Raw genomic sequence first — 56669 nt, 5'->3', positions numbered from 1 at the left:
GCCGCGGTGTCCTGCCTCGCCGAGCGCGGCTGGGCGGGCTCGACCGTCTCGGTGGTCGCCGAGCGGGCCGGGGTGTCGCGGGGCGCCGCCCAGCACCACTTCCCGACCAGGGAGGACCTGTTCACGGCGGCGGTGGAGTACGTCGCGGAGGAGCGCTCGCAGGCGCTGCGGGCGCTGCCGACGCAGGACCGGACGGCGGTCGTCGCGGCCCTCGTCGACCTCTACACGGGGCCGCTGTTCCGGGCCGCCCTGCAGCTGTGGGTCGCCGCGTCCAACGAGGAGCAACTGCGCTCGCGCGTCACGGAGCTGGAAGCGCGCGTCGGCCGGGAGACCCACCGGATCGCGGTCCAGCTGCTGGATGCGGACGAGTCACGGCCCGGGGTACGCGAAACAGTCCAGGGCCTGCTCGACATGGCCCGCGGTCTGGGCCTCGCCAACCTCCTGACGGATGACGCCGCGCGCCGTCGGAGGGTGGTGGCACAGTGGGCGTTGCTGCTGGACGGGGCCCTGGGCTGATCCGTTTCCTCCCTCACGGAGGCGGCCGGCCGCGGCAGGGCCCCGCGCTGTGACACGGGCCACTACCGTCCCGACGGGTCCGCAGTATCCTGGGCCCATGCTTCTGCTTGTACGCCGCCGCCACGTGGACTACGTCCGCGTCACGAGCATGGGCTGTCGGCGCTCCGCCTGACCCAGCCCCCTCTCCACCCACCCCGGTCCCCCCGGCTCCGCCCCACCCCGGCGGCCCGTCGGCGGTACGTGTACCCGGCCATCGCCGGGAGCGGCGGCCGGGCCACACCTCAGCGGACGTACCCCATGTCGTACTTGCAGCTTCCTGTCATCGACCTCTCCGCAGCCGACCGAGGCCCCCAGTCCCGCGCGCTGCTCCACGCACAGCTCCACAGCGCCGCCCACGACGTCGGCTTCTTCCAGCTCACCGGCCACGGCGTCGGCGAAGCAGAGACCGCCGCCCTCACCGGCGCGATGCGCGCCTTCTTCGCGCTCCCCGAGGCGGACCGGCTCGCCGTGTCCCACCTCAACTCGCCCCACTTCCGCGGCTACACCCGCACCGGCGACGAACGCACCGGGGGCAGCCGCGACTGGCGCGACCAGCTCGACATCGGCGCCGAACGCCCCCCGCACATCCCCGGACCCGGCGAGCCCGGCTACTGGTGGCTGGAAGGCCCCAACCAGTGGCCCGCCGCCCTCCCGGCCCTGCGCACCGCCGCACTCGGCTGGATCGACCGGCTCAGCGGCGTCGCGCACAAGCTGCTGCACGAACTGCTCGCCGCCATCGGCGCGCCCCCGGACTTCTACGACGAGATCTTCGCCGACCGGCCCCATCTGCACCTCAAGCTGGTCCGCTACCCGGGCAGCGCGGGCGACGGCAGCGAGCAGGGCGTCGGCGCCCACAAGGACTACGGCTTCCTCACCCTGCTCCACCAGGACGAGATAGGCGGCCTCCAGGTCCAGCGCGGCGACGGGCTCTTCCACGAGGTGCCGCCGATTCCCGGCGCCTTCGTCGTCAACCTCGGCGAGCTCCTCGAAGTCGCCACCAACGGCTATCTGCTGGCCACCAACCACCGTGTGGTCAGCCCGGCAGGGGCCACCGAGCGCTACTCCGTGCCCTTCTTCTACAACCCTCGACTGGACGCCCGGATCGCCCCGGTGCCCTTCCCCCACGCCGCGGACGCGCCCGGTGTCACCGCAGACCCGGCCAACCCGCTCTTCGCCGAGTACGGCCGCAACGAGCTCAAGGGCTGGCTGCGGGCCCACCCTCAGGTGGCCGCCCGCCACCACCAGGACCTGCTCGTCCCGGCCTGACCACGGCAGGCGAACGGCGCCGGGCCCCCGCGACCAGGGGCACGGCGCCGTACCGCGGCTTTCCGGGACGTCGGTCCGCGAGGTTCGCCAGGTCGGTCCGCGAGGTCAGTCCGCGATGCTGTCGTAGCCGACGACCTCGCGCGGGTTCCGCGTCCCCGGCCCGACGTACAGCGCGGACGGACGCACCAGCCGGCCCGTGCGCTTCTGCTCCAGGATGTGCGCCGACCAGCCCGCCGTACGGGCACAGGTGAACATCGACGTGAACATATGCGCCGGGACATCCGCGAAGTCCAGCATGATCGCCGCCCAGAACTCCACGTTCGTCGCCAGGACGCGGTCCGGGCGGCGGTTGTGCAGCTCCTCCAGCGCGGCCCTCTCCAGCGCCTCCGCCACCTCGAAGCGCGGCGCGTCCAGCTCCTTGGCCGTACGGCGCAGCACGCGAGCCCGGGGGTCCTCGGCCCGGTAGACCCTGTGCCCGAAGCCCATGAGCCGCTCGCCCTTGTCCAGGGTCCGCTTCACATACGCGGTCGCGTCACCCGTGCGCTCGATCTCCTCGATCATGCCCAGCACACGGGACGGCGCACCACCGTGCAGCGGCCCCGACATCGCGCCGACCGCACCCGACAGCGCGGCGGCCACATCCGCGCCGGTGGACGCGATGACCCGGGCGGTGAACGTGGAGGCGTTCATGCCGTGCTCGGCCGCCGACGTCCAGTACGCGTCGACGGCCTTGACGTGACGGGGGTCCGGCTCCCCGCGCCAGCGGATCATGAAGCGCTCGACGACGGACTGCGCCTTGTCGATCTCCTTCTGCGGGACCATCGGCAGGCCCTGGCCTCGCGCCGACTGGGCGACGTACGACAGCGCCATCACCGCGGCCCGTGCCAGGTCGTCGCGGGCCTGCGCCTCATTGATGTCGAGAAGCGGTTTCAGACCCCACACCGGGGCGAGCATCGCCAGCGCCGACTGCACATCGACACGGATGTCGCCGGAGTGCACCGGGATGGGGAAGGGCTCGGCCGCCGGCAGGCCGGGGTTGAAGGCGCCGTCGACAAGCAGGCCCCACACGTTCCCGAAGGAGACGTGGCCCACCAGATCCTCGATGTCCACGCCCCGGTAGCGGAGCGAGCCGCCCTCCTTGTCGGGTTCGGCGATCTCCGTTTCGAACGCGACGACTCCCTCGAGTCCAGGTACGAAGTCGGACATCAGGCGGCTCCTCAAGATGCGTACGACAGATGTGGGTCCGTCACCCCGGTGATGCCCCGTGCGGCAGGTGGTCACCCAACCGTCGGGAAGGCAGGACGATATCCCCTGCTGTATGGAGGCCACAGTGGCCCGACCCAAGATTTTGGCGGGTCCGGCTGATGCGGGGAAGCGTGACATCCGGCACACTGCCCCATTTTGGCCGGGGAGGATTAAGGGCACTCCGTGCCGGGCAAACTCGCCCACTGCGGCAGGATGGCCCCGTGACCGACTACGCCGCACCGGACTCGGATCCCGCCGCTCCGAACTCGGATCCCGCTGACCCGGACCCGGATTCCCCTTCTCATGACCCCGCCGTCATGCGGGAGCAGTACCGCTCCACCGCGCTCCTGGAGGCGGACCTGGCGTCCACGCCCATGGACCAGTTCGCCCGCTGGTTCCGGGACGCCACGTCCGGCGGTCTGCGCGAGCCGAACGCCATGATCGTCGCCACGGCCACACCCGACGGCCGCCCGTCATCGCGCACGGTGCTGCTGAAGCAGTTCGACGGGCGCGGCTTCGTCTTCTACACCAACTACGCCTCCCGCAAGGGTGGCGAGCTGGCCGCCAATCCGCACATCTCGCTGCTCTTCCCCTGGCACGGTCTGGCCCGCCAGGTCATCGTCACCGGCACGGCGTCCCGCATCGGCCGCGACGAGACGGTCGCCTACTTCCGCACCCGCCCGCACGGCTCTCAGCTCGGCGCCTGGGCCAGCGCCCAGTCCTCGGTGATCGCCTCGCGGGAGGAACTGCTGCGCAAGTACGAGGAGCTGGCGGCCCGCTACCCGGAGGGCGAGCAGGTCCCGGCGCCGCCGGAGTGGGGCGGCTACCGGGTCGAGCCGGAGACGGTGGAGTTCTGGCAGGGCCACGAGAACCGGCTGCACGACCGGCTGCGGTATGTCCGCCGTACCCCGTCGGGGGCGTGGCAGGTGGAGCGACTGTCACCCTGAGGCGATCGCGAGGCGGCGGCCCCGCCCCCGAGCGCGGGCAGCCACCGCCGACGGGATGCCGGGCACGGCGGCGAGCTGCCCCGGGACTGCCCCGGAACGCAGAAACCCGCGGGCTCTGGTCCCTCCTTGCGGAGGAGTCGGCCGGATGTGCCGGCGAGCCCGCGGGTCGGTGACTGCTAGGTATTTCGGCCGACGGTTCTGTCGGCTGCACACAGAGTGCGACGACGGGCCGTCAGCCCGCAGTCACCTCACGCATCCGAAACGAAATCACTTCCGGATCACCTCCTTTCACCGTGTGGCCAACACCTTAGGAAGCGGTCCGCGAGGCCACAACCCAATTTCCCCCAGGCAAAGATTTCCGGGAACAGAGTGTGCGCTGCGTCACGTTCCAGTTGAATGATCTGAGGTGCAAAAAGCATGTGTGGATGCGTCCTGCAGGGGGTCCAGGATGAGTGCTTCCAGGAGTGAGACCACCAATGCGCTCGGGCCTGACGAGCCGGAGCGGGACGACGTGGGTTCGCCGGAGCCCGGCCCGGTGCCGGGGGCGGAGCTGCTTGCGGCGCTGCTCGACGGGATGGACGCCGCGCTCTGCGCCTTCGACGCGGACGGCACCGTCACCCACTGGAACCGCGAGGCGGAGCGGATTCTCGGCTGGTCGCCCGAGGAGGCGGTGGGGCGGCGCGGGTTTGCCGGGTGGGCGGTGCGGACCGCCGATGCCGAAGAGGTGCAGGGGCGGCTGATGGCCGCGATGGATGTGCCGGGGCGCACCGTCCATGAATTCGCGCTGCTGCGCAAGGACGGCGGGCGTGTTCTCGTACGGACCCAGTCGGCGCGGGTGCTCGGCGCGGACGGCAAGCCGGCCGGGGTGTACTGCGCGTTCAGCGAGGTGCACGCGCAGATCGATCTGGAGCGGGCGATCGCGTTGAGCGAGGCGCTGTTCGAGGACGAGTCCTGGGGGCTCGTACTGGTCGATGTGGATCTGCGGCCGACCGTTGTCAACGGCTATGCGGCGCGGGTGCTGGGCGCCGGGCGCACCTCATCGCTCGGGCGGCCGCTCGGGGAACTGGTCGTCCAGGGTCTGGAGGAGCTGGAGGGCGCGCTCCACCATGTGCTGGCCGAGGGGGCGCCGCGGGGGCTCGCGGAGTTGTGGGTGACGCTGAGTACGGCCGAGGGGGAGCGGCGGCGGTGCTGGCGCAGTGGGTTCCTGCGGCTGGCCTCGCCGCTCGCGGAGGAGCCTGTGCCGCTCGGCGTGGGGTGGCTGTTCCACGATGTGACCGAGGCGAAGCTGGCCGAGCAGGAGGCGGACCGGCAGCGGTTCCGGTCGAGCCAGCTGCACCGGGCGGGGCGGGCCGCGGCGGAGTGCGAGGACTCGATGGAGGCGGCGACCGCGTATCTGGACTTCGCGCTCGCGGGCTTCGCCGACCATGCGTTGATCGATCTGCTGGAGGGGGAAGGGGATCGGCTGGTGCGTGTCGCGGCAACGCCTTCGGGGGCGCCGGGCCCGTGTGTGGCGGTGGCGGGTGCGGGCATTCCGGTGCGCTATCCGCAGGACCATCCGGCGCTCCAGGCAGCGGACCGCATCGGCTCGGTCCGGGCGAGCGCGCCCGCGGTGGCGGGCGACTGGGCGGCGGAGCGCCAGTGGCCGCGGGACGCGGTCCACGCGCTGTGCACGGTGCTGCGGAGCCGGGGCCGGACGCTGGGAGTGGTGACGTTTCTGCGCGGGGCGAGCCGCCCGGCGTTCGAACGCCAGGACGCGGTGTACGCGGAGAGCGTGGCGGTTCTGGCGGCGTCGGCGCTGGATCTGGCGCGGCTGACGGGCGGGCAGGGGGACGGCTGACGAACGGAACGCGCGGGCGTGCCGAGTGCGGGCCCGCGCCGAGCGCGGGCGGCCGGCCGGACATGATGCCGCCGCGTGGCGGTGAGCCGTCGCGGTGCGGCGGCCCCACTGCGGCGTGAAACCGCCGTGCCCCGGGGTGCGGCGGGCCGTACGTCCTAGTGGCGGAAGAAGATCCGGTCCCCGTACTCCGTCATCACGCGTCCGTTCCACTCGTGCCCGCCGTCCACGTTCCCCGAGCGCAGCAGCGGCGGCTCGATGCCCCGCTCGACCAGCTGTTCGGCCGCTGCCGCCATCATCGCCTGCATCAGCGCGCTGGTGACGACGGTCGACGCGGGCGCGAAGGGAGCCTCGATGCCTTCGTGGGTGAGCTCCGCGTCGCCGACCGCGATCTTGGAGTCGAGGACGATGTCGCAGTGGTCCTTGAGGAAGGTGCCGGAGACGTGCCGGGATGTGGTGCCCTCCGCGTATGCCACCGACGTCACGCCGATGACCTTGAGCCCGAGCGCGCGGGCGTTCATGGCCATCTCGACGGGCAGCGCGTTGCGCCCCGAGAGCGAGATGATCACGAGTACGTCGCCGGCCTTGGCGGGACTGGAGTCGAGCACGGCGCCCGCGAGCCCGTTCACACGCTCGAGGGCCGAGCCGAGCGTGGCCGGCATGACGTCGACACCGACGACGCCGGGCACGGCGAGGAGGTTCATCAGGGCGAAGCCGCCGGCCCGGTAGACGACGTCCTGCGCGGCGAGCGAGGAGTGTCCGGCGCCGAAAGCGAAGAGGCGGCCGCCCGCGGCGACGGTGTCCGCGATCGCGGCCCCGGAGTCGGCGATGTTCGCCGTCTCCTCGTCCCGGACACGCTGCAGCAGACCGATCGCGGCGTCGAAGAACTGACCGGCCAGCTTGCTCTCGCTCATCGCCGAGCCCTTTCGGGGAGGTGAGGAACCGCGGCTGCACGCGGCTGCACGCGGCTGCACCGCGGCGGGAATACCCGTGCCGCGGATCACGTTGCGGTCTGGACCATTGCTCTGTCAATACAGCCTTCCGTACGAGCTCCGTACGAGCTGTCGTACGGGCTCGGGGAGAGGCTTCCCGACGGCTTACCCCCGGCACGGCACGGTTGTCAGTGGGATGCGTCAGAATTGAGTCAGGGCCAGCGCACGACTGTTTTTCCAGTCACAGCATCGAGGGGCACGTATGTCCGGACTGATCGACACGACGGAGATGTATCTCCGCACCATCCTCGAGCTCGAAGAGGAAGGTGTGGTGCCCATGCGCGCCCGGATCGCCGAGCGGCTCGACCAGAGCGGTCCGACGGTCAGCCAGACCGTGGCGCGCATGGAGCGCGACGGCCTGGTGACGGTCGCCGGCGACCGTCACCTGGAGCTGACCGACGAGGGCAGGCGGCTGGCGACGCGCGTGATGCGCAAGCACAGGCTGGCCGAGTGTCTGCTCGTCGATGTGATCGGCCTGGAGTGGGAGCAGGTCCACGCGGAGGCGTGCCGCTGGGAGCATGTGATGAGCGAGGCGGTGGAGCGGCGCGTTCTGGAGCTGCTGCGCCACCCGACGGAGTCGCCGTACGGGAACCCGATCCCGGGCCTCGAGGAGCTGGGCGAGAAGGCGGAGGCCGACCCGTTCCTGGACGACGGCATGGTCTCGCTGGCCGACCTGGACCCGGGCGCGGACGGCAAGACCGTGGTCGTACGGCGGATCGGCGAGCCGATCCAGACGGACGCCCAGCTGATGTACACGCTGCGGCGGGCGGGAGTACAGCCCGGTTCGGTGGTCAGCGTGACGGAGTCCGCGGGCGGAGTGCTCGTGGGCAGCAGCGGCGAGGCGGCGGAGCTGGAGGCCGATGTGGCCTCGCATGTGTTCGTGGCCAAGCAGTAGTAGCCAAGCAGTGGCCGAGCAATAACCGGGCACTGACCGCGGCCTGACGGCCCCGCAGCGTTCCTGACCTGGGACGCCCGGGGCCTCTCGGGCGTCCCCCGGACACACCGTCGGGACTTCGTGTGGCGGTTTCCACCCGCCGGATACCGTTTTCCGTCCGGAATGGCAGCGCCCGGGCGAATCGCGTGCCACGCTGTGGCTGAGGCATATGACCCCATGGCCGGGGAGGGATCCGGGTGATGCGCCCGCCGTACGTCCAGCGCGCTCAACGCCGCGCCCAGCACGCTCAGCGAGCCCCGCAAGTGCGGTACGCGCATGCCCTGTACGCGCATGCCCCGCGCGACCCGTACGTCCCGTGCGCCTGTGTCCCGCACGCCCTGAATCCACAGGAGGGCCCCGGCTCCCACGGGAGCCGGGGCCTGACCTCCCCTGTGCTGACCCGGAGCCCCGAGCTCCCAGGGTCAATCCCCTCGGACCGTCATCCCCGAGCGGCCCGCCTCCCGCTGAAGATCTTCCCTCGGCCGCGGGCGTCAATCCTTGAGGGCGGTCACTCGAATGAGGGGTGTTGTACGGCAGACCCGCGTTTTCGAATAGAGGTTCGATAGTCTGGCAGGACTCGACCGAGCAGGACCACCGGGGGAGAGAAGGGGGTGCCAGGCCACATGGTGCGGCGCATCGACGTAACCGGAGCCGACGGCGTACGCCTGGCTGCCTGGGAGTTTGCCGACCCTCCCAAAGGAAGGGGCGAAACGGATCACGCACCCGGAGTCTTACTGCTCCACGGATTGATGGGCCGTGCCTCGCACTGGGCCTCGACGGCCCGCTGGCTGGCTGAGCGGCACCGCGCGATCGCACTCGATCAGCGAGGTCACGGCCGCAGCGACAAGCCGGCCGAGGGCCCGTTCACCCGCGAGGCGTATGTCGCCGACGCCGAGACCGCCGTCGAACAACTGGGCCTCGCCCCGGTGACCCTGGTCGGCCATTCCATGGGCGCGCTCACCGCGTGGCAACTCGCCGCCAAGCGCCCGGACCTGGTCCAGGCTCTGATCATCTGCGATATGCGTGCCTCCGCGCTGGGTGCGGCCTCGCAGCGTGAGTGGGAGGACTGGTTCCGCTCCTGGCCGGTCCCGTTCGCGACGCTGGCGGACGTCCGCAAGTGGTTCGGCGAGGACGACCCCTGGGTGGAGCGGCACAACCCCGCCCGAGGAGAGTTCTTCGCGGAAGTGATGTCGGAACGGGCGGACGGCTGGCGCCCGGTCTTCTCCCGCCGCCAGATGCTCACCTCCCGTGAAACGTGGGTCCACGACGCCCACTGGGAGGAGTTGGCCCAGGTCCAGTGCCCGACACTGGTGGTCCGTGGCCTGGACGGCGAACTGGGCCGCGCGGAGGCCCAGGAGATGGTGCGGGTCCTGCCCCGGGGTGAGTACGGGGAAGTGGCGGACGCGGGCCATCTGGTGCACTACGACCAGCCGGAGGGTTGGCGGACGGCGGTCGAGCCGTTTCTGGATGGTGTGCTGACGCCCTGACAGGAACCATGTCGGGCATGGGAGACGGGGGATCGCCTTCAGCCGTGGCGGCAACGGCTGGGCGATCGGCGAGGTCGGTAACCGGTCGACCGGTTACTTCATGTGCGTCTGGTGCGGGGGAGGGTTACCGGCCTCGTGGAGCGTGCGTCGAAGGTACGTGACCCGTGGCCACGGGCCGTCAGAAGGCGAAGACCGTGCCCTTGGCCATGCTTCCTTCCATCTCGCACTCGTTGCCGTACGTGGCCGACCAGTCGACGTGCTTGCCCTGCCACACACCACGGGCGCTGAGCACAACAGGATTCCACTGGCGCGTGCACATCTTGTGCGACTTCTGTTCCGCCAGCGCGCTGAACTCGCCGTTGACGATGAGAAGTTCCGTACACGCGGCCGCGGGCGAGGGGTGGCTGCCCCCGGGGCGCGGGGCGCAGGTCAGGGTGACGGCCCGCTCGACCGTGGCGGTCGCGGCGTCATCACCCCTGCCGAAGCTGAGCACGAGTGCGGAGGGCGCGTACAGGCTCTTCGTCTTGGCCGGCTGTGCGGGCTGCGTGGGCCGGTCCTGCGCGACTGCCGTGGCCGTGGTGCCGGTCAGGAGCAGTGCAGATGCGGTGGCGACTGCGGCGACTGTGTTTCGGATGTAACGCATGTGTGAAACTCCTTCACTTGGGGGGCGATTGCGGTCGGGAGTCTTGCGCATGCGGACAGTGAGTGCACGTTGTTCGCTCGTTTCCGGCCGTGTACGTTCGTTCGGGGGCGACCGAATGGTCGTTCGGGCAGCTCGGAGTGGGTGTGGCGGAGTGTCCATTATGTGGATGATCTTCGATGGTGCAACGGAAAACTACCGTCTGAGCTGCGTAAACGTCCGGGCGGCTCTCTCCGTGTGAGGCCTGCTTCGACTGGAAAACGTCCCTCGCCGAGGGTTTTGGCGGCGATGGCGCGGTCCGCCGTCGGAGGGGAATGTATACACGCGCTAATCGGAAGGCTTTGCTTCGAGACGGTCACGACGGCGCCGGGAGTCGCGAGCGCCGCGGCGAGCGTCGCCGCGGGTGTGTAGCTCTCGCGTACGCGGATTCCGATGACAATAAGACCTAATAGGACAAGTCGGTACGGTTCCTGGCGGAACGCGGCCAGGGCGATGACGGGCCGTTGATCCGCACCTACCTTGAGAGTTCGAATCTCTCGAGGGAGGGATGCATGGAACGCAGGCGGTTATTGCATGCCGGAGCCGGGTTCGCCCTGGCGTCCGTGGCGGGCCAATTGGCTTTCCCGGGCGCTGCGAACGCCGACGCACCCGACATCGCAGGCACGGCCGGTAGACCAGACACAGCAGACAGACCGGACACAGCCGGTTCGGAGGACCACTGTTCGGAGCCACCCATCTCCACCTTCGGCGTCGCGTCGTTCACCGCCGCCATAGTCGGAATGACGAGGCTCGACGATCACGTCTACGTCGTGGCCCGGGGCCAGAGTCCACCCGTACTCGGTGAGATCGACCTTGCGTCGAAGAAACTCGTCAGAGCCGTCCGGCTCGGCCGCGGAGAGGGCGGCTGGGCTGCGACCGTCTCGGGCGGGCAGGTCTACGCCGGGACGTATCCGACCCCGGACATCTACCGCTTCGATCCGGCCACCGGCGAGGTGAAGCTGATCGGCACGGTGGGCCCGGCGGGCGGCTTCGTCTGGTGTCTCACCACGGCGCCGGACGGCACGGTGTACGCGGGAACGTCCCCGCGCGGCGAAGTCTGGGAGTACAAGCCGCAGACCGGCGTCCTGCGCAATCTCGGCGTCGCGGTGCCGGGCGATCAGTATGTGCGTGCGATCGCCGCCGACGAGCGCTTCGTCTACGCGGGGACGCTGCCGCACGGCTACGTCGTCGCCTACGACCGCACCACCGGTGCGAGGACGAACCTCACCCCGACGCCCTACGGCGGCGCGGCCGCGCTGCTCGCGCGCGGTGGCCGGGTGATCGCCGCGCTCACCAAGTCCGTGGTCGACATGGCGCCCGACGGCAGCGACGCACGGGTGATCGCGACGCCAGGCCCGGAGCGGCTGATCGACGCGATGACGATGACGTCCGACGGCACGCTGTACTGCGTCGGCCGCCCGACCGGAACCGTCTACCGGCGGGACGGCGACACCCTCGTGCCGGTCGCCGCGCCCGCGGCCGGGGACGAGCACCGCGCCCTGCTGCCGCTGGCGGACGGGACGCTGCTCGGCGGTGCGGGCAGCGGCCGTCTGTGGTGGCTGGATCTGGCAAGCGGCCGGTCGGACATACTCGAGCTGATCGACATCGGCCTGTCCGGACCGGATCCCGTGCAGTCCATGACGTACGGGTCGCGCGGGACCGTGCACGTCGGCGGGCACTTCTCGATCACGACCCACCAACCGGCGAAAGGCACGTCCCGGCGGATCAGGATCCCGGGCGAACCGAAGCAGCTGCAACGGGTCGGCGACCGCGTGTACGCGGCGATGTACCCGAGTACCGAGTTGCTGGAGTTCGACCCGGACCGCGGCAAGGTCCGGTCCATGGGCTTCGTCGAGAACGAGCAGCAACGGCCGACGGACATGGTGTACGAACGGGCCCATGATCTCCTGCTGGTGTCGACCGCCCCGGGTGTCGGCCTGCTCAAAGGCGCGCTGACAGTGGCGGACCGGCTGAGACGCAAGCTCAGGGTCTATCCGGATGTGATCGTGGACCAGAGCGTGATGTCGCTCGCGCTGGACGACAGACCGGGTTCCCGGATCGCGTACCTCGCCGGAGACACCTGGGGCGGCGGCAGCGTGCCGCCGGCCAGACCGAGCGCCACGATCGTCGCCTTCGACCTGCGGCACCGCAAGGTGCTGTGGGAGGTCGCCCCGGTGGAGGGGTACGCGAGCCTGCAGCACATCGCGGTGTACGACGGTGTGCTGTACGGGGTCTACAAGCGGCTCGCAGGTACCTGGTTCGCCATGGACCTCGAGACCCGCACGGTCCTGCAGACGGGGAAGTTGCCGAGCTACGGGGAGCTCAGCGTCCATCGCGGTCAGGTGTTCGCGTCGGTCTTCGGCGGTTCGGTGTACCGGCTCGGACCAGGGCTCGCGGAGGCCGCGCCGATGCTCGGCGGCCTCGGTGACGGCTGGTACAACCCGCCGCAGCTGGCCTGGGAACGGTCGTCCGCGTATGCCTGGGGCGTCGCCGGCCGCGATCTGGCCAGGCTCCGGCTCGACCCGCGGTGTCCGAATGCTGCCGGCTCCGGACTCACTTCGCCGAACGAGGTCGTTCTGGAGTCCTTGCTGGCGAACTGAGCGTCCACAGGGCGCGCGTGGACAGGGACCCGTCGGCCGATCGGCCGACGGGTCTCCTCGCGGATCCCCACCGTCGCCTCCACCGTGGCTCCGGATCGACCTCCGCCGGGGAGTGTTGTGCCGTCCGCGGGGCCCTTCGCCCCTTGCTGATCACCCCTTGCTGACCGCCGCCAGGATCTCCGGGAGTCTGCCCGCCGTCTGCGGCGCCGCAACCCGCACTCCCGCCCACCCGATGAGCAGCCCGTACGCCGTGCCACCCGGCAGCAGCAGCCACAGTGCCGACTGGGCGTTCGCCGCGTGCAGCCAGATCGCCAGCGCGATCACGGGTGCGCACAGCAGTGCTGCCGAGATCATGCCGCCGAAGATCGAGATCCAGGCGAGCCCGCCCTGACCGGGAGCCACGTTCTTGTACGCGCTGTCCTGCGGGATCGAGTACGGGAAGCGGGCCGACGCCACTGCTCCCGTCGCCAGCATCGCGCCCAGCAGCGCGAACGACAGGCCCACCACCTCCGGCAGAGCCTGCCAGTCGCCCAGTACAGCGGCGGTCAGGACAGTGACGAGGGCGGTGTACGGGAGCGTGATCACCAGCAACGCCAGTGCCCGGGCGCGGAGTTCGACGTACGCGTCCCGGGTGGAGGAGATCGTCAGCGCCACCATCCAGAACGCCGAGGTGTCCTGGCCGAACTGGTTGTACATCTGGATGCCGAGCATCCCCGCCGCAAAGCATGCGAAGTAGATCGAGCCCGTGCCCTGCAGTGCGTTGAACAGCGGCACGATCAGACCGATCGCCAGCGCCGTCACCCACGCCGCCTTCGTCTTCGGGTCCCGCCACACATAGCGCAGGCTGCGCTGCATCACCGTGCTCGTACGGCCCTCGGGCAGCAGACGGTGGAAGCCGGTCGTGGACTCCTTGCGGGTCGGCTCCGAGGCCGCGGCGAGCGTCGAGCCGTCCGGGGTCGTCATCAGCTTCGTCAGGCTGCGCTGCCAGGACCGCAGCACAAGCAGCAGAGCGGCCGCCGACAGCCCCAACTGCCCGACGGCCAGGGCGTATGAGCCCTCGCTCGCCGAGTCCACCGCGCCGATCGCCGACGCCGGCGGCAGCCATCGTACGATCCCCGCCACCGGATCGAGCGCCGAGAGTCCGCCGGCGTGGCCGAGTCGCTGTGCACCGAAGTTGACGACCTGGATGCCGACCGCGATCACCAGACCGCTGAGCAGCGCCAGGTCGCGGCCCTTGCGAGAGGTCAGCAGCCGGATGTTGGCCGCCGCGACCGCCCGCGCCAGCGCCACGCACACCAGCAGCGTCAGAGGGACGGCGACGACGGAGACGAGCAGCGCCACGGCGCCGTGGGACAGCGCGATCGCCGAACCCACCGTCAGGCAGAGTGTGAACAGCGGGCCGATGCCCACCAGCGACGCCGCGAGCAGCGCCCGAACCAGCGGGCCCGGTCGCAGCGGCAGCATCACCAGACGGGTCGGGTCCAGTGTTTCGTCACCGCTCGGGAAGAAGAGCGGCATGACTGCCCAGCCCAGGGCCAGTACGGCGGTCAGCAGCACCACGACCGAGTCCGCGTGATCGTTTCCACGCAGTGCGATCAGGCCGATGAGCTGGAGCGCGGCGAAGAGCAGTGTGACGACGATCGAGGCGATGTACGCGGCTCTGCGCCCGGACGACTGGCGCAGCCCGTTGCGCAGCAGCGACAGCTTGAGGCGGATGAAGACCGGGGTGAGGTACGCGCTGTTCAAGGCGCTCACGGTGCTCAACGGGTACCGCCACCGAGCCAGTCCAGCGAGTGCCCGGTGTCCCGGCCGTTCGCGCCCACCAGTTCCAGGAACGCGCTCTGCAGCGACGGCGCATCGCCCCGCACCTCCGCCAGCGGGCCCTGCGCGCGGATCCGGCCCGCCGCCATCACCGCCACCCAGTCGCACAGCGACTCCACCAGCTCCATCACATGGCTGGAGAAGACGACGGTCGCGCCCGAGCCGGTGTACCGCTCCAGGACGCCGCGGATCGTCTGCGCCGAGACCGGGTCGACGCCTTCGAACGGCTCGTCCAGGAACAGTACTTCGGGGTTGTGGAGCAGGGCCGCCGCGAGCCCTATCTTCTTGCGCATGCCCGTGGAGTAGTCGACGACCAGTTTGTGCTGTGCGCCCGACAGGTCCAGTACGTCGAGGAGTTGAGCAGCGCGCTTGTCGACCTCCTCACCCGGCAGGCCCCGCAGCCGCCCGCTGTAGGCGAGGAGTTCGCGGCCCGAGAGCCGCTCGAAGAGGCGCAGGCCCTCGGGAAGTACGCCGATGCGGGACTTCACCTCGACCGGGTCGCGCCACACGTCGCGGCCCGCCACCTCCACCCGGCCGTCGTCCGGGCGCAGCAGGCCGGTCACCATCGACAGGGTCGTCGTCTTGCCCGCGCCGTTCGGGCCGACCAGGCCGATGAACTTGCCCGCGGGGAGCGTGAGATCGATACCGGCCACCGCGATCTGCTCGCCGAACCGCTTCCACAAGCCCTCAACACGAACGGCGGGCGGCGCCGATCGCGCCCCGCCCGCCTCTGTGGCTCCAATCGCCCGGTCCGGCATGGTGCCCCGCCTTTCGGTGTCCCCGTATGTACGGGCCCACCTTAGGGGCCGCCCTATGCGCCTTGGGCCGCCTTATGCGCGACGGATCCGCTGTGCTGCCGCCTCCCGCCCGCATGCGTACGCCAGCGGGCTGATCAGCTCGTCCGCGTCCGGCAGCCACCGGTTGGCGGTGGTGGGGCGGCGGGCCCACTGCACCGCGCCATGGCCACCGATCCGGGTCGGCGGCGCCGCCACGTAGTGGCCCTCGCCGCGCGCGACGAGGTCGATGGCTTCCGGCATCCAGCCGAGGGTGCGGACCAGGTCGGAGGCTTTGAGTGCCGCGCCGGGCAGTACGAAGAACAACATCCGGCGGTCGGGGGTGCAGGTGACCGGGCCGAGCGGGAGGTTCATCCGCTCCAGGCGGGCCAGCGCCAGGAAGCCGGCCGACTCCGGTACCTCGAGAGCGTCGAAGGTACGTCCTGTCGGCAGCAGGATCGACGCTCTCGGCTGCCTGGACCACAGCCGCCGCGCGGCGACCGCGCTGCCGGTCGCCTGGTTCGCCCAGTCCGGCCTGACCGGGTGGGCGCCGGGCACGGCGCAGGCGACGTCGCCGCACGAGCAGCGTTCCTTACCCTCCACCGGCTCCAGCCAGGTGCCGGGGAACACGTCCCAGTGCCTCTCTTCCGCGTACCGCACGGCACTGTCCAGCAGCTGCTCACCTCGCTGCTGGGGGATCTGCGCGGCTTCCATGACTCCGATGGTCTCTTCCACGACACACTCAACTCCCGCCATCACCTTGGGTTACGGGCGTCCCACGGGTGGCGCGTGGAGCATCGATCCTGCACACGGGGCGCATGGGTGCACGGGTGGGGGCGCGCGTGCGGGTGCGCCGCGGTGGGCGGGTAGCCACAGGCAGTGGCGTCATTGCGAGGGGGAGGTCGCGATCGGGAGGGCGGCGGCAGGCGTCGTGGCTTCCGGGTGCGTGCAGGCGGCCGCCTTGCGGAAGGCTCTTTCGGGAATCTTCCCGGAAAAAACGACCAACTCAGACCAAGTCTGCATTCTCCGTATATCAGCCGGGCACTGATCAGTTCATGGATCACCGCGGCATCAGGGGGTTAGTCATGGCAGCCAGGCCTCTCGTCGTCCGACAGCCGAACGAACGGTTGCAGGCGCTCATTCAGGAAGCCGGGTGTTCCAATGCGGGGCTCGCCCGTCGCGTCAACATGGTCGGCACGGAGCGCGGGTTGGACCTGCGTTACGACAAGACCTCGGTGGCACGCTGGCTGCGCGGGCAGCAGCCGCGCGGCCGGGCGCCGGGTATCATCGCCGAGGCGCTGGGCCGAAAACTCGGCCGTACGGTCACGATCGACGAGATCGGTATGGCGAACGGCAAGAACCTCGCGTCCGGCGTAGGTCTGCAGTTCTCGCCGACCGTGCTCGGCGCGATCGAGCAGGTCTGCGAGCTGTGGCGCAGCGATGTCGGCCGCCGTGACTTCCTTTCCGGGTCCGCGGTCGCGGCCTCCGCGCTCGTCGAGCCGAGCCGCGACTGGCTGATCACGGGCGCGGACACGCAGGTCGCGCGTACGGCCGGAGCGCGGGTCGGCGTCTCGGACGTCGAAGCGGTACGGGCGATGACGCGTGCGCTGACCGAGCTGGACCACCGCTTCGGCAGCGGACATGTCCGGCCGGTCGTCGTGCACTATCTGAACAGCGTGGTCTCCGGTCTCCTCTCGGGCTCGTACCGCGAATCGGTCGGCCGTGAGCTGTTCGCGGCGGTCGCGCGGCTGACGGAGCTCGCCGGGTACATGGCCGTCGACACCGGCCAGCCGGGGCTCGCCCAGCGCTACTACATCCAGGCGCTGAGACTGGCCCAGGCGGCCGGGGACCGGGGGTACGGCGGCTACGTGCTGGCGGCGTCCATGAGTCATCTGGCCGCTCAGCTCGGCAATCCGCGGGAGATCTCGCAGCTGGCGCGGGCGGCGCAGGAGGGCGCCCGGGGCAGGGTCACACCGCGGGCCGAGGCCATGTTCTACGCCGCGGAGGCGCGTGGGCATGCCCTGCTCGGGGATGCCCGCACCTGTCACGAGGTGGCCGGCAAGGCGATCGCCGCGCTGGAGCTGGCCGAACCGTCGGCAGGGGACGATCCGGACTGGATCGCTCATTTCGACCACGCGTATCTCGCGGACGAGCTGGCGCACTGCTACCGCGACCTGGGGCAGGCTGAGGTGGCGGCGAACCATGCCTCGAACGCGCTGGACGGACACCCGGAGTCGCGGGCCAGGCGGCGGGCGATCGGTCTTGTGCTGCTGGCCACGGCGCAGGTGCAGCAGCGAGAGGTGGAGCAGGCCTGTCACACGGGCACGCGCGCGGTGGAGCTGCTGGGGAGATTGCGTTCGAGCCGGGGCGCGGAGTATCTGGACGATCTCCAGCAGCGCCTGGAGCCTTACGCGGCGGAGCCTTCGGTGCGCGAGTTCGGTGCGCGGCTGGAGATCCAGGCCGCATAGGGCCGGGCGTCCCGTTAACAGCGACTTGAGTCCGCATCTTGTTACTGCTTCCGCGCGTGTGTGCGGAGCGGCTGAGTCACCGGGTAGCGTGAACCGACGGTTCCGTAGGTCCATACGTAGGAGTCCCGGTGACGCAAAGCGGACAGGGCGACGAGCAGCGGCTTCCTGCTGCGCGGCCCGCGCACGAAGGCGTCGTGCTGCCCGCCGACGGAAGTGAGCCCTGGATTCCAGGTGTCTCCGACCCGCAGGTGGCGCCGGCGGGCGGACAGCCGTGGGGCGAGCCCTGGGGGCCGCAGCAGCAGCCGGGGCAGCCCGGCCAGGGCGGGCAGTCCGCTCAGGGCGGATACGGGGACGTGCCGCAGAGCGGGTACGGCGCGCAGGGCGGATACGGTCCGCAGGCCGGGTACGGCGAGGCTCCGCAGAGCGGGTACGGCGCACAGGCCGGATACGGTCCGCAGGCCGGGTACGGCGCGCAGGGGCTGCCCCCGCAGGGGCCGCCTGCGCAGGCGCTGCCTCCGCAGGCGCCCGTCATGGGTGCCTCCGACGCGACGCAGTACATCCCGCCGGTGACGGCCGCGGGGCCCGGAGCCCTGCCGCCGGAGACTCCCGCCGAGTCCACCCAGTTCCTCGGGACCGTGCCCGGTGCCATGCCCGGACCCGTATCGGGACCGGACGCCGAGGCCACGCAGTTCATCGCACCCGTACCGCCTGGCTCCGCGCCTCCCGCGCCCAACGCCGCGCCGTTCGGGATACGGCCGGGGGCGCCCGGCGAGCGGCAGCCGCCCGCCGAGTTCGACAGCCTCTTCCGTACGGACGGGCCCGGGGCCCAGCCCGCGGACGCCACGGCCCAGATGCCCCGCTTCGAGGGTCCGCTCGGCGGCCAGCGGACGCGCCGGCAGCCGGCCCAGCAGCAGTATCAGCAACCGCAGTATCAGCAGCCGCAGGGCCACGAGCCCGAGCCCGGTCGGCGCAAGTCCTCGCACGTACCGCTGATCGCCGCCGTCGTGGTCGGCTGCGCCGTCCTCGGACTCGGCGTCAGCGCCGTGATGTTCGGCGGCGGGGACGACGACAAGAAGGACCCGGGCGCCGGCAAGAACGTCGCGGCGACCTCCGACGCCCCCAAGAACAGTTCCGAGGCCGCCGCCGATCCCGCCAAGCAGCAGGCCGAGGCGCTCGACAAGCTCCTCGCGGACAGCAACAACAGCCGCGCCACGGTCATCCGTTCGGTGGAGAACATCAAGCGGTGCCAGAACCTGGACCAGGCATCCACCGACCTGCACGGCGCCGCGGTACAGCGGCGCGGTCTGGTGACCAGGCTCGAGGGCCTGACTGTCGACAAGCTGCCCGACAACGCGGCACTGGCGGCTTCGCTCACCAAGGCATGGGAGGCGTCCGCAGCGGCCGACGACCACTACGCGGCCTGGGCCAAGCAGGTCGAGGGCAAGAAGGGCTGCAAGGACGGCAAGGCCCGTAACACCGGCCAGGCCGGCCAGGCCGCCCGCGCCAGCGGTGACGCCACCAAGGCCAAGAGGGAAGCGTCCGGACTGTGGAACGCCATCGCCCGTAAGTACGAGCTCACGGAACGGCGCAGCGACCAGCTGTAGCGGTCAGCCGGTCGGCCCGAGGTGGCCGGCCGGCTGACTGCCCCGTTCAGCCCGAGGTGGCCGAGTCCGACAGCGTCTTGCTGACGTCCACGAAGCCAGGCTTCTGGGCAACCAGGCGTCCGCCGCGCACCACTTGGAAGGTCACGGCCCGGTTGACCACGCGTGGGAAGTCGGGCGTACCGAGCATGTCCTCGAACTCCCAGCGCAGGATCGGAGTGAGGCCGCCGGTCGAAACACGCACCCCGCCGTCGAGGGCCCGCGAGATCTTCCCCGGGGTGATCCTGTTGTCGTGGATCGACTGGATGACCGTCTTCAGCACGGTGTACGCGATCCAGGTGGTCTGCACACCGGCGTCGGCCGGGTCGATGTCGTTGTCGCCGAAGGCGTGCGCACGGATGATCTTCTGCATCTCCTCCCAGCGCGCATCGCCCGCGTTGGGGTACCAGCCGGTGATGTACGCGCCCTCCAGCGGGCCCTTGCGGCCGCCGGTGCGGTCGACGAGCGGCTGGCCGACGCTGCCCATGACGGAGGAGATCCGTACCTTCCGGTTGTCCTCGGGCAGCCGCCGGAAGGAGTCGACGAAAGTCTCCGTGCGGTCACCGAGCGCGGCCGTGACACAGCCGGGCCGGTCGTCGCTCCCCGTCCCGAAGCCGCTCCGGGCGCCTGCCTTCCTGCGCGCCTGCTCGGCCTGAGCTGTGTAGTCGGTCGCGTCCTCCGCCGCCAGGATGTCCGTGGATTCGTGCCGACTGCTTTCCGCGAGGCCGGAGTTGAGGAGCACGGGCATTTCGTCGCCGGCGAGTGAGTTGGGCCGTACCAGCGAGACCCGTTGGCAGACGTCGGCGAGCTGCTTGCCGTTGCCGGCGAGGAGCGCCGCCTGGCCGCCGTTGACCGGGTACGAGAGATAGCTGGTGAACTCCTCCTCGGAGATCCCGTATCCGCCGATGAAGGGGATGCCCGCGGCCTCCAGCGGAGCCATGAAGGCGTCGCCGTGCTGGCTGTACGAGCCGACGACCGCGACCACGCCCTCCTTGACCGCTCGCCGGGCGCAGACGGCGGCGCCGGTGGAGGTGTTCTGTTCGTTGCAGGTGATGACGCGCAGCTCGTGCCCGTCGATACCGCCCTGCGACTTGACCCAGCGTGCGTAGGCCTTCGCCATGGCGGGCATTCCGGGCATGTTCGTCGCGGGAGTCTCCTCCGGCGCGAAGGTCATCACCGTGACGGGCTCCCGGGACCCCCCTGTGGTCCCGGAGAGTGCGCCGCAGCCGGTGACCAGCGACGCTCCGACCGCCGCGACGGCTGTAGTGATACAGACGGCGCGCATCCACGCGGTCCGTGAGGGGCGGGTCCTTGAGGGGTGGGGTGAGGAGGAACGTCGCCAACCGGTCATGGTGATGCACGTTTCCGCCTCCCGGGTAACGGCGGTGTGAGCATTGGTCAACGGTGGGTGACGTCAAAGTGAATTGAAGGGGGCTGAAGGACCCCGCGACGGGGGAACGTACGATCGACGGCGTGCAGCAAGGTTCGGACAACCCTTCCCGTCGCGGCCGTCGCTCCTCCACCATGGGCGGCATGCCGCTCAATGACATGCCTTGGTGGCGCTGGCGCAGCAATGTGCGCTCGGCGCTGCACATGCTTTCCGACCCTGTCTTCCACGAGGAGTGCTGGCTGGCCGGCCGCGAGGGGTACGGCGACGTCACCGACGCCGTGTACCGCCTGGTCGAGGACACCTGGCTGGACAACTGGTCCGCGGAGAAGTACGTCGGGACGATCTTCCGTGACTCGGGCGAGGCCGCCCTTGTCGATGTCGCGGTCCTGCGCGTGCTGCGCATCATGCACCAGGTGGGTGCGGACGCTCCCGTGTCCGCCTACCTCGAACACCACGGCTGGCCCGAGGCTGTACGGGCCGCCCGCGAGGCCCACGTACGGCTGTCGGCCGGCGACGGCGAGGACCCGGACGCGCCGCCGCGTTCGCTGGATGTGCTGCGGATCATGACCCGGTCCGCCTGAGATCTTCTCGAGTTCCGCCCCAGGTCCGCCTGACGGACCGGATCCGGCCGGGACCGGCGGGTGTGGCACTCTACGAGGATGACTGACCAGTACGTCCTGACGCTCTCCTGCCCGGACAAAAAGGGCATTGTGCACGCCGTGTCGAGCTATCTCTTCATCACCGGCTGCAACATCGAGGACAGTCAGCAGTTCGGGGACCGGGACACGGGACTGTTCTTCATGCGGGTCCACTTCTCGGCGGAGCAGCCGGTGACCGTGGAGAAACTGCAGGCCAGTTTCGTCGCCGTCGGGGACTCCTTCCAGATGGACTGGCAGATCCATCGCGCGGAGGAGCGGATGCGGATCGTCCTGATGGTCAGCAGGTTCGGCCACTGCCTGAACGACCTGCTCTTCCGCTCCAGGACCGGCGCGCTGCCGGTCGAGATCGCGGCGGTCGTCTCCAACCACAAGGATTTCGCCGAGCTGGTCGCCTCGTACGACATCCCGTTCCATCACATTCCGGTCACCAAGGAGAACAAGGCCGCAGCTGAGGCGCAGGTCCTCGAGCTGGTGCGCGCCGAGAAGGTCGAGCTGGTGGTCCTCGCCCGCTATATGCAGGTGCTCTCGGACGATCTCTGCAAGCAGCTGAGCGGCCGGATCATCAATATCCACCACTCCTTCCTGCCGAGCTTCAAGGGCGCGAAGCCGTACCACCAGGCGCACGCCCGGGGTGTGAAGCTGATCGGCGCGACGGCGCACTATGTGACGGCCGACCTCGACGAGGGGCCGATCATCGAGCAGGAGGTCGAACGCGTCGGCCACGGGGTCACCCCGGAGCAGCTGGTGGCGATCGGCCGCGATGTGGAGTGCCAGGCGCTGGCGCGCGCGGTCAAGTGGCACGCGGAACACCGGATTCTGCTGAACGGCCGCCGCACGGTCGTCTTCGCCTAGGGCACGCACCGCCGGCCGTCTACGGCGAGGGGGCGACGGGGTTGTCGCACAGATCGTCCAGTGCGAACGCCCTCTCCCGCTGTTGCAGGACCCGTTCCGCCTCCAGCTGTTCGAGCAGCCGGGTCAGCAGGACCCGGTCCTGTGGGTGGCCCAGGAATTCCAGTACGGCGCGGTAGAACGCCTCGCGCAGGGTCGGCGGCATCGCGTCCGAGGCGTCCAGGCAGATCTGGCCCGCTCCTGCGAGCAGCTTCTGGATGTCGCGGGTGCCCGGCGACTGCGGACGGGTGCCGAAGGTGCCGCCCGGGAAGTACGGCCGCTCCCCGGGCTTCGCCGCATTCGCCCAGTCGTCGCGGGCGGCGCGGGAGGTGAGCCGGCCGAGCAGGTCCCAGGCGGCGGCGCTGGGTTTGAACACCGCGGCCATGTCGCCGGAGACCTCGAAGGCGTTCGCGCCGGATCCTCCGGTCCTCCCTGGCTCTCCGGCGCTTCCAGTCCCGCCGGACTCGCCAGGCTTTCCGGAGTTGGCGGAACCGAGGAAGCGCGCGGTGGGCGTGGGCAGCACATCCTCGGTGTAGTGGCGGCGGATGAAGGAGCCCTGGTGCTCATGGGTGCACCTGCCGCTGTTCAGCAGCCCGTATCCGCCGTTCCTGAGCAGCTCGAACCCGTTCTCGAGCCCCTCCTTTCCGAGTTCCCCCTTGTTCGCGGCGAGTATGGCGGCCCACTCCTCCCAGGCCGGCCTGGTCTGCGGCCACGGAGTCTTGCCGGTCGCCCAGCTCTCGTACGCGGCCGGTCCCTGCCGCTGCAACAGCAGATCCTCCACCCAGTCGGTGCCGGGCCAGCCCGAGGTGGCGCCCGAACCCACGCCAAGACACCAGTCCGGGGTCTTCCCGGTATCAGCTGCGTGGCTCCACACGATCGACTTCAGGTCCAGCCGCACCGGCGCCCAGTACGCGTGCGTACGGGCCTCGCCGTCCTTGGTGTCGAAGGTGACGGCCGGCGCCCACGGCGGAACCGCGGCACCCGCCACCCTTTCGGGCAGCGGCTGGGCGTCCCCGGCGCGGGCGTACTCCACCAGATCTCCGGGGCTGCTCAGTATCGCCACATCCGGCGGCGCACCGGCCTGGAGCTGGGCGACCAGGGTCTCGCGCAGGGAACGGGTGCCCTTGTAGACGTAACTGTGTCCGGTCCGCTTCTCGATGCCCCGCAGCGCCACCAGGAACGGCTTCTCCTCGCCGTCGGTCCACGGGCCGAGGACGACCAGCGTCCGTTCCTCCTCCGTACCGGAGCAGCCGCCGGCCGTCACGGCGGCGACGGCGAGCAGACAGCCGGCCAGCACAACCCTCAAGCACCTCATGCGTCCCCGTACTTCCGTAGGGTGCGGCCGGCCGGATACGGGCGGCCGTAGAGGAAGAGCGTGACGCCGCAGGCGAGCGCGCCCACCCCGCCGGCTGGGACGGCGATGCCCGCGGTCATCGACCAGCCGTCCGGATGTGTGGCGCGCATCACGGAGGCCGCGCCGAGCGCGGTGGACTCGATCCGGCGCGGGGCCGTGTCGCGATCCGCGCCCACCCGCTCCAGGGCGCCGACGGCCGTACGGACCCGCTCCTGCGCACCGTGTTCCTGTGCGCCGCCGACGGCCAGCAGTGCGGGGGTGAGGAGCACCGGCACCGCGGCCACCGCCAACTGCAGGCTGATCAGCCGTAGCCGGTCCCGCAGGAAGACCGAGGTGCCGACGAGAACGAAGGCGAAGAGCGCGGCCGCCAGCGCGGCGGCGCCCGCGGCCGTCAGCGTCAGGGGACTCCAGGCCACCAGGTCCCTGTTCTCGTCGCGCAGTTGGCGCTCCAGCTCTCTGATGCGGTCCAGGATGGTGGTCGGATCCCGTGGTGCGCTGCCGGCTGTCGTGCCCGTGGAGCTGCCCAGCATTTCGGCGGCGTAGCCGACCCCGGCCGTGCGCAGCACATCGGTCGTTCGGTGCCGGTCCGCCCAGGCGATCTTGTCCCCGTAGGCGACGACCAGACCCGACACCACCCGCAGTTCCTGCTCCTGCCCCTTGTGCAGGGCCCTGGACTGCGCCACCTGGTTGAGGCTCTGCGAAGCCTCGGTGAGCAGCGAGCGGTAGGTCTCGCCGAGCTCGACCAGACCGGGCTTCCCGGGTGTGTTGAGCAGCCGGGACACGGCTTCCTTCTGGGCCAGCTGGAGGGAGGTCCGGGCCTCGGCCAGATCCACCAGCGCGGGTGCGCAACGGTCCCGCAGCCGTTCCGTACGGCCGTGGATGTCGCTGTAGGCGGCGGCGGAGAGGGCGAGGGCGACCACGGCGAGTGCCGGCAGCACGAGCATGCGGCGGCGCAGGAACGCGGCGGTGGGCCGGCCGCCCTCGGCGGTACGGCCGGTGGCGCGACGCCACAGTGCGGGGAAGAGGCGGCGCAGTGCGGGGAGTGCCCGGGACAGGGCCGCGGAGAGGCGGTTCGGCGCGTTCACCCGCGTTCCCCCGAGCCGGGCCGCAGCGAGCGCGGCAGCCAGGCGGTCGGCGGCCGTGGCCTACTGCCCTCGCGTCTCTCCCGGTCCTTCTGCCGGTCCCGCTTCCGGTCGCGGTCCCGGTCGTGTTTCAAGCCGAGAGGACGGGTCCGGTAGGCGTTGTCGAGGAGCGCCTCGGCGAGAGCCGCGTCCTCGGCCCGGTCGGTGCGCGGCACCTGCTTGGCCAGCTGCCGGTAGCTGGCGGAGAGCTGCTCGCGGAGTTCGCGTTCCGTGGCCGGGACTTCTATCGCGGAGGGCAGCGAGGCACGCAGCTCGGCCGGCGGATCGGCATTCCCGCCCTTCTCCCGTGCGGCGTGTACCAGTTCGAGGAGGAGCTCGCGCAGCTCGGCGGTGAGCCGTTCCTGGGACTGCCGGTCGGTGAGGCCCTCGTGGCTGACCAGCCGGTGCAGCGCGGCGTACGCGCGCACCGCCGATGCCACGGTCGGCGGCGTGCCGTCGGCGGGCAGGCTCGCGTGGATGCGCACCATCGCCGTACGGGCGGCGGTGCGGTGCCGGGAGTCCGGCGGGACGCCGTCGAGAGAGGCGAGCGCCCGTTCCGGGCTGCGGCGGGCGAGATGGATCCGGGCGAGGCCGAAGGCGGCGCTGCCCAGCGCGTGGTTGCGCCGCCAGACCGTCTCGTAGAACTGCATGGCCTGCTGTTCGTGCGCCTCCCGCGCCTCGGCGGCCGGCGGTGAGCTGTCGTCCCCGGCGGCGCGCCGGTCGTCGGCCAGCTTCTCGTGGCAGTAGCCGAGCGCGAGCTTGGGCGCGAACTCGCCAGGAATGGCCCGGTAGACCTCGTCGAAGGAGGTCAGAGCGGGACGCAGCCTGCCGTGGGCGAGATCGGTCAGACCCTGGTGCCAGTTCAGCCGCCAGTCGTAGCGGGCCCGGTCGCCGAGGACGCGGTGGGCACCCTTGAGCTCCCTGGTCGCGGCTTCCAGCTGCTCGGCCCGTTGCCGCAACTGGTCCCGGGCAAGCTCGAGATGGAGCCGGCAGCGCAGCAGATGAAGTTCGGGCGACTCCAGCCACTCGCCGCTGAGCTGCAGCAGTCCCACCGGGTCGTCGTACGAAGTGCGCTGCAGCTCTTTCCAGTTGGGGTCCTGCTGATCCGCCTTGGGCACGGGCAGGGCGACGGCGGCCTCGGCAGGTCCCGGCACCTGGGCGCCGAGACGGTAGCTGCGGCTGCTCTCCTCCCGCCAGCGGTCCAGCGGCGGGGCCTTGCCCAGCTGCCCGTCCAGTGCCGTGGCCGCCCGGTCGAAGAGCGGCGAGGGCTCGAAGGTCTCGACGCCGAGGCGCAGGGAGCGCAGTTCGCGCAGGACTCCGCGGAGCTGGAGGGCCATCTCCTGGGCGGAGGCGTACCGCTGCTTGGGATCGGGTGCCATGGCCCGGCGCAGGGCCCGTTGCAGCGACTCCGTACCGAGGTCCGCGGGCGGCGCCGGGGCTTTGGCGAGGAGCTCGCTGAGGACGGCGCCGACGGTGTAGAGATCGCCCGCGGTGGTCATCTCCCCACCGGCTCCGGTCTCCGGCGGCCGGTGGCTGACCGGTCCCGGTGCGCCGGGCTCCCGTACGCCCGCCACGTCGATGAGCTTGATGCCGTTGCCGCAGTGGAGGACGTTGGTGAGGGAGAGGTCGCCGTAGACGAGGCCTTCCTGGTCGTGCAGATAGCTGAACGCGTCCAGGATGCGCAGCCCGTACGCCACGATGAACTCACGCACCCGCGGTCCCGAGAACGGCGGATCGTGCCGGGCGATACGGGCCGCGACCCACTCCAGCGGCGCGCCGTCGGCGAACTCCATCACGATGAACTCCGCCGAGGACGAAGGATGCCGTGCGTAGTTGACCACCCGGATGACGGACGGATGGTTGAGGCTGACCAGCCGCAGCCGCTCCTGGTGCGCCTGGAGAACGGCAGCGGGGTTGCCCGGGTCGAGGATCCCCTTGAGTGCCACGGGCCGGTTCTCCAGCAGGAGGTCGCGGGCGAGATACACCTGCCCGTGGCTGCCCCGGCCGAACGGGCCCACCACCTCGTACTGCTGGTGCAGCCGGTCGCCGCTCGCAAGGTGGTGCCCGGCGGGGGCGGTGACCATTGCATCCGGATCGCGTACGGCGACGACCGGCAGATCGGTGAGCCCTTCGCCGGGCGGTTCCACGACGAACTCGTGCGGGCCCAGCGGACCGGTCAGCGCCCGCTCGGCGCTCTCGGCCTCCAGCAGGGCCGTCTCGATGTCGACGGCGAGCCGGAACAGCGCGTGCGGCAGAGCGGGCGAGTCGAACAACGGGCTGCCGCGTCGCAGCTGTTGGAGCTCACGGCGAAGCCCCGGCGTCCGCGGCTCGGGCCGTCGCGGCGCGGGGCGGCCGCCCGTGGCCGGGTTCGCGGGCAGCTGCCGTAACCGCTGTTCGGTCTCGGCCAGCCGGGCGATGCGCGTCCCGAGCCGGTCCGCGCGGCGGTCGGGCCACTCGGGCTCGAGGAGCTCGGTGCGGACCTGCGCGAGCAGCGGGGAGCGCCGGTCGCTGAAGACCAGGAGCAGCCGGCTGCCGTTGCGCGCGCGCAGGGCCCGCAGCAGCGCCGCGATCTCGGCGTCCGTGGAGGCGGACCGATCGACGGCGAGGAAGGCGGCGAAGAGCGGCGGGCTCTCGTCGGCGATCCGGGCGAGCAGTGCCTGGTGCGGCGTACGGGACGCCGCGCCCGCGGCGTCCGGCCCGGGAGAACCGGACGGCTGGTCGTCCGGCTCGGGCGGAAGGGACAGCGCGTCGTCCGGTTCGAAAGATTCGAAAGAACGGAACGGTGGATCGTCCGGGTCGGGCGTGCTCGACGGCGGGTCGAGGCCGATCCGGCCGGCGGCGTATACGGCGAGGTCCTCGACGGTGCGGTTGGTGGCGTCGACGGCGATGTCGATGCTGCCGACCTGCGGCTCGCCCGCCGAACTCCCGGACGCGGACGGCGGGCTCTGCTCCCGGTCCGCCAGCGTGAGGGCCGAGCGGATGGTGTGCAGCAGTTCGTGCTCACCCTCACCGGCGAAGGCCAGCTCCACGGGGTCCGTGTCCGGTGCGCCGTCCAGCCAGCGGGTCAGCCGGCGGTGCAGCCCCGGCACCCGGCCCGATGCGGTCCTGTCGGGGGCGACGGCGACATCGTGGGAGACGGCCCGGTGCCCCGTCACCGTGAGCCCCAGCCGCTCCAGCGGCAGATGCTTCAGCACCGTCTCGGTCGGGATCATGTACGCGTGCTCGCGCCGCACGGGCGCCTCCGGGGTGCCGAACTGATGGGCCACGATGCCGATGAGGCGACGCGAGCGGCTCTGGACGACCCCGGCACCGCTGTAGCCGCGCCGGACGACGTATGCCGAGCCCTCGGTGTCCAGCTGCACCCACTCGGGCGTCGGCGAGGGCCCGCCGCGCCCCATCAGCCTGGCGTCGAGGTGCTCGCCGCCAGGCAGGTCCTCCGGGTAGCCGGTGAAGTGCACCGGTTCCTTGCGCGCGGGGATCTGGCGGTGCAGTACGGCATGCGCCACGGGCGGCTCCTCGTCCAGCTTGAGCAGGGCGAGGTCGCCGCTGAAGTGCGGGGTGGGCAGCACCAGATACTCGCGCAGCAGCCGGGCGGGCAGCGGTTCCAGGGCGCCGCCGGAGGGAGCGACGTGCGGGACGTCGACGTAGACGGTGTCGAACGGGGTGCGGATGCCGGCCCGGTCGGGGCGGGACAGCACCGTATGGGCGCAGGTGAGCACCAGACCCCCCGGGAGCAGCACCCCGGCCCCGAGCGGGCGCCCGGACCGGTCCTGCCTGCGGAGCAGACAGACTCGCCAACTCTCCTCATGCGACGCCGAGTTGGACGTGTGCAACGGCTCCCTCATACTGCTCAACGATAACTACAGGAGGCGAGGTGCGCGATGGCTGAGCGTGACGATGCCGCGGTGGCCGGGCTGGCCGAAGTGATCGGCCAGGTCCGGGACGAGCTCGAGCGGGCACAGCGGGACGGGGAGGGGCGCGACCTCAAGTTCAGTGTGGAGAAGGTGAATCTGGAGTTCGCGGTGCAGGTGCGGCGGGAGGGCAGCGGCCGGGCCGAGCTGCGGATCGGGGTGGTCACGGCGGGCGGCGGCGGTTCGGCGGCGCGCGACCGCACCCACACGATCCAGATCGAGCTGAAGCCGCAGGGGCGGGACGGCAACCCGAACATCAGCGTGGGCGGGGAGTAGCCCACGTCGTCCTAGAGCCTGCTCAGTGACGCCGCCGCGAACAGGACGTCCCGGATCGCCTCCCGGTCGCCGTCCTGGCCCGCCGCGGCCTCCTGCGGGGAGACATGGCCCGCCACCAGTCGGCAGAACTCCACACCGTCCAGTGCGACTTGAGCCACCGCGCGGTCCGCCGAACCGACCGCGGCCGGGGAGTCCAGGGCGATGTACCAGTTCCCGCCGCCCGAGCCCTCGACCTCCAGATGCAGCGACCGGCCCGGTGCGCCGGCCGCGACCAGCTGTCTGGCCGGTCCGGCGAGGCCCGCACGCCGCCGGTCGGCGAGCGCGGCAGGCAGCAGCCGGGCGGCCAGATCGATCATCCGGTGCAGATGGGCTCCGCTGGGCGGCTCGTACGGATAGTCCACCGCGTCCGCGATGTCGCCCGCGTGCACCCAGCACTCGAAGGCGCGGTCCAGCAGGGAGTCCCGCAGCGGAAGGTCGAAATCCCCGTACGAGACGGCCAGTTCGGCGACGCCGTGGCCGGCGAAGGACACGGTGCGGATCAGTGTGTGGCTCTGGTCGCGCCAGGGTTCCCGGACGGTACGGGTGGGCGGCAGGTCCGCGGTGCGCCAGAAGACCTCGGTGCGCTGGGTGGGCACTCTCGGCGCGTTGGACCCGAGGGGATCGTCCAGGCCGAGCGCGCCGGCGACCAGTCCGTCGACGGTCATGAGATGGCCGATGACCCCGGCGACGGTCGTTCTGCGGCTCACCTGCTGCTCGCCCTCGAACCATTTGAGGCGTACCGGCGCATGCCATTCCGCGTCGCCGATGTCCCGCAGCAGCGCGTCGAGCCGCGCCGTCTCGGCGTCGTACGGAGTCGCCCAGACCGGTACCGGGATACGGGCGGGCCTGCGGCCCAGGCAGTTCTCGAGCACCCGGAAGCGCAGCAGCGGGTCGAGGTCCAGGTCCCGGTCGGTGTGCAGCAGAGCGACGGCGTCGCGCAGCCGCAGGGCCTCCTCCGCGCAGGGCGCGCAGTCGCCGAGGTGCGCCTCGACTGCCGCGGTCTCCTCGGCGGAGCAGGCGGACAGCGCCCAGGCGCCGAGCAGCGACTTCAGCACGCTGTGCGAAGGCCCCTCCCCGTCGCCGCCACCGGGTCCGCCGCCGTACCCCTCGGGCCGGCTCTCCGGCTCGGCAGGCGGCTCGGCGGGCACAGGTGGCACGGTCGGCCGCGGGACGATGCGCGTCGGCGGATCCAGATCGTCCGCCGCCCACCGCGGTCCCGGTATACGCGGCACGCCGCGCCTCTCGTCGCGGCCGTCGTCGTCGGCGCCGCGGCCGCCGTCCAGCGGCCCGTTCACAAGGAGTGTCCGTATCGGGGCGGGGACGAGCCCTCCAGCGGGCGGGTCTGGGCGGTGGAGAGCAGCTGCAGGCCCAGTCGCAGCCGGCGCCTGGCCTCGTCCTCGGTGACCCCGAGGTCGGCCGCGGTCTGGCGGTAGTCCCTGCGCTGGAAGTAGGCGAGCTCCAGCGCGGCCCGCAGCGGCGCCGGCATGGAGGTGACGATGTAGTCGGCGCGGGCCGCGACCGCCGCCCTGCGGACTTTCTGCTCCAGTTCCTCCGTGGTGCCCTCGCCGCCTTCCGCGAGCGCGGCGGCCTCGGTCTCGCGCAGCCGGTGGACGGCCTGGCTGTTGGTGAGTCTGGCGACCCACGACCGCATCGAGCCCTGCTTGGGGTCGTACGCGTCGGGGTTCTCCCAGATGTGGCCGAAGACCTCGCGGGTGACCTGGTCGGCCGCCGTGTCGTCGTCGAGCACCCGGTGGGCGAGCATGTGCACCAGTGAGGCGAACCTGTCATAGAGCTCGCCGAGGGCAGCGGCTTCTCCCCGCGCGAGCCGCTGCTGCATCTTGCGGTCCCATCGCGGTGGTGTGTCCTTTGCCATACGGCCCCCAAGCGTGCGCCCCTGTGCCTGTCGCCCCTTCGAATGTAGTGGGCAGGGCCGGGAACGCACGCTCCTTTGGGGCAAGTGTGCGCCGGAGGATACGCGGAACGCAGGAAAAAACAGATGGTGGTGAGCACCGTGTTTCCGCTGCGAGCGTCGTGTTTCATGGGTGAGCGGGTTGGGCAGCCGCGAGAGGAAGGACAGCTTCCGGATTTCCTGTCCGCCGGCCGGTTTCTGCCGCCCGGCGGTCGCGTGGCTCCGGATCGGCAGGAGGAGAGGTCCGGTCGTGATGCTCAAGGTGGACGAGACCCGGCAGGGTGCGTGGACCGTGCTGCACGTCTGCGGCGAGCTGGACCTCATGTCCTCGCCCGTGGTCCGTCAGCATGTCCACGACGCGGTCGCGGTCGGCCACCGCGATCTCGTGCTCGACCTCTCCGAGGTGTTCTTCTGCGACTCCAGCGGCGTCGGCGTGCTGATCGCCGCCCGCCGGCTGCTGCGCTCCTGTCAGGGCCGGTTGCGGCTGATCCTCCCCGCCCGCGGCGCGGAGGACGGCTCGCACGTCAACCGGGTGCTGGCCGCTCTCGGCGTGCGCCGGCTCTTCGACGTGTACGCGGACGCGGGCTCGGCCGTCGACGAGGAGGCCCAGCCGCTCTCCGCCTGACCGCAGTCGCGGCGTGACTCTCCACCGTCACTCGGTGTACGCACGCATGTCGTCTTCGCGTAATTGCCGGAGTACTTGCACGCGCCGGTGCTCGGGGTCGTACGCTCCCCGCATGGACAGCGCAGAGTACGAGCGCAAGATCGCTTCCCGCTTCGCCGCCTTCGACCAGGACGGCAACGGCTACATCGACCGTGAGGACTTCAGCGGGGCGGCGGCCGCGCTGCTCACAGAGTTCTCCACGACCGCCCGCTGCGACAAGGGCCAGGCCCTCTACAGCGGCGCGGAGGCGTTCTGGCAGGGCATGGCCGGAATCGCCGACGTGGACGGGGACCAGCGGGTCACCCGCGAGGAGTTCATCACGGGTGCGGTGAAGAGACTGCGTGACAACCCCCAGCGATTCGCCGAGATCGCCCGCCCCTTCCTCCATGCCCTGATCGCCATCGCCGACGAGGACGGCGATGGTGTGACCCCTTCCGCCGCCGAGCGGGTGCTGCGGGTGCTCGGCGTGGCCCCGGATGTCGCGACGCAGGTGGCCGCGGCGCTGGACGCGGACGGTGACGGCAGGATCACCGAGGACGAGATCCTGGCGGGCTTCGCCTCGTACTTCGTCACACCGGAGCCTTAGCCGGTGGAGCCCGTCCGGCGATCGAGGGCATGCGGCCGGAGGCCACATGCCCGGTCGCCGGACCCGGGCCCGCCCGCACCCGTCACGAAAACCGCTCCCTGAGCTTGTACTTCAGTACCTTTCGCAAGGTCTCGTTACGCGGCAACCGCTCCACCACCTCCAGCTGCTCCGGCAGCTTGTGCACCGAAAGCCCCTGTTCGCGCAGATATGCCGTGACGGTGCCGAGGTTCAACTCCTCGGCACCCTCCGGCTGTTCCACCACGGCGCAGACCCGCTCGCCGCGCTCGGCGTCCGGCAGTCCGATCACCGCCGCGTCCCCGACGGCCGGGTGCTCGTGCAGCAGGTCCTCGATCTCCTTCGCCGAGATGTTCTCGCCCTTGCGGATGATGACGTCCTTGATCCGGCCGGTGAGGACCAGATGCCCGGACCTGGTGACGTACCCCAGATCGCCGGTGATGAAGAAGCCCTCGCCGTCGAAGGCTGCGGCGCTCTGGGCGGGATCCAGATATCCCTGGCAGACGGCCTCGCCGCGCAGCCGCACCTCGCCGTCCACGATCCGTATCTCCATACCCTCCGGCGGCCGCCCTTCGGTCGTGGCGAGCATCTCCACGGTGTCGTCGGGTGCGCCCATGGTGATCATGGGGACCTCGGTCATGCCGTAGCCGTGCGTGAGCTGGCAGCCCATCTCGCGTACGACGGCGTGGTAGATCTCCGGCGGCTTCGGCGCTCCGCCGCCGGCCAGCAGCCGCAGGCTGGGGATGAGCTTGCGCTCCGGCCTTTTGCGCTGCTCGGCGAGGAACATCGAGTAGAAGGCGGTGGAGCCGCCCGCGACCGTCACCCCGTGGCCGCGGTAGGCCTCGAGGGCGTCGGGCAGCGCGAAGTGCTCGAACATCACCGCGGGGAAGCCGTACAACAGCAGCATCACCGTGTAGTCGGGCCCGGCGATGTGCGCGAAGGGGAACGCCATCGAGCCGACGTCGTCGGACGACAGCTTCAGCGCGTGGGCCAGGGTGGAGCCGCCCGCGATCAGCGAACGGTCGGTGTGCAGCACGCCCTTGGGGTCCGAGGTGGTGCCGGAGGTCCAGTAGATCCAGCGGACGGACGTTCCGTCGGCGGGCGGCGGCGGCAGTACGGAGGGATCGGCGTCGGGCAGTGTGCCGTACGCATCGAAGACCAGTGGCGGCTCGGGCAGCTCCAGCGAGAGGCGGAGCGCCATGCCCGCGTGGTCGAAGCCGCGCCAGGTGCCCGGAACGGCGAAGAACTCCGCCTTGGACTCCCGCAGCGCGAAGCCCACCTCGCGGTCCCGGTAGAAGGGGATGACCGGCGACTGTACGGCTCCGAGCCGGGCGAGCGCGAAGGAGAGCAGCGCCGTCTCCATCCGGGTCGGCAGCTGCCAGGCGACCACACTGCCGGGCCGCACCCCGAGCTCGTACAGCCCCGCGGCGACCCGTTCGGAGCGGTCCCGCAGCGCGCCGAAGGTGAGGCTGCGGTCGTCCTGGATCAGCACTGGGCGGTCCGGGGTGAGCCCGGCGCGGAGTTCGACGAGTTCCCAGAGTGTGCGCGACCGCCCCAGGGCGTGTGCTGTCTGGTTCATGCCCGGCCTCCGTTGCTGACGGATAGTCAGATAGTGCGGAGAGCGTAGGGCTCACCGCCTTGTCGGTCCAGGGGTGCGGGGCTAGCCTGCTATCTGACGGTCCATCAGATTCCGACATCGCATTCCGTACGCCGGAGGGGACACCAGCATGGAACTGCCTCGGATCATCAGCGTCGACGACCATGTGATCGAGCCGGCCCACCTCTTCGAGACCTGGCTGCCGGCGAAATACCGCGACCGCGGGCCCAAGCCGCTCACCGCGGGCATCGGCGAACTCGCCTACGTCGCCGGGAAGTACCGGATCACGATGGATCCCGACGGCCCGCCGACCGACTGGTGGATCTACGAAGACCTCACCTTCCCGTACAAGCGCAATATCGCCGCCGTCGGCTTCGATCGCGACGACATGACCCTCGAAGGCATCACCCGCGCGGAGATGCGGCGCGGCTGCTGGGACCCGAAGGAACGTCTCAAGGACATGGACCTCAACCATGTCGAGGCCTCGCTCTGCTTCCCCACCTTCCCGCGCTTCTGCGGGCAGACCTTCGCCGAGGCGCACGACAAGGAGGTCGCGCTCGCCTGCGTACGCGCCTACAACGACTGGATGGTCCAGGAGTGGTGCGGCGACAGCGGCGGCCGGCTGATCCCGCTGTGCATCATCCCGCTCTGGGACATAGACCTGGCGGTGGCGGAGATCAAGCACAATGCCGCCCGCGGAGTGAAGGCCGTGACCTTCTCCGAGATCCCGACCCACCTCGGGCTGCCGTCGATCCACTCCGGCTACTGGGACCCGTTCTTCGCGATCTGCCAGGAGACCGGCACGGTCGTGAACATGCACATCGGCTCGTCCTCGCAGATGCCCGCCGCATCGCCGGACGCGCCGCCGGCCGTGCAGGCCTCGCTCAGCTTCAACAACGCCATGGCCTCGATGATGGACTTCCTCTTCTCCGGCGTCCTGGTGAAGTTTCCGCGGCTCAAGCTGGCATACAGCGAGGGCCAGATGGGCTGGATCCCGTATGCGCTGGAGCGCGCGGACGACGTCTGGGAGGAACACCGGGCCTGGGGCGGAGTGCGTGACCTGATCCCCGAACCCCCGTCGACGTACTACTACCGGCAGATGTTCTGCTGCTTCTTCCGCGACAAGCACGGCGTCGCCTCGCTGGACGTCGTCGGCCGCGACAACGCCACCTTCGAGACCGACTATCCGCACGTCGACTCGACCTTCCCGCACACGAAGGAGGTCGCACTCGACCACGTCAAGGGCCTCGACGACGAGACGGTCCACAAGCTGATGCGCGGCAACGCGATCCGGATGCTCGACCTGGATCTGGACCGCTAGTGGACCTCACGTACACCGAGGAAGAGGAAGACTTCCGGGCGCGGCTGCGCTCCTGGCTCGCCGTGTCGCTGCCGAAGCTGCCGCCGAAGCCCGATCCGCTGGACTGGCCGGGCCGGCGGACGTACGACACGGCCTGGCAGCGGATGCTGTACGACGCCGGATACGCGGGCCTGCACTGGCCCGTGGACGCGGGCGGGCAGGGCGCGACGCCGACCCAGCATCTGATCTATCTGGACGAGACCGAGCGGGCCGGGGCGCCGTACGTGGGCGCGAACTTCGTGGGGCTGCTGCACGCGGGCCCCACCGTCGCCGCCGAGGGCACCGCCGAGCAGCGCGCTCGCTGGCTGCCGCCCGTGCTGCGCGGAGACGAGGTCTGGTGCCAGGGCTTCAGCGAACCGGACGCGGGCTCGGACCTGGCGTCGCTGCGTACGAAGGCCGTCAGGGACGGGGACTCGTACGTGGTCAGCGGCTCCAAGATCTGGACCTCGCACGCCGAGGTCGCCGACTGGTGCGAGCTGCTGGTACGGACGGACCCGCAGGCGCCGAGACACCGCGGCATCTCCTGGCTGGCGATGCCCATGGACGCGCCCGGGGTCACGGTCCGCCCGCTGCGCACCCTCGCCGGGTCCGCCGAGTTCGCGGAGATGTTCCTCGACGAGGTCCGCGTCCCGGTGGCGAACCGGGTCGGCGAGGAGAACGACGGCTGGCGCGTCACCATGGTCACCCTCTCCTTCGAACGCGGCACGGCCTTCGTCGGCGAGGTCGTCGCCTGCCGCCGCACACTCTGCGAACTGGCCCGTACGGCCCGGCGGAACGGCTGCTGGGACGATGCGGTGCTGCGCCGCAGACTCGGCCGGCTGAACGCGGAGTTCCGCGCCCTGTGGCGGCTCACCCAGTGGAATGTCAGCGAGGCGCAGAACACCGGCGGCGTGCCCGGCACCGGCGGCTCGGTCTTCAAACTCCGCTACTCGCACGCGCGCCAGGAGCTGTACGACACGGCCGCCGAGGTGCTCGGCCCCGACGCGATGGACCTCGACCGGGAGTGGACGGGCGACCGGCTGTCCTCGCTGTCGTACACGATCGCCGCCGGCACCTCGCAGATCCAGCAGAACATCGTCGCCGAGCGGATCCTCGGCCTTCCGAAGGGACGCTGATGGACTTCCGGTTGACGGACGACCAGCGTGCGCTGAGGACCGGCTTGCGGGAACTGCTCGCCGGCCGTTTCGGCCGCCACGCGCTCCGGGCGGCCGTGGACCGCGAGGGCACCGTCGACCGGGAGCTGTGGCGGGAGCTCGGCGCGGCCGGGTTCTTCGCGCTGCGGCTGCCGGAGAACGAGGGCGGGGCGGGGCTCGGACTGCCCGAGGCGGTGCTGCTCTTCGAGGAGGCGGGCCGGGCGCTGCTGAACGGGCCGCTGGTAGCCACCCATCTGGCGGCGGGCCGGGTGCCGGGCGCCGCGGACGGTGCGCGGGTCGTCACCTGCGCCACCCAACTGCGCGGGCTGATCCCGCACTTCGGCGATGCGGACGCGGCAGTCGTCATCCATGGCGCGGGGATGCGTATCCGCTGTCCGGAGGAGCTGCCCCACGCGCGGCGGCTGCGGTCCCTGGACCCGCTCACCCCGCTGCACCGGATCCCGGACGGACCCAAGGCCCCGCCACGCCCGGACGCGATTCTTCTCACCGCCGCCGAACAGCTCGGCAGCGCCGCCCGCACCACCGAGATGGCCGTCCAATACGCCGGGGAACGCGAACAGTTCGGGCAGCCCATCGGCGGCTTCCAGGCAGTCAAGCATCTGTGTGCCCAGATGCTCGTACGCACGGAGGTCGCCCGCGCCGCCGTCTACGCCGCGGCGGTCACCGAGGACTTCACCGAGATCGCCGGCGCCAAACTGCTCGCCGACGAGGCCGCCGTGCAGGGGGCCCGCGACTGCCTCCAGGTGTTCGGCGGGATGGGCTTCACCTGGGAGGCGGACGTACATCTGCATCTCAAGCGGGCCTGGCTGCGCGGGCGGATGTGGCTGACCGCGGCGGAGTCGGAGGAGATCCAGGCCGAGGCCTTGGCCTCAGCACTCTGAAGCGTCACCGAGAGTTGAAGGTACGTCGATACCGGGTTGTGTCCTTCGCGCGACTCGTCACGGGCCGGAGTCGGGGCCGGGCTCCGGTACTCTCCGTGGGATGCGAGTGGTTCCGAGTCCGGGCTCTGCCGGTGTTGCCCCTGCGGCGGCTCCGGGACCGGGAATGTGCGCCGTTCGCCCTGTGCGGGTACGGGCTGCGAGCCTCTGTTCGAGTCTCCGCAACGTGCGTCGCACAGTATGCACCACGGGCACTCTTTCGCGCTGGAATATGCCCGAAGCGCTTGTTGCGGTGACTGTACGTCAACCATGCTGTCTTGCAAGGGAGTCACTTTCAGTGACCTTGTTCAGGACCTTGTCGAGGCGCGAGGCGATGTGTCCGCCGGTTCGGATGGTGTGAGCGGTGCAGGTGCTTCTGGTTCAGTTGGAGGTCGGGCCCGATCCCGCGGAGGTGGGACGCGCGCGGAGGTGGGCTCGTTCCAGGCTCGCCGGGTCCGGGATAGGGGACGACGAGCCGCTCGCCGACACACTGATCCTGCTGATCTCGGAGCTCGTCACCAACGCCGTCGTCCACACCGGCTGTCCGGCGGTGCTGCGGATGCTCTTCGGCGCGGGCGTGGCGGAAGCCGGGACCGTGCGGGTCGAGGTCGCCGACAAGAGCGCCCGCCCGCCGCAGCCCCGCCACGCCGAGGGCGACGACACCAACGGCCGCGGCCTGGAACTGGTCGACGGACTCGCCGACCGGTGGGGTTGGCAGCCGGAGGGCGCCGGCAAGTCCATCTGGTGCGAGGTGGACAGGGGTGCGCCGACGGTCGCGGCGGGCGTGTACGGGCAGCCGGGAGTGCGCGGGTACGTCACCGCACCTTAGGGCGCGGTGACGTACGGACTTGGGGTCCGGGGTCCGGGTCGCCGCCCCGTTGTCCGGCGGTGACGGCCTCAGAGGATCGCGACCGGGGCCACGGGGGTTCCCGTACCGCCGACGAACGGTTCCGGCATCGCGGACAGCAGGAATGTGTACCGACCGGCTTCTGCACAGGCTGTGGACAACTTTTCCAGATTCCAGTTCTGGCCCTGCAGCATGCCCATCTCGACGAGATCCAGGGCATGCACGGGCAGCCAGAGGTTCTCGATCTCCGGCGGGAAGATCTCGAAGGTGAGGGTGTCGTTCGCGACCGCGGCGACATCGTGGGTGTGGAACCACTCGGGGGTACGGACGGACAGGCCGGGGGACGGGTATCCGTAGCCGTGTTTGTCGCCACCGAGACAGAGCTGGATCTGTCCGGTCCGTACGAGAACGATGTCACCGGATTTTATGGTCAGGCCGGCGAACTCCACTGCCTCGTCGAGGTCCTCGGGTGTGACGGCGTGGTCGCCGGGCAGCCGGCCCAGCCCCTTGGCGCGCGCCACATCGAGCAGCACGCCGCGCGAGACGATGTGACGGGCCTTGTCGATACCGCTGAACCGTGCGCGGGTGTGCGGGGTGATGGAGTCGGCTGGGCGGCCGTTGTAGATCTTGCCGGAGTGCGACACATGGGTCAGCGCGTCCCAGTGGGTGGCGGCCTGCAGGCCCATGGTCACGGCGTCGTCGCTGGTGGCGACGGTGCCGGGGCCGAATAGTTCTTGGTTGATCTGGACCATGGTGTGCAGCGGGTTCACCCGGCCGGGAATGAGGCCGGTCTGCACGCCGTCCTGCTGCAGGGGCAGCGCGAGGGCGATGCGGCGCCCGCTGCGGACCTCGGCGGCGGCGTTCCTGACGACCTCGTCGGTGATCAGGTTGAGGGTGCCGATCTCGTCGCTCTCGCCCCAACGACCCCAGTTGTTCACGCGTTTGGCGATGTCATGGAACTCGGCCGGCAGTGACATCGGGCCTCCTGGGGCTTGTGCTCGAGTATCTGACTGACCGTAGAATCTAACGGTCCGTCAGAAACCGCGGGAAGGGGCCGGGCGTGGGGAACTTCTTGGCAGGCAAGGTGGTCGCCGTCACGGGTGCCGGGCGTGGTATCGGGCGGGCGGTGGCGCTGGCCGCCGCGGCGGAGGGCGCGCGGGTCGTGGTCAACGACTACGGCGTTTCGATCGAGGGCGCCGAGCCGGCGAGTGGCATCGCCGAGGCCGTGGTCAAGGAGATCGGGGCGACGGGCGGTGAGGCGGTCGCCGTCGCCGACGACATCTCGACGATGGCGGGCGGCCGGCGGATCGTGGACGTGGCGCTGGCGCAGTACGGCCGTATCGACGGTGTGGTCTGTGTGGCCGGGATTCTGCGCGAACGGATGCTCTTCAACATGTCCGAGGAGGAGTGGGACCCGGTCGTCGCGACGCATCTGAAGGGCACGTTCACGGTGTTCCGTGCGGCGTCGGCGGTGATGCGGAAGCAGGGCGGCGGAACCCTGATCGGGTTCACCAGCGGCAACCACCAGGGGAGCGTGGCGCAGGCCAACTACTCGGCCGCGAAGGGCGGGATCATTTCCCTGGTGCGGAGCGCGGCGCTGGGCCTGCACAAGTACGGGGTGACGGCGAACGCGGTGGCGCCGGTGGCGCGCACGCGGATGTCGGCGAACGTACCGATGGAGCTCAAGGAGATCGGGGAGCCCGAGGACGTGGCGGCGCTGGTCGTGTACCTGCTCTCCGAGCGGGCGCGGAAGGAGCGGATCACGGGCCAGGTGTACACGATCGCGGGCCCGAAGATCGCGGTGTGGGCGCAGCCGAGGGAGCTGCGGGCCGGTTACGCGGAGGGGGCGTGGACCCCGGAGAAGATCGCGGACTTTCTGCCGGGGACGGTGGGGGTGGACCCGATGCCGATGCTGGCGCAACTGGAGGAAATGGCGAGGGCGGCGAGTGCGGGGAACCGCCCGAACGGCTGACCGGGGCCCGCGCGGGGGCTCCTGTTGGGGCTCCGCCCCAAGCCCCGCTCCTCAATCGCCGGAGGGGCTGCATTGCAGCCCCTCCGGCGATTGAGGACAGCGCCCCCTGCGCCCTGAGGGCGTGGGGGGACCCCCGGAAGGGCGTCCGGGGGTCCGGGGGCTTGCCCCCGGTTACGGGAAGGGACGGGTAGGGGAACTTCAACTCCGTGGAGGACACGTGGACTTCGCCATCGGTCCGGAGGACGACGCATTCCGGCGGGACGCACGGGTGTGGCTCGACACCCACCTCGTCGGGAGCCACGCCGAGGCCGCCCGCCACGGCGGCCCCGGCAGCGAGCACGAGCGCGTCGAAGCGCGCCGCGCCTGGGAGCGGGAGCTCGGTCGCGGCGGCTGGATCGGCCTCGGCTGGGACACCGGCGCCTACGGCAACCGGCAGGCCACGCTGACCCAACAGGTCGTATGGGCGGAGGAGTACGCCCGCGCCGGCGCCCCCGGCCGCGTCGGGCACATCGGCGAGAACCTCCTCGCGCCCACCCTCGTGGCGTACGGGAACCAGGAGCAGCAGGACCGCTTCCTGCCCGCCGTCGCGCGCGGCGAGGAGCTCTGGTGCCAGGCGTACAGCGAGCCCGGCGCGGGCTCGGACCTCGCCGGGGTGCGGACCGCCGCCGTACGGGACGGCGACAGCTACCGGGTCAGCGGGCAGAAGATCTGGACCTCCCTGGCGCACGAAGCCGACTGGTGCTTCGTCCTCGCCCGCACCGAGCCCGGATCGCGGCGCCACCACGGTCTGTCGTTCCTGCTCGTGCCCATGGACCAGCCGGGCCGTATCGATGTGCGGCCGATCCGCCAGATGTCCGGGACCGCGGAGTTCAACGAGGTCTTCTTCGACGGTGCCCTCGCCGCCGCCGGGCATGTCGTCGGCGGCGAGGGCAACGGCTGGCGCGTCGCCATGGGCCTGCTCGCTCTGGAGCGCGGCGTGTCCACGCTCGTCCAGCAGATCGGCTTCGGTGAGGAGTTGGCGCAGGTCGTGCGGCTGGCGGTGGAGAGCGGCGGCGCCGACGACCCTGTGCTCAGAGACCGTCTCGTACGGCAGTGGGCCGAACTGTGCACCATGCGCTGGAACGCCCTGCGCACGCTGGGCGGTTCTGACGATGATCCCGGCGCACCCAGCGTCGCCAAGCTGCTCTGGGGCGGCTGGCACCAGCGGCTCGGAGAGCTCGCCATGGCCGTACGCGGCGCGAGCGCGGCGGCAGGCCCGTACGACTGGCGCCCCGAGAGCCCGTACGAACTCGACGCCCTCCAACGGCTGTTCCTCTTCAGCCGCGCCGACACCATCTACGGCGGCTCGGACGAAATCCAGCGCAACATCATCGCCGAGCGGGTGCTCGGCCTACCGAGGGAGCCCCGATGAGAGGCGTCGTCTTCGACGGCAAGCAGCCGCAGGTGGTTGACGATCTGGAGATACGGGACCCGGGCCCCGGCGAGGTCCTGGTCGCCGTCGCCGCGGCCGGGCTCTGCCACAGCGATCTGTCGGTGATCGACGGCACGATCCCCTTCCCCGTGCCGGTGGTCCTCGGGCACGAGGGCGCCGGCGTCGTCGAGGCGGTCGGCGAGGGCGTCGGCCATATCGCGCCCGGCGACCATGTCTCGCTCTCCACCCTCGCCAACTGCGGCGCGTGCGCGGACTGCGACCGCGGCCGTCCCACCATGTGCCGCAAGGCGATCGGGCGACCGGGCCGGCCCTTCTCGCGCGGCGGCGAACCGGTCTTCCAGTTCGCCTCCAACTCCGCCTTCGCGGAGCGGACGATCGTCAGGGCAGTCCAGGCCGTGAAGATCCCCGCCGGCCTGCCGCTCACCTCCGCCGCGCTGATCGGCTGTGGTGTGCTGACGGGGGTAGGGGCCGTACTCAACCGTGCGAAGGTCGACCGCGGCGAGACCGTCGTTGTCATCGGGACGGGCGGCATCGGGCTCAATGTCATCCAGGGCGCCAGGATCGCGGGCGCGTCCGCGATCGTCGCCGTCGACTCGAATCCGGCGAAGGACGCGGTGGCCCGGCAGTTCGGGGCGACGCACTTCCTGGAATCGGCGGACGGGGTACGGGAGATCCTGCCGACCGGCGCGGACCATGTCTTCGAGTGCGTCGGGCATGTGGGGCTGATCCGGCAGGCGATCGAGCTGCTCGACCGGCACGGGCAGGCGATCCTGCTCGGCATGCCGTCGGCGACGGCGGAGGCGTCCTTCGTGCCCGCGGCCATGTTCCTGGACAAGTCCATTCTGGGCTGCCGGTACGGGAGCTCCCGCCCACAGCATGACATCGCGCTCTACGCCGATCTGTACCGGCAGGGCAGGCTGCTGCTGGACGAACTGGTCACCGAGACCTACCCGATCGGGGACTTCGCGAAGGCGGCGGACGACGCGCACCACGGGCGGGTGGCGCGCGGGGTGCTCACCTTCTGACGCCTCCTGCCGAGTCTCGAAAAGCAGTTGAGGGCCACCCGGCGCACCGGGCTACCGTCTCGCCATGTCCTACCGCGAGATCGTCACCCGGCCTGTACTCATCTGGGGTGCCGTTGCCGTAGGCGCCAGGATGCCCGTCGCGATGGCGCCCCTCTCGCTGGTGTTCCTGGTGCGCGAGCGGCCCGGCGGCTACACCCTCGGAGCCGTACTCGCCGCCGTGTACGTCATCGGGGAAATCGTCGGCGCGCCCGTGCTCGGCATGCGGATGCGGCCCGAGCGGGCGCGGCCTCAACTCGCGGTCGGTCTCGCGGTGGGAGCCGCCGCGTTCGCCGCGCTCGGAGCGGCGAACAGCGTGAACCCTGTCGTTCTCGGGGTGTTCGCGTTCTTCGCGGGGGCCGGGCCCGCCGCGGCGCCCGGCGGCCTGCGGGCCGTACTCACCGGCATGGTGCCCGAGCGGGCCGTCACCCGGGCGATGAGCCTCGAATCGGTCCTGGTCTTCGGGATCTGGGCCGTGGCGCCCGCCGCTGCCACCTCGCTCGCCCTGAGCGTTGCTCCCTACGTTCCGCTGCTGCTCGCGGGCACCCTGATGGCCGCTGCCGTCGCGGGCCTGTGGGCGCTGCCCGCCGGGTGGAAGCCGGAGCGGGACGAGGGTGCCGAATCGATGCTGCGGGTCATCGCGCGTGCCTGGCCCGTCTACGTCACGGGCGCGGCCGGCCTGACCCTGCTGGCGCTCGCCGAGCTGATCCTGCCCGCGCTGCTCGATCAGCGGTCGATCGGGATCGGCTGGGCGGGGCCGCTGCTCGCGGGCTTCTCGATCGGCTCTGCGCTGGGTGCCTTCGTGTACGGGCTGCGCAGCTGGCCGGGGCGGCTGCCCACGCAGAGCCTGGTGCTGCTGTTCGGTGTCTCGGGGTGCGTGGCGCTGGTCGCGTTCACACCGTGGACCGGGGGCATCGCGGCCGGTCTCGTGGTCGCCGGTGTGCTGCAGGCCGGGGCGATGCTGACCCGCACTCTGACGCTGCGCGAGATGCTGCCGCCGAGTGCGCTCGCCGCCGGGTATTCGGTGATGTACGCGGCGGTGGGCGCCGGTTACGCCGCGAGCGGCAGCCTGGCTGGAGGCCTGCTGCGAATCGTGGCGCCGTCCACGGCGATCCTGGCGGGCGTCGGGCTCACCGTTGTACTGACCCTGACCGGGGCGGCGGGAGAGCGGTGGATGTCACGGACTCCCGCTGTCGGCGCTGTTGGTGCGGAAGGCGCGCCGGTAGACCGTCGGCGGGACCCCGAGTGCCGTCTGTAGGTGCTGGCGCATCGACTGCGCCGTGCCGAAGCCCGCGTCCCGCGCCACCTGGTCGACCGACAGCTCCGTGGACTCGAGCAGATGGCGGGCCCGCTCCACGCGCTGCTGCGTCAGCCACTGGCCGGGGCTGATGCCGACCTCCTCGCGGAAGCGGCGCGTGAACGTCCGTACGCTCATGGACTCCTGATCCGCCATGTCGCGCAGCTGGATCGGCTGGTGGAGGCGGCCGAGCGCCCAGCCACGTGCGGCGGTTGTGGTCGCCAGCTGCGGTTCGGGGATCGGCCGTTGGATGTACTGGGCCTGCCCGCCGTCCCGGTGCGGCGGTACGACGGTGCGGCGTGCGACGTCATTGGCGACGGCCGTGCCGTGGTCGCGCCGCACGATGTGCAGGCACAGGTCGATGCCGGCCGCGACGCCCGCCGAGGTGAGCACGTCCCCGTCGTCGATGAAGAGGACGTCCGCGTCGACCCTGACGGACGGGAAGAGGCGCTGGAAGTGTTCGGCGGAGGACCAGTGGGTGGTGGCGGGGCGGCCGTCGAGGTATCCGGCGGCGGCGAGGACGTAACTGCCGGTGCAGATGGAGACCATGCGGGTGCCGGGCCGGATGTGGGCGAGGGCGTCGGCCAGCTCCTCGGTGAGCCGGCCCTCCTCGTAGACCGGACCCAGCTCGTAGGAGGCGGGCACGACGACGGTGTCCGCGGTGGTCAGCGCCTCGGGGCCGTGCTCGACGTGGATGTCGAAGTCGGCGTCGGTACGTACGGGGCCCGGCCGCATCGAGCAGGTGACGATCTCGTACAGGGGATTGCTGTCCTTGTCCTTCGCCCGGCCGAAGATCCGGTGCGGAATGCCGAGCTCGAAAGGGAGCAGCCCGGTCAGAGCCAGTACGACGACCCGATGTCTCTTGACCACGTCCATGGCCCGATCCTAACGAATGCTGTCTCTCGGGCCACTCGATGCGGGTGATCGATCCTCGGATGCTGGGTGACGTGACCCAGACAACCGCGCCGCACGGCAGCCCGCAGTCCCTGAGCCGCCCTCCCCGAATCCGTATTCACCGCGCGTGGTTCGTCGCCGTCGTCACCTTCGTGACGATCATCGGCGCCGCCGCCTTCGCGTCACTGCCCGGCCTGCTGATCGAGCCGCTGCACGAGGAGTTCCACTGGTCGCGCGGCACGATCGGCTTCGCGGTCTCGGTGAATTTCGCGCTGTACGGGCTCACCGCGCCGTTCGCCGCGGCGTTGATGGACCGCTTCGGCATCCGCCGGGTGGTCGCCGTCGCCCTGACGGTCATCGCGGTCGGCTCCGGACTGACCGTCTTCATGACGACGTCGTGGCAGCTGGTGATGTACTGGGGCGTTCTGGTCGGCCTGGGCAGCGGCTCGATGGCGCTGGCGTTCGCCGCGACCGTCACCAATCGCTGGTTCGTGCAGCGGCGCGGACTGGTCACCGGCATCCTCACCGCGGCCGGCGCCTCCGGCCAGCTGGTCTTCCTGCCCCTTCTCTCCTGGCTGGTGGAGAACCACGGATGGCGCCCGGCCTCGATCACGGTCGCGCTCTCGGCTCTCGCGGTCGTCCCGTTCGTCTGGCTGCTGCTGCGGGACCACCCGGCGGACGTGGGTGTCGCGGCGTACGGCGCCGAGGGCTTCACCCCGAAGCCCGAGCCGGTCCCGGGCGCGGCCCGTCGCGCGGTGACCGTCCTGTTCCGGGCGGCCCGCACCGGTCCGTTCTGGCTGCTGGCCGGCACCTTCGCGATCTGCGGCGCCTCGACGAACGGCCTGGTCAAGACCCACTTCGTGCCCGCCGCCCACGATCACGGCATGCCGATCACGGCGGCCGCTTCGCTGCTCGCGGTGATCGGTGTCTTCGATGTCGCCGGCACGATCGCCTCCGGCTGGTTCACCGACCGTTTCGAGGCGCGGCGGCTGCTGGCCGTCTACTACGCGCTGCGCGGCATCAGCCTGCTCTTCCTGCCGATGCTGCTGGCCCCGTCCGTCCACCCGCCGATGATCTTCTTCATCGTCTTCTACGGGCTGGACTGGGTGGCGACGGTCCCGCCGACGATCGCCCTGTGCCGCGAGCACTACGGCGAAGACAGCGCGATCGTCTTCGGCTGGGTGCTTGCCTCGCACCAGGTGGGCGCGGCGATCGTCGCCTTCACCGGCGGCCTGGCGCGAGACGTTTTCGGCTCGTACGACGTGGTCTGGTACGCATCGGGGGCGCTGTGCGCGGCGGCGGCGCTGATGGCGCTGGTGATCCGGCGCAAGCCGCTGCCGAAGCTGGAGCCCGTGTCGCCCGTGTCCCCCGTGTCGCCTGTGTAGCTGGTGAAGCCGAAGACCGCGGCTGTCACTGTCACGCGCTGAAGCGCCCGAACTTCCCGCGGTGGAAGAGCAGTGGCGCGCCCTCGTCGTCCGCGTTCCCCTCCGCCGCGCCCAGCGCCACCACCCGGCCCACGACGATCAGATGGTCGCCGCCGGTGTGCACGGTCTGGATCGTGCAGTCGATCCAGGCCGGCACGCCCGCGAGGAGTGGCGACCCGGTCACCGGCGATCCGGCGTGAGGGACCCCGGCGAACTTGTCCGCGCCGCTCACCGCGAAGCCGCGGCACAGCTCGCCTTGGTGCGCACCGAGGACGTTGACGCAGAAGGACCCGGCGCGGGCGATGCGCGGCCAGGTCGTCGAGGTACGGGCGACCATGAAGGCGACCAGGGGCGGGTCGAGCGACAGGGAGGCGAAGGACTGGCAGGCGAAACCGGCCGGTCCGTCCTCGTCGTGGGCCGTGACGACGGTGACGCCGGACGCGAAGTGACCCAGTACGCGGCGGAATTCGGCCGGGTCGACGGGCAGCCGCTCGTCGTCGCCGACAGCCCGCAGGTCCGGGCGCGGCAGGGCGTCGAAAGGCTCGGTGGCCGTGGGGGCCCCGACCGACCTGAGGTATCGGACGGCGGTGGCCGCCATCCCTGCGTGTCCCATCACACCCCCATTGAAGCTGACGGTTCGTCAGATTGGAAGGGTGTCCCCGCGGCCCGCGCCGCCCGCGCTCAGAGCTCGGGCGACGGTTGGGCTGTTGAGCCGTGGCGCCATCGGCCCGTGTGGACGGGCAGTCGGCCCGGCCACAGGGGCCGTCACGGCAAGCGCCTCAGAGGCAAGGCCGCGGGAGCGGAGGGTCGGGCGGGTTCTCAGAACCCCTGGACGTAGTACGGCTCGAGGGTCATCCAGCCATTCGCGCGGGCGCCGTCGCGGCGGCCGGTGTCGTTCTTGGCCAGGGTGTACCAGGAGTCGACGTAGTCCGGGTCGTCGGTCCACCAGTCGTCGGGAATGGCGTCCAGGACCGCGTTCACCAAGGGGATGTAGGTGCCCTGGTCGGCGATGGTGAGCAGGATGCCGGCGATGGCCTTGGCGAGGTCGCGGTAGTTGGTGCTGCCGTCCTCCTCCATCATCACGGCGTCGGCGAGGTTGTACTTGTAGTTGGACCAGTTCACCAGGATCTGGTTGGGGTGGTAGACGACTCCGTCGTTGTCCAGATAGGGCATCTCGACCGGGTCGACGCGCACCTTGCCGTCCAGACCGAAGCCGGTCACGAGCGAGTAGATCTCGGCGTCACCCTTGATCCAGGGCTCCTCGTCGTCCGAGAGCTCCACGCCGGTGATGCGCGTGGTCCAGAAGCCCGCGCCGGCGGTGCTCGCCTGCGGCACGTTCAGGCCGTGCTTGCCGAACTCCTGGCGCATGACCTTCATGCCCGCCGCAAGAGCCACGGATTCGTCGATGTCGAGCACATAGACGGGCCGGTCGGGTGCCTTGCGCGCGTCCAGCGTGTGGGCGGCGCCACGGCTGTCGTACGCGGTGATCGTCGTGGCGTGGTCGTCGGCCGAGGCGGCGGCGACGAGCGGGGCGTCGCCCGCCTTGAGGCCCTTGCGCATCGAGTCCGCGCCCAGGCGCAGGCGCAGCAGGGATCGGGTGTCTGCGCCGAGGCCCTTGGCGGCGACGATCTGCCGATCGGCCGAGACCAGCGAGGATGCGAGACGCTTGCCGGCCGGCGCCGCGGCTGCCCGGCCGGCCAGGGCGCGCAGATCCAATTGCCTATCGGTCACGGCGGCGTCCCGCACCTGGGAGCGCCAGCCCGCGTCGGCGAGCGAAACGGCGACCGCCTGGGCGGTGGGGTCCTCGATGCGGCTGACCGCGGCCGACGTTGCTGCGCGGGACGACGGGGCCGAGGCGGTCGCCCGGTCGGCTGCCGCGGTGTCGGCCGGGGCACCTGCCGCGGGAAACGCGGCAAGCTGAACGGTGGCCAGGCATGTGACGGAAATGATGGCGCCGGCAAGGAGTTTGGGCCGTGCACGTCTCCTGCTCAAGGGGTCCTCCTGAAGCGAGTGGGGGATTCTGGGTCGCATTCGGATGGAGCGTGAGAGCGGTGGTACGGAGCGATCTACACGAGTAGATCTACTCGCGGGTACAGCATGGCGGGGGCATGTCAGAAAGGCAACAACTCTGTGCCCAACTCGGCTTTGGGCAAGGCGCGTTGCCTGGGAATTCCAGGAACCCGCTGGGACTAGAGCCCGCGGTACCGAGGCGTGCGGCGCTCCACGAAGCTCGCCACGCCCTCGTTCGCGTCGTGCGTCGTCATGTTGATCTCCTGCGCGGCGGCCTCGGCGGCGAAGGCCGAGGCCCGGTCCGCGCCGAGTGAGGCGTTCACCAGCTGCTTGGTCAGCGCGAGTGCCCTCGTCGGCCCCGCCGCCAGCCGCTCCGCCCACTCGCGGGCGGTCTTCTCCAACTCCTGAGCCGGTACGACCCGGTTGACGAGTCCGATCCGCTCGGCCTCCGCGGCCGGGAGTGCGTCGCCGAAGAACATCAGCTCCTTCGCGCGCTGTGGCCCGATCAGCCGGGGGAGCAGGTACGCACCGCCGCCGTCCGGGACGAGGCCCCGCCGTACGAACACCTCGATGAACTTGGCCGGTTCGGCGGCCAGTACGAGATCGCAGGCGAAGGCGAGATGCGCGCCGATGCCGGCGGCGGTCCCGTTGACCGCGGCGATCACCGGCTTCTCGCAGTCGAGTACGGCCCCGATCAGGCGCTGCGCGCCGAGCCGGATCGTCCGCGCCACGTCCCCGGGGATCCGCTCCCGACCGGTCGACGGGGTTCCGCGCAGATCCGCGCCCGCGCAGAAACCCTTGCCGGTCGCGGTGATGACGACGGCCCGGATCGCGGGGTCGGCCGAGGCGGCCTCCAGCAGCGAGATGATCCGTTCCCGCTGGTCCCAGGTGACCGCGTTCATGGCGTCGGGGCGGTTGAGGGTGATCCACGAGACGGCGTTGTCAGTGCTGTGAAGTATCAATGACTCAGTGGATTCTTCGGGGGAGGAAGTCATGGAGGAGCAGCTCCGATTCGTACGGTCGATGCGGCTACCGGCAGCACCGGAGCGCACGGACTCACCGGCACACCGCCAGCGCGTCCAGCGCCACCGCGCCCTGCCCGCGCGGCAGCACCATCAAGGGGTTGATGTCCAGCTCCGACAGCTCGTCGCCCAGCTCCAACGCCATCCGCTGGACCCGCAGCACGACCTCCACCAGCGCGTCCGCATCCACCGGCGGCCCGCCCCGTACGCCGTCCAGCAGCGCGCGGCCGCGCAGTTCGCCGAGCATCGCGCGTGCCTGTTCCTCGCCGAAGGGAGGTACACGCACGGCGGCGTCGTGCAGGACCTCCACCAGCACCCCGCCCAGTCCCACGGTCACCGTCGGGCCGAAGAGGGTGTCCTGGGTGACCCCGACGACCATCTCGACGCCTCGTTCGACCATCTGGCAGACCAGGATCCCGTCCAGGCCGATGTCCTCGAAGCGGGCGATGTCCGTCAGCTCGCGGTAGGCGTCGCGGATCTGGCTGGCGGAGGTCAGCCCGACCTTGACCAGTCCGAGTTCGGTCTTGTGGGCGAGCTGTGTGCCGGACGCCTTCATGACGACCGGGTACCCGACCAGGCCCGCCGCCCGCACCGCGGCCGCCGCGCTGGTCACCAGGTGCTCGCGCGGCACCCTGATCCCGTACGCCCGAAGGAGCTGCTTCGCCGCGTGCTCGCTCAGCTGCTTGCCCGGGCGCATCAGTGCCTGGGCCTTGCGGAAGGAGGGCGAAAGGGTGCGCGGCGCCTCGTCGAAGGGCGAGCGGTATCCGGCCCTGAAGCGGTGGTGGTCCAGGTAGGCGCGGACAGCGGTGATGCAGTTCGAGAACGTACGGAACGTCGCGACCCGCGAGGACCCCAGCAGCGTCTCGCGGTAGGCCGCCTCCGTGCCCACGGGCGATCCCCACACCACACAGACCAGCTTGTCCGTCGCCTCCGCCGCGTCCACCAGGTCCTGCGCCAGTTTGTCGCTCATCGGCGGGAAGGGGCCGGTGATCGGACAGATCAGCACGCCGACGTCGGGGTCGGCCAGGATCGCGTCGATGATCTTGCGCCCGCGCCAGTCGCCCACGGGGTGCCCGCCGTTGTCCACGGGGTTGGCCACACTGAGATACTCCGGTATCCACTCGTGCAGCTCGGCCTGCTTGGTCTCGCGGAGCCGCGGCAGCTTCAGCCCGGCCGCGGTCGCGAGGTCCGCGAAGTGCGCGCCGGTGCCGCCCGAGATCGAATAGACGACGACCCCGTCGGCCACAGGCCTGCGCGCCCGCGCCAACAGGGCTGAGGTGTCCTGGAGTTCGTCGAGCCCGTCCACCCGGATCACGCCGAACTGCCGCATCGCCGCGTCCACCACCTGGTCCGTGCCCGTCAGCTTGCCGGTGTGCGAGGCGGCCATCCGCGCGCCGGTTTCGGTACGCCCGACCTTGACCGCCACGACCGGGACCCCGCGCCGTGCCGCCCGGTCGGCGGCGAGCAGAAAGGAGCGCCCGTCCTTGAGTCCCTCCACGTAGCAGGCGATTGCCCCCACCTCGGGGCGCTCGGCGAAGTACGAGATGAAGTCGGCGGTCTCCAGATCGGCCTCGTTGCCCGTCGGCGCCCAGTGGGAGAGGCGTACGCCCAGCTCCTGCATGGTGAAGACGGGCCGCCCCTGGTGCCCGGACTGGGTGATCAGCGCGATCGCGGGCCCTTCCAGGTCGTCCCGGAACTGCTCGAAGGCGTTCAGATTGGTGTTGGGGCCGAGGAGCCGCAGCCCCGACCGCTCCACCGCGGACGCCAGTCGCGTCTGGGCCGCCGCGCCCTCCGCCCCGGTCTCGGCATATCCGGAGGCGAAAGCCACCGCGAACTTCACCTTCGCCTCGGCGAGTTCCTCGATCACCGGCAGGGGCTCGGAGACCAGGAGCACGGCGAGATCGACCTGCTCGGGCAGATCGCCGACGGAAGGGACGCAGCTCAGTCCGAAGACGGTCTCCCTGGTGGGGTGTACGGGATACAGCCGCGCGCCGACGCGCTCGGCCCAGTCGACGAGCTGTCGGGTGATCCCGGTATTGGGCCGCCCCTCGCTGTCGGAGGCCCCGACGACGGCGACGGAGGAAGGCCGGAAGAACCGGTCCAGATCGGGCACGGGCGCGTACAGGGGCCGTCCGCTGACGTCCAGATCGCCGTCGGCCGCGATGGCCGAAGTCGTGTCATGGACGGCATCGCGGGGGTGCTCTCCGCAGGCCACCACTCGGGCGCGGAGGTCGGAGGTGAGGGTGCCGTGAGTAGATCCAAGCATCGCTGAGCCCCGCTCCTGCTCGTTGGCCTTGGTAACTGACGCATAGTCAGATTACAGACCTGACGGTACGTCAGGAACAGTCCTGCGGGCAAAGCCTGGTGATGCCGGCTGATTTGCAGGTTCGCAGGACCGCGTGCGCAGTTCTCGCGGATGGCGTCGGCCGCCCACCGATGGTCCGCTGTCCCAGCCGTACCCATGTGAGGGATCCGGCTATCCCGCGGCCTTGGTCATGGCGAAGCGTTTCGGCCACCCGGGCTCCCGTATGTCTCTTGCCTCTCAGGCGGCGGCTGTCCGTCAAGCGGCGACGCGGTCCTTGCGGGCGCGGTGGGCGAACCCCCGCACGGCCGGCTCGCGTCGCCAGGCGGTCACGGCGTGGAATTCCCGGCAGTCCGCTACCGCGTCAGCGACTTGGCGATCTTGCGCGCGTCCAGTGCCATCTCGCGGAACATCCCGCTGATCGGGTTCGTGAACCCCGTGAAGTACAGCCCCGGCGCCTGTGCCGCCGCGCGGCCGCCGTGTGTCACCGGCTTGCCGCGCTCGTCCAGGACGCCGAGATGGCCCACCAGGCCCTCCAGCGCCCGGCGGTAGCCCGTTGCCGCGATCACCGTGTCCGGGGAGATCCGGGTGCCGTCCGCCAGTACCGCCTTGCTGTCCTCGAAGGACTCGAGCGCCGCGACCGGCTCGACCCTGCCCGCCCGTACGGCGTCGATCAGGCCCACGTCCTGGATCGGGATCGCGCCCTGCTTCACACGGGAGTACAGGCCCGTGTCCGGGCGCGGCAGCCCCTGTGCCGTGAGGTCGGGGACGGATATCTTGGACATGATCCCGCCCGCCCGGTCCACCAGGCGGACCGGCAGCCGCCGGACCAGGATGCCGGTCCGCTGGGCAGGCCAGCCCGCCGTCGAGCGGCGCACGATGTGCGGGATCGTCCGGACGGCCAGGCGGACGCGCGCGGCACCGCCCTCGATCAGGTCGACCGCGATCTCGGCGCCGGTGTTGCCGACGCCGACGACCAGTACGTCCTTGCCCGCGTACGGGGCCGCATTGCGGTACTCGCTCGCGTGCAGCAGTTCGCCGGCGTACGAGTCCCGGCCCGGCCAGTCGGGCACATGCGGGGTGTGGTTGTAGCCGGTGGCCACCACGACCGCCCGTCCGGTCAGCTCCCGGCCGCCCGTCGCGTGCAGTACCCAGTCGGAACCGGAGGGCTCGATCCGGGAGACCTCGACCCCGGTGACGATCTCCAGCTCGTGGAACTCCGCGTACTTCTCCAGGTAGCGGATCACGTCGTCGCGGGAGGCCCAGCGCCCGAACGACCGCGGCATCGCCAGACCGGGCAGTGCCGACAGCCGCCGGGTCGTGTGCAGATGCAGCCGGTCGTAGTGGCGGCGCCAGGAGGCGCCGACGGATTCCGACTTCTCGAGCACCACGGCCCGTACGCCCTGCTCGCGCAGCGCGGCGGCAGCCGCGAGACCGCCCGGGCCGCCGCCGATGACGTAGACGGGCCGGGCGTTCGTGAGGTCAATGTCCTTTTCGTCGGCCATGAATCGTGAGCGTAATCGCCCGATTACATGATGGGTCTCGGTCAAGACGGGAATCGGTTGCGAATTGATCACGCCCGCACACCTCTTGCGCACACGTCATCACATCCGCTGAACTGACGTGTCGTCAGAAAAGGCGCGAAGAGAGAAGGGGAACCGGATGGAGACCGCCTGGCTCACCGGTGCCGAATGGCTCGCCGTCCTCCGTATCGGTCTCGGTCTGTGGTGGCTGGAGAGCTGGCGCCACAAGGACAAGAAGGGCTGGTTCGAGCGCGGTACCGGCATCGCCTGGGCGGCGGACGTCGCGGGCAAGCACCGGTGGCCGGTGGTGAAGAACGGCTTCAACAAGGTGGTCCGGCCCCGCCCCAAGGTGATGGCGTACGTCGTCGTCTACGCCGAACTCGCCCTGGGTCTCGGTCTGGTCGTCGGCTTCCTGACCCCGGTCGCCCTCGCCGGCGGGCTCCTCCTCAATCTGCTCTATCTGGTCCTGATGATCCACGACTGGGCGGAACAGGGTCAGAACGCCATGATGGCGCTCATATCGTTCGTCGCCCTCTTCGCCATGGCATGGCAGACCTGGTCCCTGGACAGCGCGATCGGACTCTTCTGATGACGGCGACGCCTGAAGCCGACGACTTCACCCGCCCCTTCTGGGATGCCGCGGGCGATGGCCGGCTCCTGATCCGCCGCTGCCGCGCATGCGCGAAGGCGCACCACTATCCGCGCGAGTTCTGCCCGCACTGCTGGAGCGAGGACGTCGAGTGGGAGGGGGCGAGCGGCCGCGCCACGCTCTACACCTGGTCCGTCGTGCACCGCAATGACCTGCCGCCCTTCGGCGCCCGCGTCCCGTACACCGCCGCCGTCGTCGGTCTCGCCGAAGGCCCGCGGATGATGACCGAGATCGTGGAGTGCCCGGAGGACCGGCTCAGCGTCGGCATGGAGCTGGAGGTGACCTTCCGCCGGGAGAACGATGAGGTGGCGGTGCCCGTCTTCCGTCCGGCGCGGAGGTGATCACGGCCAGAGCAGCTCCCTCGCCCAGCCGCTCTCCTCGCGGCGGTAGCGCAGCCGTACATGCTGCCGCCGCTCGTCGCCCTGGAAGAACTCGACCTCGTACGGCTGCAGCACATAGCGCGTCCAGGTCGGCACAGGGGCATCCGGCTCGGCCTGTGCCCGCTCCCAAGCCGCCTGTGACGCCGTCGCCAACTCCTCCCGCGAGCCGAGCACTTCGCTCTGCCGTCCGGTGAGCGCGGCGGCCAGCGCGCCCGTGGAGCGGGCGTGCAGATCGGCCTGGCTCTCCGCGGAGGCACCCGCCGTCACCCGGCCCCGGATCCGGATCTGGCGGCCCTGCGCCGCCCAGTAGAAGCCCAGCGCGGCCTCCGGATGCGCGGCGAGCTGCCGGCCCTTCGCGCTCGTGACGTGCGAGGCGAAATGCCAGCCGCGCTCGTCCGCGTCGTGCAGCATCAGCGTGCGTACGTCGGGACGCCCCTGCTCGTCCACGGTGGCCAGGGTCATGGTGTGCGGCTCGGTCTGGCCCGCTGCCACAGCCTCGGCGAACCAACGGTGGAACAGCGGCAGTGGTGTCCCGGGCGCGGTGGCCGGGTCGAAGGCGGGAAGCGTGGTGTCCCAGACCCGCTGTGCGCGGAGGAGCTCGCGGAAGGTCTCCTGCTGATCGTTGTCCATGCGGGCATTCAACTCTCTGCTCGGCACCACCGCGTCGATCATGAAAGATCCTTCACGGTGGGCCCTGTCCTTCAGTCCCTGCCCAGCACCACCGTCCCCGAGGAGCAGAACCAGCCGCCCGTGCCGGAGGCGACCGCCAGTCGCGGCGGCCCGCCGTCGGCCTTGCGCACCTGGTGCCCGCCCGCCTCGCCGCGCAGCTGCCGCACCGCCTCGACCAGCAGGAACAGTCCGCGCATCCCCGGATGGCAGGCGGAGAGACCACCACCGTCGGTGTTGACCGGCAGCTCGCCGTCCCGCGTCAGCCGCCCTTTCCCGACGAACGGGCCGCCCTCGCCCTTGGCGCAGAAACCCAGGTCCTCCAGGGTCACCAGCGTCATATAGGTGAAGGCGTCGTAGATCTCGGCGATATCCATCTCGGCCGGGGAGACGCCCGCGCGCGCGAAGGCGAGGCTGCCCGAGACCGCGGCCGGGGAGACGGTGAAGTCCTCCCACTCCGACATGGTGGTGTGCGAGACGTACTCGCCGGTGCCGAGGATCCATACCGGGTCCTTCGCGGTGTCCGGTACGCACTCCTCGGCCGCGAGCAGTACGGCGCAGCCGCCGTCGCTTCGGATGCAGCAGTGCAGCTTGGTGAACGGGTCCGCGATCACCGGCCCGTCGAGCACCTCGTCGACGGTGATCGGCTCGCGGAACATCGCGTCCGGATTGGCGGCGGCGTTCGCGCGCGCCTGGACGGCCACCGACGCGAGTTGCTCCAATGTCGTGCCGTACTCGTGCATATGGCGGCGAGCGGCCATCGCGTACTTGGAGATGAGTGTGTGCCCGTACGGGACCTCGAACTGGAGCGGTCCACGGCCGCCGAAGGAGAGGTTGGAGGTGCGCCGCCCCGCCTTGATGTCGGCCCGGGCGGTGGATCCGTAGACGAGGAGTACAGCGTTGGCGTGCCCGGCCGCGATCGCGTCGGCGGCGTGGGCCGCCATGACCTCCCAGGTGGCCCCGCCCACCGCGGTCGAATCCACCCACCTCGGCCGCAGGCCCAGATACTCGGCGACCTCGACCGGGGCGAGGGTGCCGAGGCCGGCCGAGCCGAAGCCGTCGATGACGGAGCGCTCGAGCCCGGAGTCGGCGAGTGCGCGGCGGGCGGCCTGGGCATGCAGGGTGTAGGGCGTGGGGCCGTCGACGCGTCCGCAGCCCGAGAGGGATATGCCGACGATGGCGACTTTGCGCGGGGTGCCCGCCGTGCGCGGAGCGCGAGTGCGCGGAGTTGAAGGCATGAATCTGACGGTACATCAGATAGCGTGGAGCGTATGCCCAGAAGTACTGCTGAAGACGTCGACGGCTACCTCGCCGAGGTGGCGGACCAGGACCGGCTCACGGCGCTGATCCGGATCCGGGAGCTGTGCCGTACGGAGCTCGCGGAGTACGAGGAGGTGATGGCCTGGGGCATGCCCAGCTACCGCCGCAAGGGCGGGGAGGCGGAGATCGCCTTCGCCAATCAGAAGCAGTACGTCTCCTTCTATCTGATGCGTCCGGACATCCGGGAGGGCTTCGAAGAGCGGCTGGCGGACCAGGACATGGGCAAGGGATGTCTGCGCTTCCGGCGTACCGAGGCGATCGACTACGGCCTCGTACGGGATCTGCTGAGGGCGGCCGCGACCACGCCCGGTGAGGTCTGCTGACGGCGCCCTGTGTTCGCCTCCGCGCGGGCCTGAGCACGCGGCCCTGGTGCACGTGCGGGCGCACGCCCCTGTGCATCTGGATCCGCCCGCTCTAGCATGACGGCCCGTCAGATACGGAGGGGATCCCCATGGACACCACCTTCACCGCGGAGCAGGACGAGATCCGCCGCACCCTGCGCGAGCTGCTGACCAAACGGTCTGGCCCGGACGAGGTCAAGGCGGCCGTCCGTACGGCCGACGGGTACGACCCGGAGCTGTGGACGCAGCTGTCCGCGCGGCTTGGCCTGCCGGGGCTTGCGCTGCCGGAGTCGTACGGAGGTGTGGGCTGCGGCCTCGCGGAACTCGCACTCGCCTGCGAGGAGACCGGGCGGGCGCTGCTGCCCTCGCCGTTGTTCGCCACGGCCGGGCTCGTGGCGCCGCTGATCACCGCGCTCGGCACACCCGCGCAGCGGGCCGAGCTGCTCCC

The 56669-nt window shown here is 70.9% G+C and carries 49 protein-coding genes (2 of these 49 cut by a window edge); 27 read left to right on the top strand and 22 right to left on the bottom strand.

Annotation, left to right across the window (positions count from 1 at the left end; translation table 11 throughout):
- Positions 1-516, top strand: the 3' portion of a protein-coding gene (locus OG966_RS18115; protein WP_326650724.1) for a TetR/AcrR family transcriptional regulator. The gene continues 63 nt to the left of window position 1, outside the view; 516 of the gene's 579 nt are visible here — the last part of the coding sequence; its start codon lies beyond the left edge, outside the window; it ends in the stop codon at positions 514-516.
- Positions 517-813: 297 nt separating this feature from the next.
- Entirely contained in the window at positions 814-1821 is a 1008-nt protein-coding gene (locus OG966_RS18110; protein ID WP_326650723.1) for an isopenicillin N synthase family dioxygenase, read from the top strand.
- A gap of 105 nt (positions 1822-1926) precedes the next feature.
- Here the strand turns inward: OG966_RS18110 and OG966_RS18105 are convergent, their stop codons facing one another.
- Positions 1927-3027, bottom strand: a complete 1101-nt coding sequence (locus OG966_RS18105; protein ID WP_326650722.1) for a citrate synthase 2 — start codon at positions 3025-3027, stop codon at positions 1927-1929.
- Positions 3028-3287: 260 nt separating this feature from the next.
- Here OG966_RS18105 and pdxH point away from each other — a divergent pair, with 260 nt between their 5' ends.
- Positions 3288-4013, top strand: coding sequence for a pyridoxamine 5'-phosphate oxidase (gene pdxH, locus OG966_RS18100; RefSeq protein WP_406731597.1), 726 nt, complete (start codon positions 3288-3290; stop codon positions 4011-4013).
- Positions 4014-4461: 448 nt separating this feature from the next.
- Positions 4462-5850 (top strand): PAS domain-containing protein, encoded by a 1389-nt coding sequence (locus tag OG966_RS18095; protein WP_326650721.1) that lies wholly within the window; start codon positions 4462-4464, stop codon positions 5848-5850.
- Between the two features lie 155 nt (positions 5851-6005).
- Here the strand turns inward: OG966_RS18095 and OG966_RS18090 are convergent, their stop codons facing one another.
- Positions 6006-6761: an SIS domain-containing protein gene (locus OG966_RS18090; protein WP_326650720.1), complete on the bottom strand. Its 756-nt coding sequence runs from the start codon at positions 6759-6761 to the stop codon at positions 6006-6008.
- A gap of 280 nt (positions 6762-7041) precedes the next feature.
- Here OG966_RS18090 and OG966_RS18085 point away from each other — a divergent pair, with 280 nt between their 5' ends.
- Together OG966_RS18085 and OG966_RS18080 are read left to right on the top strand one after the other, a co-directional pair.
- Positions 7042-7734 carry a metal-dependent transcriptional regulator gene (locus OG966_RS18085; protein WP_326650719.1) on the top strand — a complete coding sequence of 231 codons (693 nt, stop codon included), beginning with the start codon at positions 7042-7044 and terminating at the stop codon, positions 7732-7734.
- 662 nt (positions 7735-8396) lie between these two features.
- Positions 8397-9260 carry an alpha/beta fold hydrolase gene (locus tag OG966_RS18080; RefSeq protein WP_326650718.1) on the top strand — a complete coding sequence of 288 codons (864 nt, stop codon included), beginning with the start codon at positions 8397-8399 and terminating at the stop codon, positions 9258-9260.
- 178 nt (positions 9261-9438) lie between these two features.
- On the opposite strand, the gene OG966_RS18075 is transcribed toward OG966_RS18080, so the two are convergent.
- Entirely contained in the window at positions 9439-9903 is a 465-nt protein-coding gene (locus OG966_RS18075) for a subtilase-type protease inhibitor (RefSeq protein ID WP_326650717.1), read from the bottom strand.
- Between the two features lie 776 nt (positions 9904-10679).
- Between OG966_RS18075 and OG966_RS18070 the strand changes: the two genes are divergently transcribed.
- Entirely contained in the window at positions 10680-12539 is a 1860-nt protein-coding gene (locus OG966_RS18070; protein ID WP_326650716.1) for a hypothetical protein, read from the top strand.
- A gap of 150 nt (positions 12540-12689) precedes the next feature.
- On the opposite strand, the gene OG966_RS18065 is transcribed toward OG966_RS18070, so the two are convergent.
- From OG966_RS18065 to OG966_RS18055, 3 genes are all read right to left on the bottom strand, one after another.
- The gene (locus OG966_RS18065) at positions 12690-14294 is read right to left on the bottom strand and encodes a transporter (RefSeq protein WP_442806722.1); all 1605 of its coding nucleotides are present in this window, start codon (positions 14292-14294) and stop codon (positions 12690-12692) included.
- Positions 14295-14299: 5 nt separating this feature from the next.
- Positions 14300-15118 carry an ABC transporter ATP-binding protein gene (locus OG966_RS18060; RefSeq protein WP_326650714.1) on the bottom strand — a complete coding sequence of 273 codons (819 nt, stop codon included), beginning with the start codon at positions 15116-15118 and terminating at the stop codon, positions 14300-14302.
- Positions 15119-15190: 72 nt separating this feature from the next.
- Positions 15191-15889 (bottom strand): bifunctional DNA primase/polymerase, encoded by a 699-nt coding sequence (locus tag OG966_RS18055; RefSeq protein WP_326650713.1) that lies wholly within the window; start codon positions 15887-15889, stop codon positions 15191-15193.
- Between the two features lie 329 nt (positions 15890-16218).
- Here OG966_RS18055 and OG966_RS18050 point away from each other — a divergent pair, with 329 nt between their 5' ends.
- A complete protein-coding gene (locus OG966_RS18050; protein WP_326650712.1) occupies positions 16219-17601 on the top strand; it encodes a transcriptional regulator in 1383 nt (460 codons plus the stop codon).
- Between the two features lie 128 nt (positions 17602-17729).
- Positions 17730-19205 (top strand): hypothetical protein, encoded by a 1476-nt coding sequence (locus OG966_RS18045; RefSeq protein WP_326650711.1) that lies wholly within the window; start codon positions 17730-17732, stop codon positions 19203-19205.
- 46 nt (positions 19206-19251) lie between these two features.
- Here OG966_RS18045 and OG966_RS18040 read toward each other — a convergent pair whose 3' ends face one another.
- Complete coding sequence (locus tag OG966_RS18040; RefSeq protein ID WP_326650710.1) at positions 19252-20592, bottom strand: ABC transporter substrate-binding protein; 1341 nt, start codon at positions 20590-20592, stop codon at positions 19252-19254.
- A gap of 173 nt (positions 20593-20765) precedes the next feature.
- Here OG966_RS18040 and OG966_RS18035 point away from each other — a divergent pair, with 173 nt between their 5' ends.
- Together OG966_RS18035 and purU are read left to right on the top strand one after the other, a co-directional pair.
- A complete protein-coding gene (locus tag OG966_RS18035; protein ID WP_326655268.1) occupies positions 20766-21212 on the top strand; it encodes an SCO4402 family protein in 447 nt (148 codons plus the stop codon).
- A 78-nt stretch (positions 21213-21290) separates the two neighbouring features.
- On the top strand, positions 21291-22142 hold the full coding sequence (gene purU, locus OG966_RS18030; RefSeq protein WP_326650709.1) for a formyltetrahydrofolate deformylase: 852 nt from the start codon (positions 21291-21293) through the stop codon (positions 22140-22142).
- Between the two features lie 19 nt (positions 22143-22161).
- Here purU and OG966_RS18025 read toward each other — a convergent pair whose 3' ends face one another.
- Genes OG966_RS18025 through OG966_RS18015 form a run of 3 tightly spaced genes read right to left on the bottom strand, consistent with a single transcriptional unit; the run spans position 22162 to position 28498 of the window.
- Positions 22162-23493: an extracellular solute-binding protein gene (locus tag OG966_RS18025; RefSeq protein ID WP_326650708.1), complete on the bottom strand. Its 1332-nt coding sequence runs from the start codon at positions 23491-23493 to the stop codon at positions 22162-22164.
- Entirely contained in the window at positions 23490-24617 is a 1128-nt protein-coding gene (locus OG966_RS18020; RefSeq protein ID WP_326650706.1) for a hypothetical protein, read from the bottom strand. Before OG966_RS18020 ends, OG966_RS18025 begins: the two co-directional genes overlap by 4 nt.
- Positions 24614-28498: a tetratricopeptide repeat protein gene (locus OG966_RS18015; RefSeq protein WP_326650705.1), complete on the bottom strand. Its 3885-nt coding sequence runs from the start codon at positions 28496-28498 to the stop codon at positions 24614-24616. Before OG966_RS18015 ends, OG966_RS18020 begins: the two co-directional genes overlap by 4 nt.
- Before the next feature lie 36 nt (positions 28499-28534).
- Here OG966_RS18015 and OG966_RS18010 point away from each other — a divergent pair, with 36 nt between their 5' ends.
- On the top strand, positions 28535-28840 hold the full coding sequence (locus tag OG966_RS18010; RefSeq protein WP_326650704.1) for a trypco2 family protein: 306 nt from the start codon (positions 28535-28537) through the stop codon (positions 28838-28840).
- 11 nt (positions 28841-28851) lie between these two features.
- Here the strand turns inward: OG966_RS18010 and OG966_RS18005 are convergent, their stop codons facing one another.
- Both OG966_RS18005 and OG966_RS18000 read right to left on the bottom strand, forming a co-directional pair.
- Positions 28852-30174, bottom strand: coding sequence for a zf-HC2 domain-containing protein (locus tag OG966_RS18005; protein ID WP_326650703.1), 1323 nt, complete (start codon positions 30172-30174; stop codon positions 28852-28854).
- Positions 30171-30752, bottom strand: coding sequence for a sigma-70 family RNA polymerase sigma factor (locus OG966_RS18000; RefSeq protein WP_326650702.1), 582 nt, complete (start codon positions 30750-30752; stop codon positions 30171-30173). Before OG966_RS18000 ends, OG966_RS18005 begins: the two co-directional genes overlap by 4 nt.
- A 286-nt stretch (positions 30753-31038) precedes the next feature.
- On the opposite strand from OG966_RS18000, the gene OG966_RS17995 reads away from it, so the two are divergent.
- Positions 31039-31413, top strand: a complete 375-nt coding sequence (locus OG966_RS17995; RefSeq protein ID WP_326650701.1) for an STAS domain-containing protein — start codon at positions 31039-31041, stop codon at positions 31411-31413.
- A gap of 112 nt (positions 31414-31525) precedes the next feature.
- Positions 31526-32038: an EF-hand domain-containing protein gene (locus OG966_RS17990; RefSeq protein WP_326650699.1), complete on the top strand. Its 513-nt coding sequence runs from the start codon at positions 31526-31528 to the stop codon at positions 32036-32038.
- A gap of 82 nt (positions 32039-32120) precedes the next feature.
- Here OG966_RS17990 and OG966_RS17985 read toward each other — a convergent pair whose 3' ends face one another.
- Complete coding sequence (locus OG966_RS17985) at positions 32121-33632, bottom strand: class I adenylate-forming enzyme family protein (RefSeq protein ID WP_326650697.1); 1512 nt, start codon at positions 33630-33632, stop codon at positions 32121-32123.
- A gap of 148 nt (positions 33633-33780) precedes the next feature.
- Between OG966_RS17985 and OG966_RS17980 the strand changes: the two genes are divergently transcribed.
- From OG966_RS17980 to OG966_RS17965, 4 genes are all read left to right on the top strand, one after another.
- The gene (locus OG966_RS17980; RefSeq protein WP_326650695.1) at positions 33781-34971 is read left to right on the top strand and encodes an amidohydrolase family protein; all 1191 of its coding nucleotides are present in this window, start codon (positions 33781-33783) and stop codon (positions 34969-34971) included.
- Positions 34971-36125, top strand: a complete 1155-nt coding sequence (locus tag OG966_RS17975) for an acyl-CoA dehydrogenase (protein ID WP_326650694.1) — start codon at positions 34971-34973, stop codon at positions 36123-36125. Before OG966_RS17980 ends, OG966_RS17975 begins: the two co-directional genes overlap by 1 nt.
- Positions 36125-37045, top strand: a complete 921-nt coding sequence (locus tag OG966_RS17970) for an acyl-CoA dehydrogenase family protein (RefSeq protein ID WP_326650692.1) — start codon at positions 36125-36127, stop codon at positions 37043-37045. The genes OG966_RS17975 and OG966_RS17970 overlap by 1 nt, the downstream gene beginning before the upstream one ends.
- 400 nt (positions 37046-37445) lie before the next feature.
- Positions 37446-37910 carry an ATP-binding protein gene (locus OG966_RS17965; RefSeq protein ID WP_326650691.1) on the top strand — a complete coding sequence of 155 codons (465 nt, stop codon included), beginning with the start codon at positions 37446-37448 and terminating at the stop codon, positions 37908-37910.
- A gap of 68 nt (positions 37911-37978) precedes the next feature.
- Here OG966_RS17965 and OG966_RS17960 read toward each other — a convergent pair whose 3' ends face one another.
- Entirely contained in the window at positions 37979-38905 is a 927-nt protein-coding gene (locus OG966_RS17960) for a cyclase family protein (RefSeq protein WP_326650690.1), read from the bottom strand.
- An 83-nt stretch (positions 38906-38988) separates the two neighbouring features.
- On the opposite strand from OG966_RS17960, the gene OG966_RS17955 reads away from it, so the two are divergent.
- The 4 genes from OG966_RS17955 (at position 38989) to OG966_RS17940 (ending at position 43651) form a co-directional block, all read left to right on the top strand.
- Positions 38989-39900, top strand: coding sequence for an SDR family NAD(P)-dependent oxidoreductase (locus OG966_RS17955; RefSeq protein ID WP_326650689.1), 912 nt, complete (start codon positions 38989-38991; stop codon positions 39898-39900).
- Between the two features lie 217 nt (positions 39901-40117).
- On the top strand, positions 40118-41311 hold the full coding sequence (locus OG966_RS17950) for an acyl-CoA dehydrogenase family protein (RefSeq protein ID WP_326650688.1): 1194 nt from the start codon (positions 40118-40120) through the stop codon (positions 41309-41311).
- The gene (locus OG966_RS17945; RefSeq protein WP_326650687.1) at positions 41308-42357 is read left to right on the top strand and encodes a Zn-dependent alcohol dehydrogenase; all 1050 of its coding nucleotides are present in this window, start codon (positions 41308-41310) and stop codon (positions 42355-42357) included. Before OG966_RS17950 ends, OG966_RS17945 begins: the two co-directional genes overlap by 4 nt.
- Positions 42358-42421: 64 nt before the next feature.
- The gene (locus OG966_RS17940) at positions 42422-43651 is read left to right on the top strand and encodes an MFS transporter (RefSeq protein ID WP_326650686.1); all 1230 of its coding nucleotides are present in this window, start codon (positions 42422-42424) and stop codon (positions 43649-43651) included.
- On the opposite strand, the gene OG966_RS17935 is transcribed toward OG966_RS17940, so the two are convergent.
- Entirely contained in the window at positions 43571-44566 is a 996-nt protein-coding gene (locus tag OG966_RS17935; RefSeq protein WP_326650685.1) for a GlxA family transcriptional regulator, read from the bottom strand. The two genes, OG966_RS17940 and OG966_RS17935, sit on opposite strands and share 81 nt — an antisense overlap.
- Positions 44567-44625: 59 nt before the next feature.
- On the opposite strand from OG966_RS17935, the gene OG966_RS17930 reads away from it, so the two are divergent.
- A complete protein-coding gene (locus OG966_RS17930; protein WP_406731608.1) occupies positions 44626-45969 on the top strand; it encodes an MFS transporter in 1344 nt (447 codons plus the stop codon).
- Between the two features lie 31 nt (positions 45970-46000).
- Here the strand turns inward: OG966_RS17930 and OG966_RS17925 are convergent, their stop codons facing one another.
- The 5 genes from OG966_RS17925 to OG966_RS17905 form a co-directional block, all read right to left on the bottom strand.
- Positions 46001-46606, bottom strand: coding sequence for a flavin reductase family protein (locus tag OG966_RS17925; protein WP_326655267.1), 606 nt, complete (start codon positions 46604-46606; stop codon positions 46001-46003).
- A gap of 221 nt (positions 46607-46827) precedes the next feature.
- Positions 46828-48000 (bottom strand): DUF3103 family protein, encoded by a 1173-nt coding sequence (locus OG966_RS17920; protein WP_326650683.1) that lies wholly within the window; start codon positions 47998-48000, stop codon positions 46828-46830.
- A gap of 197 nt (positions 48001-48197) precedes the next feature.
- The gene (locus OG966_RS17915) at positions 48198-49013 is read right to left on the bottom strand and encodes an enoyl-CoA hydratase/isomerase family protein (protein ID WP_326650682.1); all 816 of its coding nucleotides are present in this window, start codon (positions 49011-49013) and stop codon (positions 48198-48200) included.
- A 61-nt stretch (positions 49014-49074) separates the two neighbouring features.
- On the bottom strand, positions 49075-51306 hold the full coding sequence (locus tag OG966_RS17910) for an acetate--CoA ligase family protein (RefSeq protein WP_326650681.1): 2232 nt from the start codon (positions 51304-51306) through the stop codon (positions 49075-49077).
- A 392-nt stretch (positions 51307-51698) separates the two neighbouring features.
- Positions 51699-52847, bottom strand: a complete 1149-nt coding sequence (locus tag OG966_RS17905; RefSeq protein WP_326650680.1) for a flavin-containing monooxygenase — start codon at positions 52845-52847, stop codon at positions 51699-51701.
- Between the two features lie 157 nt (positions 52848-53004).
- Between OG966_RS17905 and OG966_RS17900 the strand changes: the two genes are divergently transcribed.
- Together OG966_RS17900 and OG966_RS17895 are read left to right on the top strand one after the other, a co-directional pair.
- Complete coding sequence (locus OG966_RS17900) at positions 53005-53454, top strand: DoxX family membrane protein (RefSeq protein ID WP_326650679.1); 450 nt, start codon at positions 53005-53007, stop codon at positions 53452-53454.
- Positions 53454-53855 (top strand): Zn-ribbon domain-containing OB-fold protein, encoded by a 402-nt coding sequence (locus tag OG966_RS17895; protein WP_326650678.1) that lies wholly within the window; start codon positions 53454-53456, stop codon positions 53853-53855. The genes OG966_RS17900 and OG966_RS17895 overlap by 1 nt, the downstream gene beginning before the upstream one ends.
- On the opposite strand, the gene OG966_RS17890 is transcribed toward OG966_RS17895, so the two are convergent.
- Both OG966_RS17890 and OG966_RS17885 read right to left on the bottom strand, forming a co-directional pair.
- Positions 53856-54524, bottom strand: a complete 669-nt coding sequence (locus OG966_RS17890) for a pyridoxine/pyridoxamine 5'-phosphate oxidase (RefSeq protein ID WP_326655266.1) — start codon at positions 54522-54524, stop codon at positions 53856-53858. It lies immediately after the preceding gene.
- 71 nt (positions 54525-54595) lie between these two features.
- Positions 54596-55798: a thiolase C-terminal domain-containing protein gene (locus OG966_RS17885; RefSeq protein ID WP_326650677.1), complete on the bottom strand. Its 1203-nt coding sequence runs from the start codon at positions 55796-55798 to the stop codon at positions 54596-54598.
- A gap of 33 nt (positions 55799-55831) precedes the next feature.
- Here OG966_RS17885 and OG966_RS17880 point away from each other — a divergent pair, with 33 nt between their 5' ends.
- Positions 55832-56203, top strand: a complete 372-nt coding sequence (locus OG966_RS17880; RefSeq protein WP_326650676.1) for an iron chaperone — start codon at positions 55832-55834, stop codon at positions 56201-56203.
- Positions 56204-56331: 128 nt separating this feature from the next.
- Positions 56332-56669, top strand: the start of a protein-coding gene (locus tag OG966_RS17875) for an acyl-CoA dehydrogenase family protein (protein ID WP_326650675.1). Its footprint extends 904 nt past the window's final position; 338 of the gene's 1242 nt are visible here — the first part of the coding sequence; the start codon lies at positions 56332-56334; the stop codon falls past the right edge of the window.

It is taken from the genome of Streptomyces sp. NBC_01750 (genome assembly GCF_035918095.1).
In the GTDB taxonomy this organism is placed as follows: domain Bacteria; phylum Actinomycetota; class Actinomycetes; order Streptomycetales; family Streptomycetaceae; genus Streptomyces.
Note: the sequence above shows the minus strand (reverse complement) of the source record. Positions and strands in the feature narration are given on the sequence as shown.

Coding starts and splice junctions, on each gene's coding strand:
- OG966_RS18110 (WP_326650723.1), top strand. CDS start 814: ATGTCGTACTTGCAGCTTCCTGTCATCGACCTCTCCGCAGCCGACCGA.
- OG966_RS18105 (WP_326650722.1), bottom strand. CDS start 3,027: ATGTCCGACTTCGTACCTGGACTCGAGGGAGTCGTCGCGTTCGAAACG.
- OG966_RS18095 (WP_326650721.1), top strand. CDS start 4,462: ATGAGTGCTTCCAGGAGTGAGACCACCAATGCGCTCGGGCCTGACGAG.
- OG966_RS18090 (WP_326650720.1), bottom strand. CDS start 6,761: ATGAGCGAGAGCAAGCTGGCCGGTCAGTTCTTCGACGCCGCGATCGGT.
- OG966_RS18085 (WP_326650719.1), top strand. CDS start 7,042: ATGTCCGGACTGATCGACACGACGGAGATGTATCTCCGCACCATCCTC.
- OG966_RS18080 (WP_326650718.1), top strand. CDS start 8,397: ATGGTGCGGCGCATCGACGTAACCGGAGCCGACGGCGTACGCCTGGCT.
- OG966_RS18075 (WP_326650717.1), bottom strand. CDS start 9,903: ATGCGTTACATCCGAAACACAGTCGCCGCAGTCGCCACCGCATCTGCA.
- OG966_RS18070 (WP_326650716.1), top strand. CDS start 10,680: ATGACGAGGCTCGACGATCACGTCTACGTCGTGGCCCGGGGCCAGAGT.
- OG966_RS18060 (WP_326650714.1), bottom strand. CDS start 15,118: ATGCCGGACCGGGCGATTGGAGCCACAGAGGCGGGCGGGGCGCGATCG.
- OG966_RS18055 (WP_326650713.1), bottom strand. CDS start 15,889: ATGGCGGGAGTTGAGTGTGTCGTGGAAGAGACCATCGGAGTCATGGAA.
- OG966_RS18050 (WP_326650712.1), top strand. CDS start 16,219: ATGGCAGCCAGGCCTCTCGTCGTCCGACAGCCGAACGAACGGTTGCAG.
- OG966_RS18040 (WP_326650710.1), bottom strand. CDS start 20,592: ATGACCGGTTGGCGACGTTCCTCCTCACCCCACCCCTCAAGGACCCGC.
- OG966_RS18035 (WP_326655268.1), top strand. CDS start 20,766: ATGGGCGGCATGCCGCTCAATGACATGCCTTGGTGGCGCTGGCGCAGC.
- purU (WP_326650709.1), top strand. CDS start 21,291: ATGACTGACCAGTACGTCCTGACGCTCTCCTGCCCGGACAAAAAGGGC.
- OG966_RS18025 (WP_326650708.1), bottom strand. CDS start 23,493: ATGAGGTGCTTGAGGGTTGTGCTGGCCGGCTGTCTGCTCGCCGTCGCC.
- OG966_RS18015 (WP_326650705.1), bottom strand. CDS start 28,498: ATGAGGGAGCCGTTGCACACGTCCAACTCGGCGTCGCATGAGGAGAGT.
- OG966_RS18010 (WP_326650704.1), top strand. CDS start 28,535: ATGGCTGAGCGTGACGATGCCGCGGTGGCCGGGCTGGCCGAAGTGATC.
- OG966_RS18000 (WP_326650702.1), bottom strand. CDS start 30,752: ATGGCAAAGGACACACCACCGCGATGGGACCGCAAGATGCAGCAGCGG.
- OG966_RS17990 (WP_326650699.1), top strand. CDS start 31,526: ATGGACAGCGCAGAGTACGAGCGCAAGATCGCTTCCCGCTTCGCCGCC.
- OG966_RS17985 (WP_326650697.1), bottom strand. CDS start 33,632: ATGAACCAGACAGCACACGCCCTGGGGCGGTCGCGCACACTCTGGGAA.
- OG966_RS17980 (WP_326650695.1), top strand. CDS start 33,781: ATGGAACTGCCTCGGATCATCAGCGTCGACGACCATGTGATCGAGCCG.
- OG966_RS17970 (WP_326650692.1), top strand. CDS start 36,125: ATGGACTTCCGGTTGACGGACGACCAGCGTGCGCTGAGGACCGGCTTG.
- OG966_RS17960 (WP_326650690.1), bottom strand. CDS start 38,905: ATGTCACTGCCGGCCGAGTTCCATGACATCGCCAAACGCGTGAACAAC.
- OG966_RS17945 (WP_326650687.1), top strand. CDS start 41,308: ATGAGAGGCGTCGTCTTCGACGGCAAGCAGCCGCAGGTGGTTGACGAT.
- OG966_RS17940 (WP_326650686.1), top strand. CDS start 42,422: ATGTCCTACCGCGAGATCGTCACCCGGCCTGTACTCATCTGGGGTGCC.
- OG966_RS17935 (WP_326650685.1), bottom strand. CDS start 44,566: ATGGACGTGGTCAAGAGACATCGGGTCGTCGTACTGGCTCTGACCGGG.
- OG966_RS17930 (WP_406731608.1), top strand. CDS start 44,626: ATGCTGGGTGACGTGACCCAGACAACCGCGCCGCACGGCAGCCCGCAG.
- OG966_RS17925 (WP_326655267.1), bottom strand. CDS start 46,606: ATGGCGGCCACCGCCGTCCGATACCTCAGGTCGGTCGGGGCCCCCACG.
- OG966_RS17915 (WP_326650682.1), bottom strand. CDS start 49,013: ATGACTTCCTCCCCCGAAGAATCCACTGAGTCATTGATACTTCACAGC.
- OG966_RS17910 (WP_326650681.1), bottom strand. CDS start 51,306: ATGCTTGGATCTACTCACGGCACCCTCACCTCCGACCTCCGCGCCCGA.
- OG966_RS17905 (WP_326650680.1), bottom strand. CDS start 52,847: ATGGCCGACGAAAAGGACATTGACCTCACGAACGCCCGGCCCGTCTAC.
- OG966_RS17900 (WP_326650679.1), top strand. CDS start 53,005: ATGGAGACCGCCTGGCTCACCGGTGCCGAATGGCTCGCCGTCCTCCGT.
- OG966_RS17895 (WP_326650678.1), top strand. CDS start 53,454: ATGACGGCGACGCCTGAAGCCGACGACTTCACCCGCCCCTTCTGGGAT.
- OG966_RS17890 (WP_326655266.1), bottom strand. CDS start 54,524: ATGGACAACGATCAGCAGGAGACCTTCCGCGAGCTCCTCCGCGCACAG.
- OG966_RS17885 (WP_326650677.1), bottom strand. CDS start 55,798: ATGCCTTCAACTCCGCGCACTCGCGCTCCGCGCACGGCGGGCACCCCG.
- OG966_RS17880 (WP_326650676.1), top strand. CDS start 55,832: ATGCCCAGAAGTACTGCTGAAGACGTCGACGGCTACCTCGCCGAGGTG.